The organism is Holdemania filiformis (assembly GCF_003459085.1).
GTDB lineage: Bacteria > Bacillota_I > Bacilli_A > Erysipelotrichales > Erysipelotrichaceae > Holdemania > Holdemania filiformis.
Genome location: NZ_QRUP01000011.1, coordinates 1 through 57,671 on the forward strand (window position 1 = coordinate 1; position 57,671 = coordinate 57,671).

General features: G+C 50.1%; 53 protein-coding genes and 1 riboswitch (1 of these 54 running past the window's edge). Of the genes, 14 read left to right on the forward strand and 39 right to left on the reverse strand.

All coding sequences use genetic code 11. The features are described from left to right. A partial coding sequence (locus tag DWY25_RS17870) for a hypothetical protein (protein WP_220412935.1) occupies positions 1 to 327 on the forward strand: 327 nt, incomplete at its 5' end. Positions 328 to 404: 77 nt separating this feature from the next. Here the strand turns inward: DWY25_RS17870 and DWY25_RS09710 are convergent. From DWY25_RS09710 to DWY25_RS09745, 8 genes are all read right to left on the reverse strand, one after another. Beyond that, entirely contained in the window at positions 405 to 1,577 is a 1,173-nt protein-coding gene (locus DWY25_RS09710) for a phosphoribosylaminoimidazolecarboxamide formyltransferase (RefSeq protein WP_117895067.1), read from the reverse strand. Between the two features lie 41 nt (positions 1,578 to 1,618). Beyond that, positions 1,619 to 1,699: riboswitch (ZMP/ZTP riboswitch) on the reverse strand. 107 nt (positions 1,700 to 1,806) lie between these two features. Next, entirely contained in the window at positions 1,807 to 2,382 is a 576-nt protein-coding gene (locus DWY25_RS09715; protein ID WP_006057789.1) for a TetR/AcrR family transcriptional regulator C-terminal domain-containing protein, read from the reverse strand. Positions 2,383 to 2,393: 11 nt separating this feature from the next. Next, on the reverse strand, positions 2,394 to 2,966 hold the full coding sequence (locus tag DWY25_RS09720; protein ID WP_039863769.1) for a manganese efflux pump MntP: 573 nt from the start codon (positions 2,964 to 2,966) through the stop codon (positions 2,394 to 2,396). Positions 2,967 to 3,208: 242 nt separating this feature from the next. After that, complete coding sequence (locus DWY25_RS09725) at positions 3,209 to 3,625, reverse strand: Hsp20/alpha crystallin family protein (protein ID WP_117895068.1); 417 nt, start codon at positions 3,623 to 3,625, stop codon at positions 3,209 to 3,211. A 69-nt stretch (positions 3,626 to 3,694) separates the two neighbouring features. Next, positions 3,695 to 4,114, reverse strand: a complete 420-nt coding sequence (locus tag DWY25_RS09730) for an Hsp20/alpha crystallin family protein (RefSeq protein ID WP_039863771.1) — start codon at positions 4,112 to 4,114, stop codon at positions 3,695 to 3,697. Positions 4,115 to 4,246: 132 nt separating this feature from the next. Beyond that, positions 4,247 to 4,672, reverse strand: a complete 426-nt coding sequence (locus tag DWY25_RS09735) for a YdeI/OmpD-associated family protein (protein WP_117895069.1) — start codon at positions 4,670 to 4,672, stop codon at positions 4,247 to 4,249. A gap of 281 nt (positions 4,673 to 4,953) precedes the next feature. Beyond that, on the reverse strand, positions 4,954 to 5,586 hold the full coding sequence (locus DWY25_RS09740; RefSeq protein ID WP_006057796.1) for a DUF2238 domain-containing protein: 633 nt from the start codon (positions 5,584 to 5,586) through the stop codon (positions 4,954 to 4,956). 132 nt (positions 5,587 to 5,718) lie between these two features. After that, on the reverse strand, positions 5,719 to 7,092 hold the full coding sequence (locus DWY25_RS09745; RefSeq protein ID WP_117895070.1) for an MATE family efflux transporter: 1,374 nt from the start codon (positions 7,090 to 7,092) through the stop codon (positions 5,719 to 5,721). A gap of 210 nt (positions 7,093 to 7,302) precedes the next feature. Here DWY25_RS09745 and DWY25_RS09750 point away from each other — a divergent pair, with 210 nt between their 5' ends. The 3 genes from DWY25_RS09750 to DWY25_RS09760 all read left to right on the forward strand — a co-directional run bounded on the left by DWY25_RS09750 (position 7,303) and on the right by DWY25_RS09760 (position 9,773). After that, positions 7,303 to 7,911, forward strand: coding sequence for a YigZ family protein (locus DWY25_RS09750; RefSeq protein ID WP_117895071.1), 609 nt, complete (start codon positions 7,303 to 7,305; stop codon positions 7,909 to 7,911). Between the two features lie 489 nt (positions 7,912 to 8,400). Continuing rightward, complete coding sequence (locus DWY25_RS09755; protein ID WP_117895072.1) at positions 8,401 to 8,970, forward strand: MATE family efflux transporter; 570 nt, start codon at positions 8,401 to 8,403, stop codon at positions 8,968 to 8,970. After that, positions 8,949 to 9,773 (forward strand): MATE family efflux transporter, encoded by an 825-nt coding sequence (locus tag DWY25_RS09760; protein ID WP_181981778.1) that lies wholly within the window; start codon positions 8,949 to 8,951, stop codon positions 9,771 to 9,773. The genes DWY25_RS09755 and DWY25_RS09760 overlap by 22 nt, the downstream gene beginning before the upstream one ends. 110 nt (positions 9,774 to 9,883) lie before the next feature. Here the strand turns inward: DWY25_RS09760 and DWY25_RS09765 are convergent, their stop codons facing one another. Beyond that, the gene (locus DWY25_RS09765; RefSeq protein WP_117895074.1) at positions 9,884 to 11,767 is read right to left on the reverse strand and encodes an FAD-dependent oxidoreductase; all 1,884 of its coding nucleotides are present in this window, start codon (positions 11,765 to 11,767) and stop codon (positions 9,884 to 9,886) included. Positions 11,768 to 11,863: 96 nt separating this feature from the next. Here DWY25_RS09765 and DWY25_RS09770 point away from each other — a divergent pair, with 96 nt between their 5' ends. After that, complete coding sequence (locus tag DWY25_RS09770; protein ID WP_117895075.1) at positions 11,864 to 12,682, forward strand: helix-turn-helix domain-containing protein; 819 nt, start codon at positions 11,864 to 11,866, stop codon at positions 12,680 to 12,682. A gap of 102 nt (positions 12,683 to 12,784) precedes the next feature. Here DWY25_RS09770 and DWY25_RS09775 read toward each other — a convergent pair whose 3' ends face one another. From DWY25_RS09775 to DWY25_RS09785, 3 genes are all read right to left on the reverse strand, one after another. Further along, complete coding sequence (locus DWY25_RS09775; RefSeq protein ID WP_117895076.1) at positions 12,785 to 14,026, reverse strand: alpha-L-fucosidase; 1,242 nt, start codon at positions 14,024 to 14,026, stop codon at positions 12,785 to 12,787. A gap of 203 nt (positions 14,027 to 14,229) precedes the next feature. Continuing rightward, positions 14,230 to 14,793 (reverse strand): chromate transporter, encoded by a 564-nt coding sequence (locus tag DWY25_RS09780; protein WP_117895077.1) that lies wholly within the window; start codon positions 14,791 to 14,793, stop codon positions 14,230 to 14,232. Further along, positions 14,790 to 15,395: a chromate transporter gene (locus tag DWY25_RS09785; protein ID WP_244264299.1), complete on the reverse strand. Its 606-nt coding sequence runs from the start codon at positions 15,393 to 15,395 to the stop codon at positions 14,790 to 14,792. Before DWY25_RS09785 ends, DWY25_RS09780 begins: the two co-directional genes overlap by 4 nt. 115 nt (positions 15,396 to 15,510) lie before the next feature. Here DWY25_RS09785 and DWY25_RS09790 point away from each other — a divergent pair, with 115 nt between their 5' ends. After that, positions 15,511 to 16,401, forward strand: coding sequence for a LysR family transcriptional regulator (locus tag DWY25_RS09790; protein ID WP_117895078.1), 891 nt, complete (start codon positions 15,511 to 15,513; stop codon positions 16,399 to 16,401). A 275-nt stretch (positions 16,402 to 16,676) separates the two neighbouring features. Here the strand turns inward: DWY25_RS09790 and DWY25_RS09795 are convergent, their stop codons facing one another. From DWY25_RS09795 to DWY25_RS09820, 7 genes are all read right to left on the reverse strand, one after another. Next, positions 16,677 to 17,807 (reverse strand): toxic anion resistance protein, encoded by a 1,131-nt coding sequence (locus DWY25_RS09795; RefSeq protein ID WP_006057809.1) that lies wholly within the window; start codon positions 17,805 to 17,807, stop codon positions 16,677 to 16,679. A 47-nt stretch (positions 17,808 to 17,854) separates the two neighbouring features. Further along, a complete protein-coding gene (locus DWY25_RS18035; protein ID WP_261795724.1) occupies positions 17,855 to 17,989 on the reverse strand; it encodes a hypothetical protein in 135 nt (44 codons plus the stop codon). Between the two features lie 116 nt (positions 17,990 to 18,105). After that, positions 18,106 to 20,226 (reverse strand): AAA family ATPase, encoded by a 2,121-nt coding sequence (locus DWY25_RS09800; RefSeq protein ID WP_117895079.1) that lies wholly within the window; start codon positions 20,224 to 20,226, stop codon positions 18,106 to 18,108. Between the two features lie 10 nt (positions 20,227 to 20,236). After that, positions 20,237 to 20,824 (reverse strand): hypothetical protein, encoded by a 588-nt coding sequence (locus DWY25_RS09805; protein WP_006058036.1) that lies wholly within the window; start codon positions 20,822 to 20,824, stop codon positions 20,237 to 20,239. Positions 20,825 to 20,832: 8 nt separating this feature from the next. After that, entirely contained in the window at positions 20,833 to 21,786 is a 954-nt protein-coding gene (locus tag DWY25_RS09810) for a hypothetical protein (RefSeq protein ID WP_117895080.1), read from the reverse strand. A gap of 251 nt (positions 21,787 to 22,037) precedes the next feature. Further along, complete coding sequence (locus DWY25_RS09815; protein WP_117895081.1) at positions 22,038 to 23,303, reverse strand: hypothetical protein; 1,266 nt, start codon at positions 23,301 to 23,303, stop codon at positions 22,038 to 22,040. A gap of 241 nt (positions 23,304 to 23,544) precedes the next feature. Further along, positions 23,545 to 24,351, reverse strand: coding sequence for a hypothetical protein (locus tag DWY25_RS09820; RefSeq protein WP_006058041.1), 807 nt, complete (start codon positions 24,349 to 24,351; stop codon positions 23,545 to 23,547). Positions 24,352 to 24,522: 171 nt separating this feature from the next. Between DWY25_RS09820 and DWY25_RS09825 the strand changes: the two genes are divergently transcribed. The 4 genes from DWY25_RS09825 (at position 24,523) to DWY25_RS09840 (ending at position 32,485) form a co-directional block, all read left to right on the forward strand. Next, complete coding sequence (locus DWY25_RS09825; protein ID WP_117895082.1) at positions 24,523 to 24,861, forward strand: PadR family transcriptional regulator; 339 nt, start codon at positions 24,523 to 24,525, stop codon at positions 24,859 to 24,861. Further along, positions 24,839 to 26,491: a DUF1700 domain-containing protein gene (locus DWY25_RS09830; protein ID WP_117895083.1), complete on the forward strand. Its 1,653-nt coding sequence runs from the start codon at positions 24,839 to 24,841 to the stop codon at positions 26,489 to 26,491. The genes DWY25_RS09825 and DWY25_RS09830 overlap by 23 nt, the downstream gene beginning before the upstream one ends. A 113-nt stretch (positions 26,492 to 26,604) precedes the next feature. Beyond that, a complete protein-coding gene (locus DWY25_RS09835; protein WP_117895084.1) occupies positions 26,605 to 29,274 on the forward strand; it encodes a PD-(D/E)XK nuclease family protein in 2,670 nt (889 codons plus the stop codon). Then, positions 29,255 to 32,485 (forward strand): UvrD-helicase domain-containing protein, encoded by a 3,231-nt coding sequence (locus DWY25_RS09840; RefSeq protein ID WP_117895085.1) that lies wholly within the window; start codon positions 29,255 to 29,257, stop codon positions 32,483 to 32,485. The genes DWY25_RS09835 and DWY25_RS09840 overlap by 20 nt, the downstream gene beginning before the upstream one ends. 573 nt (positions 32,486 to 33,058) lie before the next feature. Here DWY25_RS09840 and DWY25_RS09845 read toward each other — a convergent pair. The 14 genes from DWY25_RS09845 to rnmV form a co-directional block, all read right to left on the reverse strand. Then, entirely contained in the window at positions 33,059 to 34,102 is a 1,044-nt protein-coding gene (locus tag DWY25_RS09845; protein ID WP_117895086.1) for a transaldolase family protein, read from the reverse strand. Positions 34,103 to 34,107: 5 nt separating this feature from the next. Then, positions 34,108 to 34,770: an aspartate/glutamate racemase family protein gene (locus tag DWY25_RS09850; protein WP_117895087.1), complete on the reverse strand. Its 663-nt coding sequence runs from the start codon at positions 34,768 to 34,770 to the stop codon at positions 34,108 to 34,110. Continuing rightward, positions 34,767 to 35,642, reverse strand: a complete 876-nt coding sequence (locus tag DWY25_RS09855; protein WP_117895088.1) for a ketose-bisphosphate aldolase — start codon at positions 35,640 to 35,642, stop codon at positions 34,767 to 34,769. The genes DWY25_RS09850 and DWY25_RS09855 overlap by 4 nt, the downstream gene beginning before the upstream one ends. A gap of 22 nt (positions 35,643 to 35,664) precedes the next feature. Continuing rightward, complete coding sequence (locus DWY25_RS09860; protein WP_006058051.1) at positions 35,665 to 36,756, reverse strand: PTS fructose transporter subunit IIC; 1,092 nt, start codon at positions 36,754 to 36,756, stop codon at positions 35,665 to 35,667. Between the two features lie 131 nt (positions 36,757 to 36,887). Next, the gene (locus tag DWY25_RS09865) at positions 36,888 to 37,205 is read right to left on the reverse strand and encodes a PTS fructose transporter subunit IIB (protein ID WP_117895089.1); all 318 of its coding nucleotides are present in this window, start codon (positions 37,203 to 37,205) and stop codon (positions 36,888 to 36,890) included. After that, the gene (locus DWY25_RS09870) at positions 37,202 to 37,663 is read right to left on the reverse strand and encodes a PTS sugar transporter subunit IIA (protein ID WP_117895090.1); all 462 of its coding nucleotides are present in this window, start codon (positions 37,661 to 37,663) and stop codon (positions 37,202 to 37,204) included. The genes DWY25_RS09865 and DWY25_RS09870 overlap by 4 nt, the downstream gene beginning before the upstream one ends. Before the next feature lie 14 nt (positions 37,664 to 37,677). Next, complete coding sequence (locus DWY25_RS09875) at positions 37,678 to 39,198, reverse strand: BglG family transcription antiterminator (protein ID WP_181981779.1); 1,521 nt, start codon at positions 39,196 to 39,198, stop codon at positions 37,678 to 37,680. After that, positions 39,182 to 39,376 (reverse strand): hypothetical protein, encoded by a 195-nt coding sequence (locus DWY25_RS09880; protein ID WP_006058056.1) that lies wholly within the window; start codon positions 39,374 to 39,376, stop codon positions 39,182 to 39,184. The genes DWY25_RS09875 and DWY25_RS09880 overlap by 17 nt, the downstream gene beginning before the upstream one ends. 119 nt (positions 39,377 to 39,495) lie before the next feature. Next, the gene (locus tag DWY25_RS09885; RefSeq protein WP_117895092.1) at positions 39,496 to 40,119 is read right to left on the reverse strand and encodes a DUF4230 domain-containing protein; all 624 of its coding nucleotides are present in this window, start codon (positions 40,117 to 40,119) and stop codon (positions 39,496 to 39,498) included. Positions 40,120 to 40,317: 198 nt separating this feature from the next. Next, on the reverse strand, positions 40,318 to 41,274 hold the full coding sequence (locus tag DWY25_RS09890; RefSeq protein WP_006058059.1) for a ribose-phosphate diphosphokinase: 957 nt from the start codon (positions 41,272 to 41,274) through the stop codon (positions 40,318 to 40,320). An 11-nt stretch (positions 41,275 to 41,285) separates the two neighbouring features. Then, the gene (glmU, locus tag DWY25_RS09895; protein ID WP_006058060.1) at positions 41,286 to 42,653 is read right to left on the reverse strand and encodes a bifunctional UDP-N-acetylglucosamine diphosphorylase/glucosamine-1-phosphate N-acetyltransferase GlmU; all 1,368 of its coding nucleotides are present in this window, start codon (positions 42,651 to 42,653) and stop codon (positions 41,286 to 41,288) included. Between the two features lie 313 nt (positions 42,654 to 42,966). Continuing rightward, positions 42,967 to 43,842: a 4-(cytidine 5'-diphospho)-2-C-methyl-D-erythritol kinase gene (gene ispE, locus DWY25_RS09900; protein ID WP_117895093.1), complete on the reverse strand. Its 876-nt coding sequence runs from the start codon at positions 43,840 to 43,842 to the stop codon at positions 42,967 to 42,969. Next, a complete protein-coding gene (rsmA, locus tag DWY25_RS09905) occupies positions 43,814 to 44,689 on the reverse strand; it encodes a 16S rRNA (adenine(1518)-N(6)/adenine(1519)-N(6))-dimethyltransferase RsmA (protein WP_117895094.1) in 876 nt (291 codons plus the stop codon). Before rsmA ends, ispE begins: the two co-directional genes overlap by 29 nt. Then, positions 44,682 to 45,230, reverse strand: a complete 549-nt coding sequence (gene rnmV, locus DWY25_RS09910; protein ID WP_117895095.1) for a ribonuclease M5 — start codon at positions 45,228 to 45,230, stop codon at positions 44,682 to 44,684. Before rnmV ends, rsmA begins: the two co-directional genes overlap by 8 nt. A gap of 606 nt (positions 45,231 to 45,836) precedes the next feature. On the opposite strand from rnmV, the gene DWY25_RS09915 reads away from it, so the two are divergent. The 3 genes from DWY25_RS09915 (at position 45,837) to DWY25_RS09925 (ending at position 49,719) form a co-directional block, all read left to right on the forward strand. Beyond that, positions 45,837 to 46,883, forward strand: a complete 1,047-nt coding sequence (locus DWY25_RS09915) for an extracellular solute-binding protein (protein WP_117895096.1) — start codon at positions 45,837 to 45,839, stop codon at positions 46,881 to 46,883. A 107-nt stretch (positions 46,884 to 46,990) separates the two neighbouring features. After that, entirely contained in the window at positions 46,991 to 48,064 is a 1,074-nt protein-coding gene (locus DWY25_RS09920) for an ABC transporter ATP-binding protein (protein WP_117895097.1), read from the forward strand. Beyond that, entirely contained in the window at positions 48,064 to 49,719 is a 1,656-nt protein-coding gene (locus DWY25_RS09925) for an ABC transporter permease (RefSeq protein WP_117895098.1), read from the forward strand. Before DWY25_RS09920 ends, DWY25_RS09925 begins: the two co-directional genes overlap by 1 nt. A gap of 77 nt (positions 49,720 to 49,796) precedes the next feature. Here the strand turns inward: DWY25_RS09925 and DWY25_RS09930 are convergent, their stop codons facing one another. Further along, positions 49,797 to 51,674: an AAA family ATPase gene (locus DWY25_RS09930; protein WP_117895099.1), complete on the reverse strand. Its 1,878-nt coding sequence runs from the start codon at positions 51,672 to 51,674 to the stop codon at positions 49,797 to 49,799. 250 nt (positions 51,675 to 51,924) lie between these two features. Here DWY25_RS09930 and DWY25_RS09935 point away from each other — a divergent pair, with 250 nt between their 5' ends. Further along, complete coding sequence (locus DWY25_RS09935) at positions 51,925 to 52,848, forward strand: AraC family transcriptional regulator (protein WP_117895100.1); 924 nt, start codon at positions 51,925 to 51,927, stop codon at positions 52,846 to 52,848. Between the two features lie 157 nt (positions 52,849 to 53,005). Here DWY25_RS09935 and DWY25_RS09940 read toward each other — a convergent pair whose 3' ends face one another. The 5 genes from DWY25_RS09940 to DWY25_RS09960 all read right to left on the reverse strand — a co-directional run. After that, positions 53,006 to 54,247: a hypothetical protein gene (locus tag DWY25_RS09940; RefSeq protein WP_117895101.1), complete on the reverse strand. Its 1,242-nt coding sequence runs from the start codon at positions 54,245 to 54,247 to the stop codon at positions 53,006 to 53,008. Beyond that, positions 54,234 to 55,091 (reverse strand): ATP-binding cassette domain-containing protein, encoded by an 858-nt coding sequence (locus DWY25_RS09945; RefSeq protein WP_117895102.1) that lies wholly within the window; start codon positions 55,089 to 55,091, stop codon positions 54,234 to 54,236. Before DWY25_RS09945 ends, DWY25_RS09940 begins: the two co-directional genes overlap by 14 nt. After that, positions 55,088 to 55,486, reverse strand: a complete 399-nt coding sequence (locus tag DWY25_RS09950; RefSeq protein WP_117895103.1) for a GntR family transcriptional regulator — start codon at positions 55,484 to 55,486, stop codon at positions 55,088 to 55,090. Before DWY25_RS09950 ends, DWY25_RS09945 begins: the two co-directional genes overlap by 4 nt. A 586-nt stretch (positions 55,487 to 56,072) precedes the next feature. Further along, on the reverse strand, positions 56,073 to 57,212 hold the full coding sequence (locus DWY25_RS09955; protein ID WP_117895104.1) for a hypothetical protein: 1,140 nt from the start codon (positions 57,210 to 57,212) through the stop codon (positions 56,073 to 56,075). Next, positions 57,197 to 57,671, reverse strand: the final stretch of a protein-coding gene (locus DWY25_RS09960; RefSeq protein WP_181981780.1) for a YfhO family protein. Its footprint extends 2,558 nt past the window's final position; 475 of the gene's 3,033 nt are visible here — the last part of the coding sequence; its start codon lies beyond the right edge, outside the window — the gene reads right to left on this strand; it ends in the stop codon at positions 57,197 to 57,199. Before DWY25_RS09960 ends, DWY25_RS09955 begins: the two co-directional genes overlap by 16 nt.

Consider the following 57,671-nt stretch of genomic DNA (forward strand, 5'->3'; position numbering starts at 1 on the left):
TTAATATTACCAAAACACCCCTTTTCTGTCAACATCTTTTTTAATTTTTTTTACGTTTTTTTCACCTCGGTTTTCGGACATTCTTCATTCCCCTTTATCAAAGGCGTTTCTGCTGCTTTGTTCTTTTTTTCTCTTGCATTTTCCATCTTCCATGAGACGGTGCTTGCTTATTTTCTATTCATCAAATTTCTTCCGATCAGGTCTTTTTTTTGTTCAAGTCTCAATCCCAATGCCATGCCTTCCCCTCGATCAACAGAAAGAAAGGATATCCTTCAGCCCCCTGTTAACCGGAACTTTCAAGATATCCTCGACTCACTAGATCGCTGAATGCTTTTTACACAGTATGATTCTTAACTCCCGCTTCTGAAAAGCTTCACGTTAAGAAGGAAAGAAAAAACTTCTTTTTAATGATGGAACAGCCGCACACCGTTAAAGATCAGAACGATGCCGTAACGGTTGCAGGTGTCGATGACATGATCATCGCGGACTGAACCGCCGGCCTCCACGATGTAGGAGACGCCGCTCTTGCGGGCCCGTTCAATATTATCGCCGAATGGGAAGAAGGCGTCAGAAGCCAGGGAGACGCCGCTGACCTGTGCCAGCCAGGCTTTCTTTTCTTCCGCTGTCAGGACTTCCGGTTTTTCCGTAAAGACTTCCTGCCAGCTGCCCTCGCGCAGCAGATCCTCCCATTCATCGGAAATATAGACGTCGATCGCGTTATCGCGGTCTGCCCGGCGAATTTTCTCTTTAAATGGCAGGTTCAGCACTTTCGGATGCTGACGCAGATACCAGATATCCGCTTTGTTGCCTGCCATCCGCGTACAATGGATGCGGGACTGCTGCCCGGCGCCGATTCCGATCGCCTGACCGTCCTTCGCATAAACGACGGAATTGGACTGAGTATATTTTGCGGTGATCATCGCGATCAACAGATCCCGCTTCGCACCCTCCGGCAATTCCTTATTTTCAGACACGATATTCTGAAGCAGGCTTTCGTCAATCTTCACATCGTTGCGCTGCTGATGGAAGCGCACGCCGTAAACTTCCTTGCTTTCCATCGGTTTCGGCGTATAGTTCGGATCCATCTGCAGAACCAGATAGGTCCCCTTGCGTTTTGCGCGTAAAATTTCAAGTGCTTTTTCGCTGTAAGACGGAGCGATTACACCGTCAGAAACTTCCTTAGATAAGAACCGGGCCGTGGCTTCATCGCATTCTTCAGACAGCGCCGCAAAATCGCCGTAGGAAGACATGCGGTCAGCGCCGCGGGCGCGAATATACGCGCTGGCAATCGGCGTCAGTTCAATTCCTTCGCAGAAGTAGATCTTCTTCATCGTTTCATCCAAAGGCAGGCCGATCGCTGCACCCGCCGGGGATACGTGCTTAAATGAAGCCGCGGCGGCCATCCCGGTGGCCTCCTTTAATTCCTTGACAAGCTGCCAGGCATTCAGAGCGTCAAGCAGGTTAATATAACCCGCCCGGCCATTTAAAACTGTAAATGGCAGATCGCCCTCTTCAATTTCGACGCTGGCTGGTTTCTGGTTGGGATTGCATCCGTATTTCAGCTGATACTCTTTCATCTTTGTTCCTCCTTTTACGAAAAAAAGCCGCACTGCTGGTCCTTCATGGCCCAGACGGTCGGCTCTGCTTAGCATTAACTTCCCTGTGGTCAATTCCACTTCCGTCAGTCGGTTAACTGTCTAAAAATTATCACGCTTCCACGCTTGTGTCAAGCCTTCTTCCATGAAGTTTTCCTCCATTTCCGTATCGCTTCTCAGAATGTGGAATTTCTTATGAAAAGCCCGGGATTCAGGCTCCATTTCCACCGCCCTGGGGCATATCGAGAAAATCAAAGATGGAGCTGGTTACGACGGAACCGTATTGTTTCAAAAAGGTTTCACTGTCCATGCCGCGGCTGCGGCACAGCCAGTGATTGACCGTATAACAAAGGCTGTTGCCGAAATAGCCCGCCAGTTCTTCCTCGCTCATTGTTCCCAGCTTCTCCGGCCGGCCATACCGGCGGAACATCTCAGTGAACAGCTGCTGAACGTTTTCTTCAAACAAATCTTCAAAGCTGTTCTGACCGGTAATGCGGAAAGCGATCTGATAAAACTCCCGATTCTCTACGAAATTATCGAGCATCGCCTTAACCGCCTGAAGGAATTGCCTTTTCTCTATATAAGGAAGCGCAGTTTCTACGGTGTCCAGATAGATGATATAGCTTAAGGCGGCGTACTTATCCTCGAAATAGTTGTAAAACGTCGCGCGGATGACGCCGGTCTTATCGCAGATTTGCTTGATTGTAATCTTTTCAAAGCTTTTCTGCAGCATGAGTTCTTTCAGGCTTTCTGCCAGAAAGCGTTTCATCATCCCCCGTTTTTCCATACTTGTCCCCCCTAGCGCAGATGCGTCAGCACCTGGAACAGAACCTTAAGGCTGATCAAAAAGAGAATAACGCTGCCGGCTGTGAAAATCGTCCGGCGATAGGCCAGTCCCAGCCGATAGCCGATCTGTTGTCCCAATTCCACACAGGCCAGTGTGACCAGCGTTGAAATCAGGCAGACCTGGAAAGCGTCCGCTTGAAGCAGCGTCATACTGGTCCCCAACAGGAACACATCGACGCTGGTGATCAATCCCAAGATCAGCACTTTCTTGTAGTTAAAACTGTCGTCATGGCGTTCTTCAATCGCTTTCTGCCGAAACGCCTGGATCAGCAGGAAGCAGCCCAGCGCAAACAGGATCAGCGCGGCGATCACTTGATTGACATGCAGCACAAGCTGACTTTTGATCAGGGAACCCGCCAGCGACCCCAACACGATCATCAGCAGGCTGGAACCCGCAAAGATCAAACTGTTGATCAACGAACGGCGATGTTCCTGAGGATTCATCATCGCGCCCCGCGCCATCATCACCACGAAGCAGTCCAGCGACAAAGCCAGGCAGGTGACCAGTATTTCGATTGTATTCACCTGATTCTCCCTCCTCTATTGTTTACAGTCCAAGTATAGCTGAAGGTGATCTGGGAAGCGATAGACAATCGTCAAATTCTGTCAATTCTTCCTTATTCTGACAGTAGAGATCCGTATTTATAATTTGTGCGAAACCCTGGCGGACCGATCCTCGTTTTTATATAAGACTTCCGCCTCAGCGTTCCTCTGCGGATCATACAAAAAATCAGCGGAACTTGAGATCCGCTGATTCAAAGACCGGGTTATTCAATCATAATGGTTTTCTTGGTTTCCACAGCCGGCGCATCCTTCTTCGGCAGAACAATTTTTAATTCGCCGTTGTCATAATGCGCTTTGATATCCTCCGGCGTTACGGCTTTGCCGACATAGAAGCTTCTGGAGCAGGAACCTTGAACCCGTTCCTGACGGATAATGTTGCCCTGATCATCCTTTTCTTCTTTCCTGGTATCACGGACGGCGGAAACGGTCAGATAGCCGTCTTCCAAATCCATTTTAATGTCTTCCTTCTTGCAGCCCGGCAGCTCGATATCCAGCAAATAACTGCCGTCCTTCTCACGGATGTCGCAGCGCATCGCCGTAACTGCGTTGCGGTGCAGCAGCGGTTCATCAAACATGTCATCAAAGAAGTCGTCAAACATCATTCTCGGTAGTAATCTCATACATCACACCTCTTTCTGTTTTCAACTTATGCGATTCTGCCTGATCTGAACTCTGATCGCTCAGAGAAGTTATTCGATCGAAATGGTTTTCTTGGTCTGCAGCGCCTGCGGATCCTTCTTCGGAACGAAGACCTTCAGTTCGCCGTTTTCATAACGGGCTTTGATATCCTCGACATTCATTTCCTCACCGATAAAGTAGGTCCGGGTGCAGCTGCCGCTGAAGCGTTCCTGGCGAACGAGCTTGCCTTGTTCGCTGCGTTCTTCATTGGAAGCTGTGCGGGCGGCCGCAATCGTCAGATAACCGTCTTCCAGTTCCATTTTGATTTCTTCCTTTTTAAATCCAGGGAGTTCAATATCCAGAAGATAGCCATCTTCTTGTTCGCGAATATCGGTTTTCATGACAGCCGGGACGTTATTCTTTCTGAAAAATGGATCCTTAAGAACCTCGTCGGCCAAGTTGTCCATCCAGGTATTTGGTACAAATCTCATCTTGAATCGCCTCTTTCTATCTGTCTTATTCCTGGCTTCATTGGGTCTTTCCCAACTTGCAATTTTAGTATATCACATTTATTAGCACTGTCAAGATATAAGTGCTAATTTTTAATGTTTAATTTCACAAGTTCACAAAGTTCGCCGTTCATAAAGCATGGCGATGATCTTGTCAATTCTGCGGATGCGTTGTTCCTCCGCGCCTTGCTCAGCATAGCGAATGATTCGTTCCCGCTGCTCTGCGTCGAGCAGCTGAAAAAAATAATAGGCGCTGCGGTTGGCCAGAAGGGCTTCCTGCAAGGCCTGGGGGCATTGTGTTAAACTTTCGTTAGCCTCCGGTGCCAGCCAGATTTCAACGGAGGTGCCCTCAGCCATCGGCAAAGTACAGGCTTCGGCAGGCAGCTCCAGCGTCCAGCCGTGATCTTTTCTTTCCGCTTTCTGTTTGAATAACGTCGTTTTCAGCATAACGATTAACGCTCCCTCAGGCAGCTCCGCTTCCGCGCTGAATTCGAGATGCGGCTGCGGGGTATCCCGAATTATTCCTTCAATCTGCATCATGGTTTCCTCCTGGCCTCTAGTATGCCTCGGGGGATCCAATTTATTTTTGTTTTCCCGTCCTGCTGCCTGGAAAAAGAAATCAAAAGGAATAATTTTGATCGCTGACTCCCTTCTGGATTTTCCAGATGTTCAAAACGCCTCATTGTCCTTTTGCATTTCCCGGCTTGCTTCGAAAATTGACCTCTTTTTTGCGCCAAAACTTTGCGCGGCTAAAAGAAAATAAAAATACCGGCAACCTCTGTCAGAGCTGCCGACCGTTCTTTTGCCTTATAACAAATCATTTATTGGTCTTTAAGATTGGTTTCGTAAAAAACTTTCAGCGATTGGATCAGCGGATCCTTTTTTCCTTTGCGCTCCTGTCGCGTCAGCAAGGCCAGAAAGACAAGGCCGCCTAAGAAGCAGACGATCATATCCGTCATCGTATCGTAAACACCCTGGGTATAGTGATTGATCGCGTCGATATTCAGGAAAATCAGGCAGGCGAATTCAAAACATTCCCACAGGAAGGCGATCATCATGTTGATCCCCTGAATTGACAGGCATTTTAAAAGGTAATGCCGGAACGAGTCCTCGGTCCATTGTTGCTTCAGCCAGCAGTAGACTAAGGTGATCGCGGCGCAGATCAGAATCCCGGAGCTGAAATGCAGTACTTTATCAAAATAGGGAATCGCATAGCCGTTCAGGGTATTCCCGATAATCATCGCGATGGCGATAAACAGCTGTGTCCAGAACAACAGGCCCCAGGCGTCTTTTAATTTCAATCCTTTGACAACCAGCGGGCCGATCAGCTGCACGCCCAGCGCCATCGCCAGATAGCCCAGCTTGGCATAGAGCTGATGCTGCAGCTGAAAGACCGTACTGTAAATCATCAGCGCTGCGGAAGCGCCGTATAGAAATAAACATGCTTTTTTCATGATCAAACAGGACCTCCTCCTCCGGACTTACTTTGCCGGAAGTTTCCTTTTTTCAGCTTCTTTCCTAGTGAAATGCCGCTGATTTAGTTTTTCACGGATTCCGATTCTTCATCGGTTCCGGCCATCGTACTCTTAATATACCCCGGTTTCCTGCCGTTCCTGATCAAAACTTTTCTTGATGGTTTTTAGCGCGATCGGCACGAAGATCACAGCCACAAGCAGCTCAGCCGCCGGATAACAGAACCAGACGGCGCCCAGCCCGCCCAGCTGACCGAGCATCCAGGCCAGCGGGATAATGAACACCAGCTGCCGCAATAACGACATGACCAGGCTCATCATGCCTTTGCCCAGCGCCTGAAACATCGTCGTCATGATAATGCTGCAGGCCGCCGGCAAAAAGCACAGCGCGAGAACCCGCAGCGCGTAGCTGCCCAGCTGAAGCATCTGATCGGAGCCGTTGAACAGTTTCAGCAGCATCTCCGGCATGGTCCAGAACAGGACGGTACCGATCACCATGATCGCAAGTGCGACTCCGAAGGAGAGCGCCAGCGTGCGGGTAAAGCGTTTTTCATCCGCCGCACCGTAATTGTAGCCCAGGATCGGCATTGCGCCCTGGTTCAGGCCGAAAATTGGCATGAAGACAAACGACTGGAGCTTGAAATAGATGCCCAGCACCGCCACGGCGGTCGCAGAAAAGCTCATCAGAATCGCGTTCATCGCGGTCGTTGTCAGCGAGCCGATCGCGTTCATGACAAACGTCGGAATCCCCACGCGGTAGATATCTTTGGCCGCCTGCATTTGCGGGTGATGCCGCCACGGCGCGATGTCGACCTCATGCGTGCCGACTTTCAAGACGATCAAAACGAAGATCATCGCCAGAATCTGACCGATGACCGTCGCCACGGCCGCGCCGGCCACGCCCATTTTCGGAACGCCGAAATAGCCGAAGATAAAAATTGGATCGAGGATGATATTGGTAATGGCCCCGATCAGCTGAGAGATCATCGGCACAATCATGTTGCCGGTTGCCTGCAGCACACGGGAACAGGTCATTTCAATCATGACGCCGACCGAGAATACCATAACGATCATCAAATACTGCGAGCCCATCGTGAACACCGCGGCATCCTGTGTAAACAGGCCGACAAACGGTTTCGCCAGAAACAGGCCAACGAGCATGCACAGCGCCATGTTGATCAACGACAGCACGATCCCGGTGTTCGCCGCGATATTGGCTTCCTCCCGGCGTTTCTCGCCTAACCGGCGGGCGATCAGCGCATTGGTGCCGACGCCGACGCCCAGCGCCAGCGCGATGATCAGCATCTGCAGCGGGAAAGCGATTGAAACCGCAACCAGCGCATCCTCGCTCACCTGCGCCACGAAAATACTGTCGACCACGTTGTATAACGACTGCACCAGCATGGAAAAGATCGCCGGTACAGACATGCTGAAAAGCAGCTTGCCGACCGGCATGGTCCCCATTTTATCTGAATTGAATTTACTCATAAAACCCCTGCTTTCTTAAATCAATAGTCTTATTCTAGTTGAATTGGACTTATTCTACAAGTCCTATTTTAAAGGGATTCCGCGCGGGAATGGGTGATCGGTTTTTGCTTTTATAATATAGAACAGACTGTGCACGCTAAAATTCTGAAAGTCAGGAAGGATTGTTTGAGATTGGAAATCATGATAAGATGAAAAACAAGAGGTGATCGCATGCGGCTGAAAGAAGATTTTCATCACACGATCGTGATCGAACGGTCGGAATTTATCTGTTATGTACGCAAATGTCTGGATGAAGCGCAGGCCAAGGCGTTTATTCAGGAAATCCGCAGACTGCATCCGGAAGCGAATCATCATTGTTACGCTTATATCGCCGGGCAGCACAACGAGCTGCAGCGTTCCAACGACGCAGGAGAGCCCAGCGGCACCGCAGGCGTGCCGATGCTGGAATCCTTGAAGCTCAGCGGTCTGCAGGATTGCTGCGCCGTGACGGTGCGGTATTTCGGTGGAATCAAGCTGGGCGCGGGCGGATTGGTCCGGGCGTATTCCCGGTCGGTAAGCGAAACGCTGAAGCTGGCGCCGAAGGTGGAAACGATCCTGATGGATCGCTACACGCTGACCTTTTCCTACGACCTGATCGGCAAGCTGGATTATTTATTAAAGGATCAGGCGGATATTGTAACGAAGACATATGGCGAGCAGGTGGTTTATGAATTTTTAACGACTACTGAGTCCTTACCTGAAAAGATCCAGGAGCTGACCAGCGGACGTTATCTCTGCCGCTGGCTTGCGCGGGAGCTGGTGGAAAAGGATTGCAGCTGACGCTTCCGCAACTGGATACAGCGTTTGTGAAACATTATCGACCGTTTCTACGCAGGACGGCGGCACTTCGTTTTCCGTGTTCGCCGGTGCCGCAGACAGCGATTTTACCGCACTGCCTTCCGGTCTGAGCTGAAAAACGTCAACAGAAAATTTGTGGTCTTTACCCATCACGGGATGTTAATCCGGCTGACTAAAACTTATCTTTATCTATACGGGACATAGCTGCCTGGGTATCCATGGGACTCCCGCGAAGATATTGAAATCTATACGCATCCTGTCGTTGCTTCTGAAGATTCGGCTAATGAAGTAAAATTATTTATCCCGATTTGATGACAGCCAACGTTGTTGTAATGAAGAAACACACGTTTCCTCAGAATCGTCAGTTTGTTCAAAAACGGACGCTTTTCTAAGGCTTCCCGCCGCACAGGGGCAGTGTTATAATAAATTACAGATTTTCAGACGCTGCGTCTGAACGATGAGGAATAAAGAATGAATTTAAAGCTTCAGCCGTTTCTGCCCTCCGGCTTCGATCCCCGGGAGGGCAGACATTTATTGAAAGAAACGATCGACCTGGCCTGGCCGGCGACGGTGGAATCGATCTTCGTCGGGTTGGCGTCGCTGGTGGATACGATCATGGTCAGCACTCTGGGCACAACCGCGATTGCGGCGATCGGTTTGACCAACCAGCCGAAATTTATCGCGATCGCGTTTATCGCTTCCCTGAACGTCGGCATCACGGCGATCATTTCCCGCCGGATCGGCGCCAACCGGCTGGACGACGCCAATGCCTGTCTGCGGCAGTCGCTGTTGATGTCCGTGCTGATCTCGGCCCTGGTCTGCGGTTTATCATTCCTGTTTGCCCGGCCTTATATTCAATTTGCGGGCGCGCAGGCGGACACGATCGAGCTGGCGGTGCAGTATTTCCGGATTGTCATCATCGGCCAGTTCTTCGGCAATATCGGAATGACGATCAACGCTGCCCAGCGCTGCGCCGGCAACAGTAAGATCTCGATGCGCTGGCGGCTAACGGAATCAATGTGGTTTTCAATTATCTTTTGATCGGCGGGCATTTTGGTTATCCGCGATTAGAGGTTGAGGGCGCGGCGATTGCAACGGCGCTGGGCTGCTTCATCGCGTTTTTAATGAGCGTCCAGTCGTTGGTCAGTCCCAAAAGCAAGCTCCGGCTGACATTGAAAAAAAGCTGGCTGCCCAGCCGGGAGATCCTGGCGCCGGTCGGCGAGATTTCGTTCAGCGCGTTCGTGGAACAGCTGTGCATGCGGCTGGGTTTCTTCCTGTATGCCTTGATCGTCGCGGGCCTGGGCACCAAGATGTTCGCGACGCATCAGATCTGCATGAATATCTGCAACATCTGTTTCAGCTGCTACGACGGCTTTGCGGCCGCCGCCGCGGCCTTAGTCGGCCAGAATTTAGGCCGCAAACGCAGTGACCGGGCGGAATGCGTCACCGTGATCTGCAACCGGCTGGCGATGACGATGGCCATCCTCATGGTCGCCGGGCTTATCCTGTTCCGGGCGCCGTTGATTCAAATGTTTACCGCGGATCCGGAAATCATTCAGCTGGGATCGTGGATTATGATTTTGTTCGCGCTCAGCGTTCCGTCTTTGAGTGCGATGACGGTCTATGGCGGTGCGCTGCGCGGAGCGGGCGATACGCGCTTAATCGCGGTGTATGCCTTAATTTCGACGACGATCATCCGCCCCGCCCTGTCCTGGCTCTTATGTTATCCGGTGGGGTTAGGCGTGATCGGGCCATGGATCGGTTTGCTTGTCGACTTTGTGCTGCGGTTTTTGCTTTGCCGCCGGCGCTACCGGACAGGATTGTGGAAGCAACGGGTTTATTAGGCCAGATTTCATCAATCAATTTGATCGCTAATTGGAAATCTGATGAAAAAAGATCATTTCCATTTGTTGGAGATGATCTTTTTTACGTTTGTTAAAATTGGATGGTGAAATTATTTCAGGCTTTGAACATATTCCTGGACACCGTCGCCGGCCATTTTACCCCAGATATAGGTTCCGGTATTGCCGACACCGCCAATGGTTGTCCGGCCGAAGGCATTGGCCATCCCGATGATTTCACCTGCCGCATATAAGCCCGGGACCGGTTCGCGGTCAGCGTTCAACGCCTGTCCCTTCGTATTCACATCGATTCCGCCAGCGCAAATCATAATGTAAGGCGTCGTTCTGAACAGATAGATATCGCCTTCCAGCTTTGTAAATGTATCTCTGCCCAGCTCCACCATTTCGCCAGTAGATGACTTAACGCTTGTAATATTCGTCCGGCCGAAGTCTTCGTCTTTCCCCGCCTCTACGTAGCCGTTGTATTTTTCAACGGTCGCCGCAAACTTTTCTGCGTCGATCCCCGCTTTTTCAGCGGCCTCGGCAGCTGTAGCACCTTTGAATACCGATTCCTGATCAGCGACCAGTTTATCAAACTTCGCCCAATCTTCATCCGCGGACAACAATGACTGACCGCGTTCTTTCATCGCGTCGATCTGACTTTGAGAGACGGCGATGTATACATAATTATCTTTCTGCACTTTCCATTGATATGTAATCGCGTCATAGGTCGAGCCATCGCCCGGGCCGAATTCGTCGATAAACCGTTCGCCGTCGCCGTTGACAAAAATAAGATCACCGAATTCCTTAACCCGAATCGCGTACATCTGAGTTAAGCCGGTTTCTTTCGTTTTAATCCCCGCCGCATAGGTGGTGATGAAATCCATGTTCTTCAACTCCGCTCCGGCTTTTTCAGCCCAGAGATAACCGTCACCAGTCTGGAAAGTCGGCGCTGAGGAAGTATAGTTTTTCAAGCCGGCCCGCGCGACTAAATCTTCATTGAATCCATAACCGCCGGTAGCCAGAATTACCGCTTTTGACGCATAGTTCACATTCTTTCCGTTCAAATCAACAGTCACGCCGGAAACAACGTTTCCCTCCTGAATCAAGCCGGTTACGTTTGCATTCATAACAATCTGCAGCTGTCCGTTATCCTCAAATTCTTTCAATGCGTTAACAATCGCGTCCGTATAGGAAGCGCGGTTTCCGCCGGATAAGACGCGCATGACGTCATGCGGTTCGTACAGCGTTGGATTGGACAAAATCCGTTTGCCGAAATCAGCGCCGATCTCTTCCGCGAAATCCGTCACTTCCGGCATCATATCGCCAAAATAAATGGCCAAATCCCGATTAAACCAATAATCGGAAACGCCCGTGCGCTTAACATAACCGGCGTTTAAGCGATCGACATCCTTCATAAAGGCTTCTGTCGAGTCGTTAGTAATGCCCTGTTCAAGCTGCATCTTGGAACCCGTGGCGATCCATGTGCCGCCGCCGAAGGTACCACCTAATTTTCCCTGTTTTTCAAACAGAACGACCGATGATCCGCCCTTGCAAGCCCAGTAGGCAGCATTTAAGCCGGCGTTGCCGCCGCCGACAATGACGACATCCTTGCCTTCGGCCACCTCTACTTTTTCCATTTCACCCGCTGCCAGCGCCAGTGCGTTTTTAACGGCGCTGCGGATGCCTTCGGACGAGCCGGTCGCGCCGGATATCGCATCGGCATCCAACCCGTTGTCCACGATATTCTGCGGCATTTTCCCGATTCCATCCGGCAGACTTTCCGAATGTTCAAGAACGGTAACCGCCGCGATTTCGCCGCCCTTCACTTCGACGCTGACTTGGATATCCCCAGCATAACCGGAGCCGGTGCCTTCATAGGTGCCATCTTCGATGTTGGGATAGGTTGCGGACTGAGTCTCAGGCTTTGTTCCGCCGGCGCATCCGGAAACCGCCAGCAGGAGCGACAAACTTAGTAAAGCGATAAACTTTTTCATCTTCTTCCCTCCTATTTATTAATTTAATCACAATATAATATAATTTCTATGCAATAATCAGTTTAAAACATATAATATTCATAAGTAGGAGGCATTATGTTTACATCAAGCTATACTATTTATAAGATAACGCAAAGGGCAAATACTTATCTGAATCATTTTTACAACAACATCGAACCGCATTACAAAATTCTCTTTGTCACTTCCGGGGGCTGCAGCGTCGTTATTCATCATTGTCAATTCCAGGTTCAAGCCGGCGACTGCATCCTGATTCCGCCCTACGTTATCCACAGCGCCGTTTTTTCAAAAATTAATTCGATCGAGCTGGTTGAAGTTCAATTTAACTGCGTCAGCACTACCGATGAATTGCTTTTGAACAGCCGGATCCAGGATCATTATTGTTTCAAAATCAAAGAATTCGAGACATTCCTTTTTTTCATCCGCAACGCTTGCGCTCACCCTTCTCTTACGGCAAACAGCGAAGCTCTCTGCGACGTAACCTATTTGATCGACAAGGCTCTTTTTCAGCTGTTCAGCCCGGATCGCATTGATCTCTCCAAAATTAAGCTGAAAGACGAAAGTCCATATAAGCTCATTGAAGAAATGTATCAGTTGTTAAACGCTGATCTTCAGAATAACAACAATATTTCTTCGATCTGCAGCCACCTTCATGTCTCCAACAGCTATCTGTATCAATGTACCACGAAAGTTCTGCAGCAGAGTCCAAAGGACTTACTAATTCAGTATAGAATCAACAAAGCTTATAAGCTTTTGGAGAATAAAAGCCTGACCCTTGAAAAGATCGCCAGTTTGCTTTATTACAAAAATGCGTTTTATTTTTCAAAGCAATTTAAGGAGAAGACCGGCAGTTCGCCGTCGAAATTCCGCACGACCTATTATAATCATTTCAAGTGATCAAGAATCAAAGTTCTTGGTATACAGAAAAACGAACCCGGGCGCCGGAAGCGGAATCATCCGCAATCCTGCATCCAGGGTTCGTTTATGCTTCAGAACAGTTTATTCAAACTCTACTTTGGCGACGCGCACAATCCAGTGGCTGCCATACGGGAAGCCGACCGCGCGGTAGCTGCAGACGTCCTCCGTCTGGCTGAACAACAATTCCTCGCCGTTGTCGATCCAGCGGATCGATTTCACCTTGCGGTGCAGATTGGACAGTGAATGATCCTCATCGGTGCTTTCATACGCCGCGACGACGTCCTTCGGTCCCAGCAGCGGAAGATCGTGGACATACACATACGCCGCTCCGTCTTTTTCCAGCACGAAGTCTTTTTCATGGCTGCAGCGGATATCGCACACCTTGCCGTCATACAGCGAATCCTTCGCCATCGCCGTCCATTGACCGATGACCTCCAATAAGGCTTCCGTCATCTTCGTAACGCCGCCCTGACCGGTCAGACCGATGTTCAGCAGGTAGTTGGCCCCGACCTTACGGGCATGGCACAGCCGTTCGATCATCTGACGCGGACTCTTGTAGTCCAGATCATGCGCCGCGATGCCCCAATGCCGGTTCATCGTCTGGCACATTTCCGCCGTGATGTACTTCGCTTTGCCTTCGCGGTCCATCGGCGTCGCCTGGCCCTGTTCAAACGTAACGGAATCCAGTTCCGGATGACCGGCTTCGCCCTGGCGGGACAGACCGGTGTTGTTGATAATCATCGCGTCCGGCTGCAGCCGGCGGATCATGCCGTAAAATTCATCCAGCTTCCAGTCCGCATCGCGCTTGGACCAGTTGCCGTCAAACCACAGTCCGCCGATTTTACCATAATGCGTACACAGAATCTCCACCGACTTGGACAGGTATTCCAGATAGGCGTCGAAATCGTTATCAAAATCCGGATGAACCCAGTCCAGGGTCGTGTGATACAGGATCGGCAGGATATCTTCCTCGCGGCAGGCCTCGACAAATTCTTTGACCAGATCGCGGTCGCATGGCGTATGCATGACGTCGTAATCCGTCAGACCGCGGGTATCATACAATGAAAATCCGTCGTGATGCCGCGTCGTCAGCGTGACGTATTTCATGCCCGCCTGTTTGGCCAGCGCGACGATTTTCTTCGCGTCGAAATCCTCCGCCGTGAAGTTGTTGAACAGCTCGTTGTACTTTTCCTGGGAAATATGATGCAGGTTCATCGTCCATTCCCCTTGCGCTAACTGGGAATACAGCCCCCAGTGGATAAACATACCGAAGCCGCGCTTTTCGAAGTCGGCGATGTATTTTGCCGGTACAGGAATACTCATAATAACAGCCCTCTTTCTTTCTCTCTGCTTTTATTGTATCAAAATTTCAAGGTCAAAACGACTGGAATTTCGCGATCAATCAAAAGTCAGGCTGCACTTTTCGTCTTCCGGTCTACCTGATCGCCTGAAAATCCGCCGCTGACCGGCTTTGGGACAAACGAAAAGGACGGTGAATATTCCGTCCCTTCGTTTTACAACTTAGGTTAAATGAAGCTCAGCAGCGCGCTGATCACACCGACGCCGACCATGACTTTGATCGGACTTGGTTCCCATTTGCGCAGAATGAAGAACGCCACCGCAAAGAAGATCAGATTCTGCGGATCCAAAAATTCCAGACCGAAGCCCGCCGCGCCTTCCTTGAAGAACGCCAGCTTGCAGATCGACAGCCCCGCCGAAGCGATCAGGGCGATGACGACCGGCCGCAGACCGGACAGGATGCCCTTCATCAACGACAGGTTTTTATATTTTGTATAAACGTAAGCCAAGGATAAGACGATGATGCAGGAAGGGGCCACACAGCCGATCGTTGCGATGATCGCACCCGGCAGACCCGCGATATGCGTGCCGACGAACGTCGCGGAGTTGATCGCGATCGGTCCCGGCGTCATTTCCGCAATCGTGATGATATCCGCAAACTGCGTCATTGACAGCCACTGGTGAATTTCAACGACCTGACTCTGGATCAGCGGCATCGCCGCGTAACCGCCGCCGATGCTGAACAGGCCGATCTGGAAAAAGCTCAGAAACAGCTGGACTAAGATATTCATTTCTGTTCCTCCCCTTCTTTCGCTTTCTTCTCCCGCGCCATGTAGTCTACCGTGCCAATTGCGCCGCAGACGACGATGATGATCAGGATATTGACCTTAAAGTAAACGCTGGCGATGAACGCCGCGACCAACAGGAAATACTTGACGACATTCTTTTCCTTTACCAATCCCTTTAACATATTCCAGACGACGTCCAGAATAACGGCCGCGACCGCCGCCTGCATGCCGCGCATCACAGCGCTGACAATCGGCGAACTGCGGAACGCTGCGTAGAAATAGGAAATAATCGTTAAGATAATTAACGGCGGCAGCACGGTCGCCACGATGTTGACCAACGCGCCCGGCACCCCTAACAGCCGGTAGCCGATAATGATCGATCCGTTGACCGCGATCGCGCCCGGGGAACTCTGGGCAATCGCCACCATGTCCAGCATTTCTTCCTCGTCGATCCAGTGCAGCTCGTCGACAAACTTCTTTTTCATCAACGGGACAATAACGAACCCGCCGCCGAACGTAAACATGCTTAACGTAAATGTCGAAGCGAACATTTTCGTGTACATCTGTAATTTTGAAGGCTTTTTCTTCTCTTCCATTTGTGTCATCTCTTCTTCCTCCTGCTTTATTATAAGACTTGTGTTCTCATAAAGACAATAATATAATTTTATAAATAACATATCATTTTTGATATGAACTCTTTTTCAGAAAGGAGCGTTGCTTATGACCCTGCGTCATCTGCGGATTTTTGTGGAAGTCTGCCGCACCGGAAGCATCACCAAAGCTGCGGAAAGCTTGCATTTAAGTCAGCCGGCGGTCTCGCTGGCGATCCGGCAGCTGGAGGATTATTATGGGATTTTACTGTTTGATCGGATCTCGAAGAAGTTGTACCTGACGGAATCGGGCAATAAAATGCTGAGCTATGCGAGCCACATCATCGAATCGTTCGACGATATGGAAACGCAGCTGAAAAACTGGGACAGTGCGGGGACGCTGCGGATCGGTTCCAGCATCTCAACCGGGACGCAGATGCTGCCGCAGTTAGTCCGGCGCTTCAACCTGCGGTTTCCCCAGATCCGCACTCAGGTTCTGATTGACAATTCGCGGATTATCGAAGACAAAGTGCTGACGAACCAGCTCGACCTGGCGTTGGTGGAAAGCTTGTCCTATTCGCCGGATATCATCTGCGTACCGTTTTACACCGACCGGCTGATCGTCATCACTGCCCCAAAGCATCCGCTGACCCAGAATCCGGAGTGCACGGTCAAAGCGCTCGCTGATTATCCGGTCTTGCTACGGGAGCCGGGCAGCGGCACCCGGGAGGTCGTCGACGCCCTGCTGGTCACCGCCGAAGTTCAGATCACGCCGTTGTGGGAAAGCACGAGCACCCGTTCGATCATCAATGCCGTCAAGGAGAACATTGGAATCTCGATTTTGCCGTATGAGCTGGTCAAAAACGAAATTCAAAGCGGCGCGATCGCCGGACTGCCGCTGGCCTCCCCGCTGCCCAACCGCACCTGCAGCATCATTCATCACCGCAACAAATACCTGACGCCCTCCGCTCAAGCGTTTATCGAGGTCTGTCAGGAATACTCCAATCTTTCCACCGAATAATTCCAGACGGAAGAGGAACGGCGGAGTTCAACGGAATAAAGCAAAAAGAATCGCTTCCTTTGTTTGCTTCCGCAAAGACCCTGACCGGGAAACATTCTCAACCGAATCGAAAATAGAACGATAAAAAAGAATTCCGGCTCATTCTGTTTCGCCTAGACAAAGAAAGGAATTCTTTTTGTTTAACTCCTGATCTCTGCGTAATATTCACTCAGAAAAGGCACCGGAAACGTCATGTGAACGTCCGATGCCCTCTTCCTTGCGTCTGAAAATCCGGCTTAGCGGTTGATTTCCAGCAGCTTCTGATTGAGTTCTTTTTCGATCTTACGCAGTTCAGCTTCAGCTTCAATCCGTTTCTGACGGCCTTCCTTCTGAATCTGAGCGACTTCGTCCAGCGTCGAAATCAGCGCTTCGTTGGTATGCTGCAGCGTTTCGATATCGACGATGCCGCGTTCGGATTCCTTGGCGGTTTCGATCGTCGCCATTTTCAGCGTATCGGCGTTCTTCTTCAACAGCTGGTTGGTCATCTCGTTGACCTCACGCTGAGCTTCCATCGCCTGCTTGGAATGATTCAGGCCCAGTGCCAGTACCATCTGACTTTTCCACAGCGGAATCGTGTTGACCAGCGTCGACTGGATCTTTTCCGTCATCAGTGTATCGTTATTCTGAACCAGACGGATCTGCGGCGCCATCTGCAGGGCGACCGTGCGCGTCAGCTCCAGATCGTGAATCTTCTTTTCAAACCGATCACAGGCGTTGGCCAGATCGTTCGCCTTCTGCGCGTCTTCCGGCAAGCCGCTCTTCTGAGCGGCGGCGATCATCTGTGGCAGATCCTTGCTGCGAACTTCCTGCAGCTTTTTCTTGCCCGCTAAAATATACATCGTCAGTTCCTTGAAATGAACCATGTTCTTTTCATAAAGCTGATCCAAAAGGGCGATATCACGCATCAGCGTGATCTGATGATCTTCCAGTGCCTTGGATATTTTATTGACGTTCAGCTCCGCCTTGTCGTACCGGGCCTTCATCTTTTCCATCTTGTTCGTCGTCTTTTTGAACATCCCGAACAAGCCTTTTTCTTCTTCTTCATCTGCGGAGAAGCCTTTCAGCTCGCCGACCAGATCCGCCATCATTTCGCCGACCTCGCCTAAATCCTTCGTTCTGACATTCTGCAGAGCGGAATCGGAGAAGTCCGCAATTTTCTTCTGGGCTTCCGCGCCGTATTGCAGCACTGTCGTGGACGAGGTGACGTCAATCTGCTTGGAAAAGTCGTCGACCATTTTCTGTTCTTCCGGGCTTAACTGCACTTCCTGCTGCTGATCCGCGGTCTTTAACTGCGGAGCTGGCTCCGCAATCGGTTCTTCTTCGGTCATCTGGGGATTCAGCGTCAGCGTAATTTTCTCTTCAGCCATGATTATTCCTCTTTTCTATCAATTCTGATACGTTTACCTCTTTAATCTTAGACGGTCGCTTTCCGCTTGTCAAGAAACTCCCGAAGGTCGGAAGCGATCAATTTTGTTCGTTTGTGAAACTTCTTTGTTTTCTTCGCGATCGTGGCTGAAAATTCCGGCATTTCCGGGATCGCGATCCTCACTGCTTTCCCCTTTTCGATCAATCTCTCAACAAAAAAGCTGCCGCAAAGGACAGCTTGATTTTTAAGCTTAAAGCCGGCATATCATTGTATATTACCGACGTATTGGAAGCGAATGATCAGGAAAGCTCGAGATCAAAATCTTCCCGAAGCAACAGATCCATTCGTGCCTGCGGGTCATTGAGAATCCGGCGGGACTGGTTCAGAATTGCTTTTTCCACAGTGTTGCGCGCTAAACGGCCGTTGCCGCTGCGAGCTGCGGAATTCATCTGAACGGCGTTGAAATAAATCGTCAGATCATTCAGACAGCGCTCGTCGATCACATAGTCTTTGCCCTGAGCCAGCGAAACGGCGATCTGCGTCAGTTCGCTGCCGGTATAGTCGGCAAAATTCAGAATATTCGGGAAGCGGGATTTCAAGCCGGAATTGGCGTTGAGGAATTCTTCCATCTCACGGCTGTAACCCGCGAGAATGACGATCAGATCATCGCGGTGATCTTCCATGCCCTTAACCAGCGTATCGACGGCTTCCAATCCAAAGCTGTCGTCCTTGCCGCGGACTAACGAATAGGCTTCGTCGATAAACAGCACGCCGCCCAGCGCGGATTCGATGATCTGCTGAGTCAGGGGCGCGGTGTGACCGACATAGCGGCCGACCAGATCGCTGCGGCTGACCTCGATCAGCTGTCCCTGCGATAACAAGCCGAGCGCCTTAAACAGCCGGGCCACCAGCCGGGCCATCGTCGTCTTGCCCGTGCCCGGATTGCCGGTAAAAATCATGTGGCGGGACAGCGGAGCGGCTTTTAACCCTTGTTTCTGCCGCAGCTGCGTCACTTTGTAATGTTCTTCCATCGACTGCAGCGTGTCCTTGACTTCCTGCAGACCGACGATTGCGTCCATTTCCTTTCGGATCGCGTCGAGATCGTCTTTTTCCAGCCGGATCAGATCCGACATCGCCAACCGCTGGCCGTTCACCTCAAAAACCCATTCCCGTCCGGCTTCCGCACGAACCTCCAGAACCGGCTCCGGCTGCTTCAGACACAGCTCGTTGATCGCCGCGTTCAGCTGACGCACATCCTTTTCCAAAGCCAAAGCTCCAGTGGAGGTTTCCAGAACCGCCAACCGTTTCTGAGCCGCATCGTCGTCCAGTGTCAGCGTCACGTTCAGCTGTTTCTTTGTGTTCTGCACGCTGTCGTTTAACAGCCGCTGGTAAATCGTCAGCAGCACCTCCGGACTTAACGGCTGCGCTGCCGGCTGATCAAGAATTTGTTCCACCATCGAATTCGGGAAATTCTGCATCAGCGTCTTGCGTGAAGTCGTCAAAAAGACGATATATTTGTTCGTCAGCTTCAAAGTGGATACGGTTTGCGTCACTAACGAGCTGCCGGCTTCCACCAGTTGTTTTCCTTTATTTAAAACGTAGCGCTTGTTCAGCGTCACTTCTTCATTCTGGCACAGCTTCATCAGCTGATTGAGAAACGGCGGGTACAATGCCTCCGCCTGTTCGATGACGATGACTTCCGCCGGTGCGCAGGATGCCGCGTAAATATCCTGAATGAAAACCTTTTCCTGCTCGCTGCCGGCATAATGCGAGCCGTTGATCGTCACGACGTCCGCGCTGGCCAGCCAGTGTTTTTCAGCCAGAATGTGGATCATCGTGGACAACGCCAGATGCCGGCCGCTGCCCGCCGGACCGCTGATCACAAACACATTGCGCAGCCGATCCTCTGACTGGCCGCTGGCCAACGGGCGGAAAAAGGCACGCGACAAATCGGCCAGAAAGGATTTCTGGCCTAAAACGACGGTTCCGGTCTGGGCCGCGGCTTCCTGCATTCCGTTCAGCACAGCCTGCAAATCCTGAGCCTGACGCTTTTGTTGATTCTCAACATCGACCGAAATCCCGAAATCTTTTTGAACCTCAGCCTGCAGCTTCGCGAAATCCTGATCGGTAAACCCCAGATCGCGGGATTGATCGCGCAGGGCCTCCGATTGTTTTTGTAAATCCTCACTTTGCCGGCGCAGAATCGCATTGAGCTGATCGACGGCGTTTTCCGTCGTATTCAGCGTATCCTCCGCTTTTTTTTGATTTTCCTGTGCCTGATCCAGCCCGCTCTGCATCTCATCTTGACTTTTCCGGACTTGTTCAAGGTAGTCTTCCGCCGACACGGTGTTTAGCCGGTGACCGCGGAACATCGAATTGATCAGCTGATCCAGATCTTTTTTTTCATTATCCTTCGCCATGGGCTGCCCTCTAGTAGACTTTCAACGCGGCCGCAAGCCGGTCGCTGATCTCTTCCATCATCAGATCACGGGATTGTTTCAACGCGCGGGCAACGAGCTTCAGGCCGTCGTAATAGCCCTCGTCGTATTTATTGCTGCGCTGACGCGTATTCTGTTGGTAATATTTGCGGATTTCCTCGTCGACGATCTTTTCATACATCATCATATCGTTCTGATTGATGGCCATGCGGCGCAGATAACGCTGGACTGCATCCTGGTGCCCGTCGCGGTAATAGCCGCGCTGACGGGGAGGATACACGATGTTTTCCAGCATCTCCCGCACGTACTCATAACGGGTGCGGTAGCGGCCGTGACGGCGATGCACGGCGGCGGTCACCGGACGTTTGCGGGTCCGGCTGTTGCCGCTGAGGCCTTCCTGAATCTCGCCGCTGATCAGATCGCTCATCGTATCATAGCCCTGTTTGCGGGCTTCTTCGTTGATCGTTTCGCGCACCATCTGTCCAAAATCGGCAAGGTTGGTATTCATGAAATCTTTATCATTGAAATGTTTATCGAATAAATCGTCTAAATAATCGGTATTTTTGCGTTTCTGACTCATGGATTCACCTACTTTCTGACGCTCGACAGCGTGCCTTCCTGAACCAGTCCGTCTTTTTTCAGCAGTGCTTCCAGCGTGGTCATATCGGCTGATAAACTCATCAGATCATCTTCCGCCATCGTTGCGCTGATCGTTTTCATCGCTTCGTTAATCAGGATAATCGTCTTGTTCAGGCGATCCTCAGCCTCCTGGAAATCTTCATGGTTGGCCGCAGACTGACCGATATTCTTGTAATTCTCCAGAATGTCCAAGAGGATCGGCAGATAGTATTGGTAAAGCTTGTCGAGCTTGTCTTTATTTTCCGGGAATTTTTCCTCGGCGATCGCCAGGTGTTTCAACAGCGCACAGGTCTGATACAGACCGTTGGTGATCGATTCGTTGGCGATCTCGGTATTCAGAGCGTTGATTTTTTCAATGTAAGCTTCAGCCCGGTCGAGTTCCGGCTGTTCCGGCTCCGGCTGCGGGGCGGCTGGTTCTTCTTTCGGGGCCGCTTCCGGTTCCGGGGTGGCTGCGGTCCGCGGTTTTTCTTCCGGCTGCGGCTGCTTGGCAAATTCCACCAGTAAGCGCAGGACTTCGTTATACAACCGCGGGTAACGCTCACCGAACTCGTCGAGCGTGCCGATGCAGTCGTCGTCTTTCAACAGGATTAAATTGCGCAGTCCGGTATATTCCGCTTTTTCCGGCCGCAGACTGATTTCTTCCAGCAGCGGCAGCTTTTCATGCGTGCGGAAATAACGGCCCAGCGCTTCGTTCACCAGATCGCTCTGCCGGCCTGACAGACGCGTGCGGCTTTGTCCGGAAGAAGAACGCCGGCGCACGGTTTCCCGTCCTTCGTTATTCTTCGTCACCGACTTATAAATTATAAAAAAGATAATCAACGGAAAAAGCAGGCCGCTGAACATCCCGCCGAATCCAAAGATGATCATAAAAAACAACACCGGAAATATCCAGGAATTTCTCATTTTGTTCCCCCTTGCCCAAGTTCTGGAGCTTTAGTCTGATTTTATAAACTCGCGTTTATTATACCATGATTTAAAACGCATGCGCGGGAAATCTTTCATGCTTACGCCGCTTCAGTCCATGCTTAAGACAAAGATTGGAAAAGCGGCCTGAAACAGGCCGCCCGCAAATCTCAATCGCATGTAAAATAAGGCTTAAATCCATAAACATCCTCCTAATGGAGGTTGTCATCGATTCCTTCCTGAAGTTATTTCTATAACGTCGCCAGCCAGTCGCCGATCTCCCGGATCAGCTGTTCTCCGGCGCCCTTTTCAAACGGGCTGCTCATCGCTTCGTAGAATTGCTGATCAAAGGCGTTTTCATCCGCCATATACAGAGAATACCCGTTCGTGTAGCCGATAAATTCCGCGTTCCAACGAGTCTTCACCGGATTGCTCAGCTTGCTGAAAAGCTCGACCGGCACGGTGATCAAATTAACAGAGGGCAGCCGGATGCAGGAAACAGACAGCGGGATTTCACGCAGACCGGAAGCGTTGCGGCAGGACAGTAAATTATTCTCCGCGCCTTCTTTCAGTGATTCCAACAAGCGCAGCGCCTGCGCGTCAGCTCCTTCCCGGCGCGCCTGTTCTACCTGAGCACTCAAGGTTCTGACCTTTTCTTCCGCAACCTCAACCGGATCGAGGACCTTAGCCTTTACTCTGAAGGTGTTCTGATGAACGCTGAGCGTCAGACTCTCGCCCGGGGACAACGGTTCCGGCTGATTCAGCAGCGTTTTCAATTGATCAGCCGCCATCCGCGCCAGGCGTTCCATTTCCGCGAAGCTGGATTCCCGGCGGGTGAACCGCGTGCTCATATCGCCGCAGCTGCCGTTGACGAAAGCAACCAGTTCCGCATCCTCAAAACAAATTTCCAAAGCGCCAGGGAAATCCGCACTCAACATCAGATTTTCGCCGTTGAGTACCGTCGGATGGCATGCCATCCGCGTCCACAGACAGCGTTTTTGATCCTGCGTGATTAATTCCAGAAGAAAAGCATCCTGATCGCTCGGCAGTTTCGGGTCATGCCGGTCCGTCCCTAATCCGCTGACAGTCCCGCGCAGAATCCGCCATTCAAACGGCTGCTTCCGCGTCCGCAGCCGTTGAACCCCATCCGCGATGCGCCGGGCAGTTTCCGTCACATAACAGGCGTTATAATCGCCAAAGACGGGATCTAATCCCTTCAAAATGCCCTGATCGCAGCGCACAGTGCCGCAGGGGCCGGAATGGGTGTGCGTCGTGGAAAGAATCAGATTCGGGGTATGAATCCCGGTTAACTCCGCGATCTGTTGATAAAGCATAGCGTCCGCCGCGCACCAGTCGATTTGGATCCACAACGTTTCCTGTTCCCCGCTGAACAAAAGCAAACGGGCATAAAGTGGATCATGGGCGGTCTGCGCCCAGCGAACCTTGCCGAAGCCGGAAAGCCGGACGGGAAGCGCCGGGGTGACGTCGATTTTTTCAAAGCTGACCTGCATTGTCATACATGAGTTTCCTCCCTTTTCCTTAGTCTATCATGGAGGTCTGCTTGTGTCGAATAAATTATTCACACATTATATGGTATTATAGAATTTATTATTTTTCCTTGATTAATCTTTCCCTGTATTGTTGTTTTTAGGTCTTTCCAATCCAACGCTCATTCCTATTGCGATCATCGCAAAAATTCTGCTCAACAAAAAAACAGCCATGGATTAATTTTCCATGACCGTCAATTTGATTTTCAGATTAAATGCTTCTCCACAGCTCGCTGTACGAGATGAACGGAATTTCATCGGCGTTGATCTTCGCCTGATTCCGCTGCTTTTTGATGTTGCCTTCATGTACGTTCTGAAGCATATCTTTATTGACCATATACTGAACATAAACGACCTTTTTCAGTAAGAACCAGCGGACGACCAGTGAATAGATCATCGCTTCCTTATCTTCCGCTTCCCGCAGTTCTGTTTCTGCGTTTTCCTTTACCGCTTCGGCTTCGTCCAGCGCGTCCTTCTTCAGCTGTTCATAGTTGGAGAAACGATTGCGGTCCGCTTCCCGCTGCAAAGCGCCGGCCTTGACGCTGAACAGCTTGCGGAACGTTGCCAGCACGCCGTCGACACTCTCGGCAGTGACGGCCACCAGTTCATTCTTGCAGTCGGCTAAGAAGCTGTAAGGTTCAGTCAGCGTGTAATAGAGACCCTTGGCATACAGATAGCTGCGGTCGCTGTGCTGAACTAAAATCAGAGCGCGTTCTGCATCATCCTGCTTGCCGTAAATGATCACCGGGCAGATCACCGGATGTCCCTGCAGCTTAAACGCGTCCTTATACCGGATGATCTGATTGGAAATGACCTGCCGGTTAATATCGGCGCGCAGATTAACGCAGATTTTCAGATCATGATTCTCTTCAAACAGTGCGTGCAGGATATCCTTCATCGGCTGATCTTCGGAAGAATCAATCACTTCCAGATAATCTTCCAGGTAGCCGTTGAAGTCGCACAGCTCCCCCTCTTTTCTGACATCTTTAATTTCTTCTAAGATTTGATAAATTGCCATTTTGCTTGGTCCCCCTGTTTCAGTTTCTTCTATATCTGTTTTATCACAATCGGCCGATAAAAAAAAGTAAAATTTGTCCCTAAGCTGTAAAAACTGGCAAAAACATGATGTTTAGCTACTTGACATTGCAAGGTAGTAGGTTTAGCATAGTAATCAGAAGGAAGGATCGCCATGAACGCACAATTTAAAAAAGGCGTGCTTGACCTGGTTGTCATGGTCGTCGTCAGCCAGCACGATATCTACGGCTACGAGCTGGTCAAGCGGGTCTGCCAGGTCGTTGAGGTCAATGAAGGCACGATATATCCGCTGCTCAAACGCATGACCAATGAGAAATACTTTGAAACCTACCTGGTCGAATCGACGGAAGGACCGCCGCGCAAATATTACCGCATCACCGCGCTGGGACTGGCGACGATGAATGAGCTGAAAACCGAATGGCTGGCATTCTCCAAGCAATTAAATCTTTTCCTGGAAGGGGGAAATCACGATGACGAAAAAAGAATTTCTTGAAAAATTAGAACATAAGCTGCATCTGCTCAAACGCGATGAAATCCAGGATATCCTGGACGAATATTCAGGCTATATCGACAATAAGCTGCAGGAAGGCAAAACCGAGGATGAAGCGGTCGCCGACTTCGGCAATCTCGATGATCTGGCGCGGGAAATCCTGAGCGCTTATAAAATCGACGCCAAGTATACCCGGGATTCAAGCCGAGATATTATTGATAACGTTGTCAATGTCATGACTCAGGGCATCGATTCAGCCGTCAGTTATTTTACGCAGCATTTCAATGATCTCAGCATGGAAGCTGTGATCCGGCTGATCGCCTTGATTTTGATCGCCCTGGTCGTCGTCGGCTTGATGAAAATTCCGTTTTCCCTGTTGGAAACAATCCTCGTCAGTCTGTTGCGCGCCATCCTGCCGGGATTTTTAGCGGCCACGCTGAACTTCTTCGTTCGCCTGGCAATCAACCTGATTTATCTCTGCCTGGTCGTCCTGGTGCTGGCGAGTTTTATTTCCCAGGGATTAGAAAACAAAGAGATTACACTCCGGGATTTGTTTAAAAAGCCGCTCGTGTTCGACTTCGGCAGGCGTCATGACGATGCCTGCTCACCCCAACGCCACAGCGCACAGACCGTAAATTCTGACGCTGAGGCAAAAGAAAAGGTCGAACGACAAAAAGAGGCGGAGGCTTTCGATCAGGCAGAAGCAGCGGAAGCGACGGTGGATCAGACCTTCACGGAAATAACTGAATCGTTGGAAGAGGAGGATCTGGAAGAACGGATCCTGGAAGATCCGATCGATCCGCTGATTCAGCCGCGCACGCATTACCCTTATTATAATAATGAGGAAAAAACAAAGAAAAAACATGGCTGGGGGGTTGGCAAGGCGGCGGCCTGGCTGATGATCGGGATTGTGCAGCTGATCACGCTGATGATTCTGATTCCATTTGGGCTTGGTGAATTTGTCTTCTGTTTCGGCTTCGGCTTGCTTGTCTTCCTGTTGTTTCAGGGAGCAAAGCTGTGGGGACTGACGTTGGTCTGCCTGGGACTGATCGGTATTTTCCAGGCAATCGTTTCGGGGTTGTGGCGGATCGTAAGACCGGCGACGAAGAAACGGCCGTACCTGATCGCCTTGATCGCCAGCGTGATCATCACCGGCATCGGTGTTCCGCTGATGATGATCGAATTTTCCAGCTATGAGGAAGTCCCGGTCCGTCAGGATTTTCCGGAGCTGTTCCAGCCGCAGACAATTCATTTAATGCAGACGGACGAGTTGGACCGCGTCTATTTGTCCTTCTACTTTGACGAAGTGGTGTTCCGCGAGAATCCGAAACTGGGTTACGGCAGCCTGGAGCTGATCCTGCCGCCGGGGAACTATGAGCAGCGCTACAATGATCTGCCGGATCCGCCGGACTATGAATATTCCAAAACGGTAAATATCGTCTCCACGCAGGAAGGCGCAGGCGAATTCCGCACCGGCCTCGAAATTTTCCTGCGCGGCCTGCGGGAAGGAAAATGGTATCAGGATGATCAAGACTACGGCATGGGTCATGTGTTAATTGTCGAAGCCTCCCAGCCGACGCTGAGCCAATTAACGATGGATGAGAATCAGACCGTTTTGCATATTAATCCCTGACAGACGAACCTCAAATTCGTCTGTTTTTGCGTTTTCAGGCAAGTTCTGGCTTTTGCGGCGAACGGGCTTCTATGATAAAATGAAGCATATTGAAAACAGCGGAGGCGATCGTCATGAAAATACCAAATTTGCTGGCGCCGGGATACCTGCACAGTGTGTTGATCAAAGCGAAGATCAAAGAACAGAACAGCCGCTTTCTGACCCATTACGCGGCCGGTACGGTATCCGGACTCATCCGCGCGGAAGCGTTGGAAAATGAAAATGAAACGCGCGACAGCCTGATTGCTTCGCTGCGGATTCAGGGAGCGGAGGATCGCTGCCGGGTTTATCGCCGCATGGTGCGTTATCCGGATTTTCACCGCCAACTGATCGCCTTTCACCGGCTGATGCAGGATTATGGCTTAACGCTAGAAGAACTGCCGGAAACGACCGAAGGCCAGCGCGAGCTGAAAACATTGCTGAGCTTGATCCGTGATCTGCCGTTTTCGCACAATTCGGAAATTCGGTTCCTCAACGAACTTGCAGCGCAGGATTTCAGCGGTATCGAATGTACGCCGGGCTGGGTGGAGGATTTGCATCAGCAGTGCCTGCTCGATCAAATGAAAGCACGCGGACTGCGAATCCGCCCGCTGCCGTCGGCGCAGCCGCGGACGACGCGGTTTTATAAAGCACTGAATTCACGCCAGGAAGCAGAGGGGGCGGCCCAGCTTATCTTGCGCGAAGAATGGAAGCCGGAGGAAGTGATGATCATCCTGTGCGATAGTCAGCGCGACGGAAGTCTTGTGCGCTCCGTCCTCGCCCGCTACCAGCTGCCTGCCGCTCAGGTTTCTTATCAGAAACCCTCGAAGATCCTGCGATGTTTTGACGCCTTCGTGGCGCTGACCCGCGCGCCGTCGGTCGAAGCGGTGCTGAAAACGCTGCAGCTGAAAGCCTATCCGGTGTTGATTACAGAGGCGTATGTTCAGTATCTGACGCAGTTCGTTTTTGATCTGAACAGCCTGTGCGAGCCGGTCTTTACGCATGTGCAGCAGGCATTGGAAACCAACACGTTACTGAATACGATTGAAAAAGAAAATCTGCTGCGGCTGGAAGCACAGGCCCAGAGCGTGCATGAACAGCTGCTGCCATGGCTGCTTCCATTACTGGAAGACGTGCCGCTGAGTGAAAAGCTCAACCGCTGTTATGAGCTGTTGCGCCAGCATTCATGCTTAAGCGATGAACTGGAGCGGCGGGCGTTATTGAATTTGAAAACGACGCTGGAAGACTGCTGGGATTTGCTGGAACAGCCGGAAGCCCTCGACATGCTGATGGCGCTGCTCGCGCAGAAAAAACTGGAAATCAGTGAAGAAGTCGATGGCCGGATCGCGATCACCGATCTGAAACACCCGTTGCCGGCACGACCGCTAACCCTTCTTTTCGGTGCGGATCAGAATAGTTTCCCGGGAAATATCGCCTACGCCGGAATCTTTGACGAGGATTATCTGAAGACCACGTCGATGCCGTCGCAGGCAGATCGCTACGATCACTATACAAAGCAGCTGGAATGGATCTATACCAGCGCTTCGCATTGCCTGATCTATTCGTATGCCGCAGGCAACTACGAAGGCAAAAGCTGGGACGTCGCATTTGAAATTGAACAGCGCGCCGCTTCCCGCGCCGTGCTGTGGCCGTTAGTTCAGAATGAAGTCTATTCCGATCAGTGGCATCAGCTGACGCCGGAAACCGCCCGCCGGCTGTTTACGCCGGATCATGTGCTGCGCGGCAGCATTTCTTCCTTTGAAACCTATTTTCAATGTCCATACGCTTACTTTCTTAAAAGTGGTCTGCGCTTGTCCAAGGGCAGTCTGACAACGGTGAACGCCGCAATCGTCGGTACGATTCAGCATGCGCTGCTGGAACAAAGTATTCAGACCTGGGGTAAAGATTACGCCAAGCTGAATGAAACAGAGATGGCCGCGATCCTCAACCCGTATTTCCAGCAGCTTCACAATTTGTTTCCTGACCAACAGGCCGAAATTGATCAGATCCAGCGGCGCATGCAGCTGAACTTGACACAACTGCTGGATGCATTGGCCGCGATGGAGGAAAATACTTCGTTTGCACCGGCCTACCAGGAATACCGTTTTGAAGAAGATCTTTTGGAAACCGGCGGCATTACCGTGCGGCTGAAGGGGATTATCGACCGGATTGACACCTGTCTTGGCGATCTGCGGATTCTCGATTACAAAAGCTCTGCCAAAACACTCAGCGAATCTAAAGTCAAAGCCGGGCTGCAGCTGCAGCTGTTAACCTATTTGATCATCGCTGTCCGTAAGCTCAAGCTGAATCCCGCCGGGGCTTATTACTGCTCGTTAAAAAATGAAACGATCAGCGTCAGCGAAGCGTCGCTCAACGGCCGGCGGATGGAAATTGAAGACGTCGGGCGCGATGCATGGATGAGTGAATTACAGAGCAGTCATCAACTCAAGGGCTGGACGATGAAGGATTGCGACGGGCTGGATTACGACGGCACGCATGTTCAGGGGCTGACCTGCAAGGAAGGTCAGGTGAAAGTCCGCAGCCCGAAAGACTTCGAAAGCGTTCAGGCGCTGATTTTGGAGCTTTACGCGTTATTAACGGAACAGCTCAGCGCGGGCCGGATTGAATTGGATCCGGTGGAAGGCGCATGTCTGTTCTGTGATTTCAAACCTGTCTGCCGGCTGCGCAAAGCACCGAAAAAACCGGTTGCGCTCGTGGGCAAGGAGGAAGGAAAGGAGGTGCAAGATGGCGATTCAGTGGAGTGAGGAACAGCTCAAGGCGATTCATACGACCGACCATAACATACTCGTTTCCGCCTCTGCCGGCGCGGGCAAGACAACAGTCTTAGTCGCGCGGTTAATGAAGCGGATGCTGGAGGATCACATCAGCATCGACCGCATCGTCGCGATGACCTTTACCGAAGCCGCGGCGAGTGAAATGAAAAAACGTCTGCTGCAAAGTTTAAACGATAAGCTGCAGGAACCGGATTTGGACGAGGCTGAAGCGCAGTATTGCCGGCAGCAGCTGATTCTGCTGCAAAGCGCGCATATCAGCACGATTCACTCGTTCTGTCTGTCAATCATCAAGGCTGACTATGCCCTGATTGGATTGAACCCGTCCCGCATCCAGCATATTTTTGACGACGCGGCGCTCGCCCAGATGAAGGATCAGGCGTTTACTCAAGCCTGCCGCCGTCAGATGGCGCACGATCCCGATTCATTTACGACGCTCCTGCAAACCTTCTCCAGCCGCAGCGAAGATGTATCTGAACTGAAAAAAGCAGTGCTGTCCATCGCGGCTAAAGCCTCCGGAGCGCAGGATCCCCAAGCCTGGATCCAAGCCGCCGCCGAAGCCTATGCACCGATTGCGCGTCTGGATCAGCTGCCGTCTCCAATAAAAGAAGCTTTCTTTGAAAGCTGCGCTGTAGAAGCCGGACGGCTGGAAGACTGCGCCGTCCAGATGCAGCGGATTTTATATGACGCGTATCCCGACAAAGAAAAACAAGCGAACGAGGTTCTTTTATTCCTCGGCAAGCTGACGCCGGCAATTCAAGCCGCAAAAAATTACGATTACCGGGAATATCGCCGAGCTCTATTCGGCGCGATTCAAACCAAGATCAGCACGCTGAAAGACGCCCTGGATTTCAACGCGCTGCGCAAACAGCTCAACGCGCTGGCAAAGGATCTCGTCAGCCGAACCTATTCCGAGGAAACCCTGCTTTCCGACCTGGCATTAACGTATGCAATCATTAAACCGTTAACCGCGCTGACACTCGATTATCTTGCGCTGTATGCCGAGCTGAAGGAAGCGCAGGAAGGTATCGACTTTGATGATATGGAGCATTTCGCGTATCAGATTCTAACCGCGGAAAACAAGCTGGCCGCAAAACGATACCAGGAACGATTCGATGAAATCATGGTCGACGAATTTCAGGATTCCAATGATCTGCAGAATGCGATTATCAACTTGATTTCCCGCGGCGCAAACATTTTCCGCGTCGGTGACGTTAAACAGTCGATTTACCGATTCCGCGGCGGAAAGCCACAGATTATGCGCGATCTGATGAATGATGTCCGGCCTGAAAATTGTTTTATCCACCTTTCCAGCAATTATCGTTCCAAGCAGATGATCGTCGATTTCAACAACGATCTGTTTCTGCGGCTGATGAACATTCCCGGCTGTTCCGATCAGTACACCGACCATGACTGCGTAAAAACCGGCGCTCCGGCTCAGAAGCAGGATAACTATCCGGTTGAATTCCACGCGTTGATGACCAAAGCGTTAAAGGAACAGGATGAAGGCGCGGAAAATCTCGCCGCCAATCAGATCAAAGCGCAGTACATCGCCCAACAGATCTTAACGATGCACGAAACCTCCGATTTCCGGCAATGGAAAGATTACGTCGTGCTCGTGCGTTCCCACGCGGTCAAATCCCATTTAAAGCAGGCCTTCGATCAGGCAGGCATTCCTTACTACATTGACGCGAAAGCCGGATTCTATCAATCGGAAGCCATGCAGATCCTGCTCTCCTGGTTCCGGATTCTGATCAATCCCGCCGATAATTTATCGTTAACCGCCGTTTTGTCTTCTGACTTTTATCAAGCGGATGACGAGGAATTAGCGCGGCTGACCCTGAAACGAGAACGCCGGCCGATCTTCGAGATTCTGAAGGAAGAACATCATCCGCTGGTCGCCGACCGGCAGCGGCTGAACGACATCGCGCAAAAGCAGGAGTTATGCGCCTTACTGGACGCGTTGTTTCAGATTCATCATTTCTATGAAGAACATTGCACCGCCCAGCAGCGGACAAACTGCGATCTGCTTCGCCAGAAAGCGGAACAATACAGTGCCGAGCATTCAGATTCGCTGACCGGCTTTCTCGCGATGATCGATCAGGTGAGCGAGGAAAAAACCTCCGAAGCGATTCCGGTCGGCAATGAGGACGACGTTGTCAAAGTCATGACCATTCACCAGTCCAAGGGCCTGCAGTTTCCTGTCGTCTTTTACTGGGCAAGCAGCCGGATCGACATTATGGATAAAAAAGAAACGTGCATCGCGGACGCAGATCTGGGCGTCGGTCTGCCGGCGCTGGAGCTGCCGTGGCGTTTTAAGCGCCCGACCGCAATCCGACAGGCGATCGAATACAAAATCACGCTGGAAGAATTGGAAGAAAATATCCGGATTCTCTACGTAGCCCTGACCCGGGCGCAGAATCAGATGATCCTGGTCGATACGGTCAAAGGCGAACTGCCGCATAAGCCGGTAACGATGAACACGCTGCTGGAACGCAAAGGGACAACGGATCTGATTTTATCCGCCATGTGCGAAAATGACTCCCACTTCTGGAAGGTTCGGACAATCGAAGACCGCTGGGAGGTCCAGCAGCTTCAGCGCCGCCGCAAAGAGGTCGTTTCCCTGCCGCGTTATACGGAAGAAAAGCCGCTGCCGGTCACCCTGACGCCTTCGGAAACAGAACAAACTGCGTATATTCCAGCGCTGTTTCCTAAGAGTAAGGCTGTTCGGCCAGCCCAGCGGGGCATCCAGCTGCATGAAGCGGTGGAACGCCTGCCGGAGGGGGAATGGACAGAAAGTCTGATCCGCTCACTGCTTCCGGAAATTAAGCGGGCCGATCTTCTGCTTTTGCTTCAGCTGAACAAGCAGCCGCTATTTGAGCGCTGTCAGAAGATGTCCGTAGAAAAGGAACTGTCCTTCGCGGTTCTTTCCGGCAACGAGTTTATCCAGGGACAGATGGACTATGTAGCGCAGGATGAAAATGAAGTCATTTTGATCGATTTCAAAAGCGACCGCCATGCCCAGGCTAATCAGTTAAAAACGTTGTATGCCCGGCAGATTTCAATTTATCTGCGATGTCTGCACGAAATGATTCCGGATAAAACGATTCGGGCCTATCTGTATTCGTTTGATCTTGATCAGTTCATCGAAATGACGCCTAAAGCTGAATTGGCAGCTGCGTAAAAACAGAACTAAAGAAAAAGCGATCTGATCATCCAGCTTCGCTTTTTTTCATCTTTGTAAACTCAAACTCACAGGAATGAACTATATTTTCCCCAATTCATTAGAATGTCGCCCAGCGCTCAAGGATCGTTTCCTCCAGGGTCATTTAAGCTGTCAGAGAATACCCGCCTTCACCCTGCGGATCATCAAAAATATTCTTTTATCATATTCACATGGATCATAAAAATAAATTATAACATGGAATAGTAACTGTTTTTTAATTTTGAATGATCACTGCGAAATTCATTGTTTATCGTCGATTTTTAACCAAAGCATTCACAAAAAAAGCCAAATAGTATATCACTTTTTCTAATTTGTGCGCGTTTTTGAATGATAACTCTGAATTTCACTGTTTATCGCCTATTTTCAAGAATATCATTCAAAATTAAGCGTAAAAATAAGAGCTAATATTATAACACATTTTAAATCCTTCACACGTTTTTGAACGATTGCACAGAATTTTGTCATTGATCATTAATTTTCGAGGAAATCATTCAAAAAGACCCCGGCTGTTTTCAGCCGGGGATAATCAAATTAACCGATTAAACTATCAATCAAGGACTGCGCCTGTTTCCACGCCGATTCAAATGACGAACGGAACAGGACAACCGGTCCGAAAGTTTCGTATTCCGAAGGTTCAATCGCATGCAGACAATAACTCTTACGGAAATCCGGGAGCTTTTCAAGCAGCTCATCCAGAACGGCAGGCGGCGTCGGCTGGGCAAACCGCTCGATCACCGGCGGATTCTGATCGATCAATTGATCGGCCGTCCCCTTCCAGTTAATCGTAATGCAAGCCTGAGCGCCCACCATCTCCGTGAAATGATGCAGTCCCCGTGCACCGCCGCCGATGAAACCGACATCCGGATATTGAGCCCGGGTCATTGCATAGGTTTTTTTCGCGGCTGCGATGCCGGCCTGAAACAATACATCTGAAGTGATGGCGACCCCCGTTTCCTGTACTGTTGTATGCAGATATTCGTCCAGAATCCCCGTGATATGCGAGTAATAGATCGGAGCCTTCCTGACGCAATGTTTTGTCGCTTCCGTATAAACCCGGCCAACATCCATGGCCTGACGGACCGACATTACCTCCGTCGCATTGATTGGCACGCCCTGAGCCGCCAGAATACCGATCGCTTTCAAGCCTTCTTCCGTAACAGGAATCTTAATCATGATATTCTCGCCTGCCTCACGATTGAACAACCCGGTTTTTACAATCGAATCGCAATCCTCATGGAACGGATCTCCCTGGATACTGACATATCCCCATTGCCCCTGCGATTGTTGATAAAGCGGTAAAAAGAGTTTGGCAATGCGGCCGACCAGCTCCCGCTGTACGGCGATCAGAATCTGATCCCGGGCAACGCCCTGATCCCGCAGCCGCATTATTAACCGCTGAATTTTCGGCAGCTCGCTTTCCCGCTGCATCATCTTCCAGACATACGCCGGATTCTGCGTACAGCCGCACGCGCCTTCCGCCAAGGCCCATTTCGCCTCTTCCTGCGTTACGTTGTTGATCCAGAACCGCGTCGGCGTCAGCTCATTCACTCTGTGAAAATAAGTTTTTTCTCCCATGAACTTCACCCTTTCTCCTGCAGCATCGCCCAGGCTCGTTCGATACCTAAGCGTGGGCTGGTCAGCACCGGCGCTGGCATTTCATTTAGATAAGGAAGCAAGGTGATCATGCTGCCCTGCGCCAGCACAACGACGTCGTTTTCTGCCGCTGCCCGCCGAATCATCGCCAGAACGATCTGGTTGTGCTTATCCACATCCTTTTCTTTCATTAGAATATCCAGAGCCTCCGCCGCCAGATACTCCTGGACAACAACCGCTTTGCCCAGCCGCTGAGCCGTAGTCCGGATCAGATCACAGCTGGGTTTCACCGTAGAGGAGACCGTCGCAATTACGCCGATCCGCGTGCCCAGACTCACCGCCTTTTCCGCCATCGGTTCATCGACTCTCAGCGTGGGAATCGCCGTACACCGGCTGGCAATCGCAAAGGCTTCCCCGACTGAGGAGCACTGGTTGAAGATCAAATCAACACCTAACGATTCCGCCGACTGAACATAACGGCACATTCGGCTGATCACGGCCGGGGTGATCCCGTTGTTCCGCTTGACCTCCGCTAACAAACTGTCGTCGATGATGTTGATGATTTCCACCTCCGGCATGATCTCTTGACACAAGGCTGTCAGATCCTGCAGCGACACGGCGCTGGTATGGATGATCGCCATCTTTTTCATAGAAATTTCTCCCAATAAGCAGACGCTTTGCCGACGCTGCCGAACAGCTCCATCTTGTGCCGGATGACCGCACGTGCCGCTTCAAAACCCTTCGGCATTAAGGTTGAGAACTTAAATTCGCCGGTTTCATTCATGATTTCGTTTAATTTTCGTGAATAAGCAGCCTTGTAATCACTGGCGATGTTGACCTTGCGGATGCCGATCTGACACGCCTGACGAATTTCCTCATCCGGATTATCTGAACCGCCGTGCAGTACTAACGGCACCGGACTGACCTGTTTCAATTCTTTCAACAAATCCAGCTGCAGTTTCGGCACGAAGCCCTCCGGATATAAACCATGCGAAGTTCCGATCGCGACCGCCAGACTGTCGACGCCGGTTTTCGCTGTGAAATCGACAACTTCCTCCGGCCGGGTGTAAGTGATATGATCGACACCGCCTTCATCGGAATAGTTCATAATCCCGATCGTTCCGACTTCCCCTTCGACAGAAACGCCGATTAGATGGGCGAGATCGACAACCGCTTTCGTCTGGCGGATATTCTCCTCATAAGGCAGCTCTGAGCCGTCGAACATGACGGAAGTGAAACCCGCCTGGATCGCCCGCAGAATATCCTGCAGCGTGCGGCCATGATCCAGATGCAGCACAAATGGAATTGGACTTTCCAAAAGCCGTGTGCGGACATAGCTGTAAAATTCAGGGCCGCAAAAGTCAAGCTCATTGACGGCGATCGCAATGATCGTCGGCGCTTTCTGCGCCTCCGCTTCTTCCACGACGCAGCGGAAATTCGCGACCTCAGTGACGTTGAAGGCGCCGGCCGCGAAGTGATGTTCTTCCGCGACGGCTAGAAATTCCTGCATGTTCATTAACATGATAAATCCCTCCTGTTTCTGATCAGAACGTAATGTTGACTTCGGCAACTTCGCCGTCGTCAGCCTGCGTATAATCGATGCCGTAGGCTTCCTGGCTCGGTGTTAAACGACGCTTGAGAACAAACAACGCGACACCCATGATAACGCTGCCGATCACTAAAGCAGCGACGAACCCCAGCGGATTGGTAAAAGTCGGGATAACGAACCAGCCGCCATGTGCGACCGGACTCTCGACGCCCCACATCATGCACAGACCACCCGCAATTGAACCGCCCAGAACGCTGGACAGCACCACCCGCCACAGATCATTCATCGCCAACGGGATAACGCATTCGGTAATCATACATACTCCCATCGGGAAGCAGGCTTTCAGGTTTTCCTTTTCATCATTCGTATAAATCGGCTTGCGGAAAAGCTTGCTCAGACCCCAGGCGATCAGCACGCCCATCGGCGGAATCATGCACGCGACCATGTGGCACGCCTTCGGCCCATAAATTCCATCCGCCAGCATTGCCGTTGTATATAAGGAAACCGTCTTGTTGACCGGACCGCCGAAGTCGAACGCCGAACCCGCCGACATGACGAAGCCGTAGACAAACTTGGAACCGGTTGACAGATTCGCCAAAAACTGCGTCATCGCATCCATGAAATACGCGATCGGCGTCCCCAGCACGGTAAACATCAGCACGCCGCAGATTAGCGAAGCGAAGAACGGAATGATCAGAATCGGCATCAATCCCTTCATCGAATCTGGCAGATGAATGTATTTTTTCATGGCATTGACGACATATCCGACTAAGAACGCGCCGACCAATCCTCCTAAGAAACCTGCCTTGATTTCCGCGCTCACCAAACCGACGACCAGGCCCGGCGCAATGCCCGGCTTATCCGCAATGGAGTAGGATATCGCGGCGCAGATGACCGGAATGATCATCGTGGACATCCCCAGATTGCCGACCTTGTAGATGATGTAAGCGAAACTGCCGACGGCGTCCTTGACATTCGGACCGCCGAGAATGACGCCCAGTGCCTGGCAAAGCCCAGCGCCGACGACGACGGGAACCATGAACGAGATTCCAGTCATGATGTGTTTCTTGATGATTTTCCAATTCATTAAATTCTCCCTCTTTTCTAGTTTTTAAATCTTTCTTTCTGTTGCGGATAACGAGAATTGCTTCCGGTTATTTTCAAATACGCTTTCTTCGTCAAACCTTTCACAGTGAGCTTTTCCGACAGACGCTCTCTTCAGCGGTGACTCTTCAACGTCGCTTCAATCTTCTTCAGGAAGCCTTCCGTGTTGCGCATGACATCTTCCGTCCGGCAGCGTACGACCGGTTTGCCTTTGAAGCGTTCTTCCCCCGTGATCTTGACGTCGACCGCTAACAGCACAACGTCGGCATCCGCAATTTCCTGAGCTGTCAGTTCATCCTCAGCGCCGATCGACCCCTGGGTTTCAATCCGGCAGGGATAGCCGCAGGCTTTGGCCGCTTCGATGATTTTCTTCTTCGTGATGTAGGTGTGTGCGATCCCTGTTGGACAGGCAGTAATTCCGACGATCTTCATTCCGATTCCTCCTTTCTTAAAATATTGACGATTTCCTCAACCGTCCGGGCGTGATGGAGTGTGTCAATCACGTCCTTATCCAATAACAGCTGGGCGACATGGGACAGAAGCATAATATGCTGCGACATATCTACGTCGCGAATCGCAAACATAATAATGCAGCGGACCGGTTTGTCGTCAAACGTTTCCCAGCTGACGTCGGTGCGGGTGCGTCCAATCGCAATGACGCTGCGGTTCACGACCGCGGAACGGCCGTGGGGAATCGCAATCCCATCGCCGATTCCCGTAACGCCTTCCGCTTCGCGGTGAACCAGCTCGTCGATAAACGGCTGTTCTTCCCGGATCACTCCGTTTTCATAAAGCATGCGCGTCATCTGCGTGAATACTTCTTCCTTGGTTCCGGCATTTAAGTCCAGATTGACGTTTTCTTCCAATAATACTTCTCTGATATCCAACATAAGAGTCCCTTTCTTTATTCCTCCAGCGCACGCCGGACTTCCTCAATGTCCTTGGGATCCAGCAGCACGGAAACCGTCACGCTCGGACAGGAAATTTCAAAATCGAGGCCAACGGTCGTTAAGATCAAATCCAGATCTGATACATCCCGGTTCTTGAGCTGCCGTAAGGAGATGACATCGGCAATCTCCAATTCAGGGAAAACGGTCGCTACCCGTTTTTTCAGCAGATGCGACGTTCCGATCCCGGTCGAACAAACCAACAGCACCCGCCGCCGCGGAGTCTTCGGCTCCAGTGCCAACTGGAAATACAGGCAGAGATAACACAGCTCATCCTCGGAAATAAAATGCTTCGGATAATATTTTTTCTTGAGTTCCAGCACTGCGGTTTTCACCTGGGCGTACATTTGCGGAAATTCCGCGATCGTCTTCTCCTTTAACAGGCAGACGATCCGGACGTTATACTGAATCCGCGTGATCATCGAATTGATATGCAGAAGCAGGCTGTAAAATAAGTTGGCGTCCTCGGTGAAGCGGACTTGCGTTTCCGCCTCCATCTGCTGGATCAGTTCCTCGCAGAACGCGAGCACTTCCGGCTGCGTGCTTTGCAGCGTCTGGCCGATCACTTCCCGCTTTGGCAACTCACCTACGCCGCACCCCATAAAGTGTGTGTAAATATACAACAGTTCGTTCGGTGGAAATGTAATCTGCACAGCTTGAGAAAAGGTCTGGACGCACGCCGCGATCTTCTTGTAAATCAGCGGATTGATCAGCTTGGGATCCATAACACCGCCGGGATTGATGTAACGCCGGCTGCGCATCCGCTCCATCGCGATCAGGATGTGCGTAACGATGTTGATGTAGTAAATATCGCCGAGAACGACGCCGATCGCCTCCTCAATCTCACCGACGCATTGTTCAACCTGACGCAAAGACTGTATGCCGTAGATGCCGGCCAGCACCATCCGGTTTTCCTCGTTCAGCCGTGTCGGAAGTTCATTGCGCGGCAACGGATCGAAATGGTGAATTTTGTTCAGCACCCCGGCGACTTCATTGCGGATCGTCAATTCCCGTCCGGTGATATACGTGCCTTCGCGGGTTCGATTTAAGGTCAGACCCGCTTCACGAATCCGCTGTTCCACCGCGGCCAGATCGTTGACAATCGAGCTGCTTCCCACGTAATACTTTTCGGAAAGGCTGCGGATAGTCGTTGGCTGGGGTGCGTTCAGCAGTAAGTCCAGATAAATCCGATGCCGCCGGTCTTCCACGGAATCCCCCGCGCTCAGCCGCTCTCCGCCGTAAATCCAGCGGTTTAACCGGCTGCGGTCCGCATTGCCGCAGTCCAATGCAATGCCCTGGATGCTGCGGGTAAGGGTGTAGCCCAGTGACAAGCCCAGGATTTCAATCCGTTTAAAATCGCGCTGAATCGTTTTGACCGAACAGCCAAACTGCCGGGCCAACTCCGGTCCCCGCAGCGGCTCCGTGTTCGCCGCTAACAATCTCAAAATCTGAAGTTGCCGTTCATTGAGATCTTCCATAGGCATTTCCTTTCTTCGGTTTCATCATAATCAAAGTTTCAAGAAGAAACCATACCAAAACATGTCGCGGTTTCCCGGACAATTTTAGTGCTTCTTCGACTTCTGCTTTCATCATGACGCCCTTGAAACCAGGAAGAAAGCGGTAATTTTTTCCATTTCTTTGCGTGCTAAATTGCATCGTTCATCCCCTGATTCATCGCCCAAAGTATAAAAAAAAGGATTTCCCCCTATTAAGAGAAAATCCCGCATTGCCTTAATAATTCGGCGTCTGCCTTCGCCGATGATCCTGAATCTGAATTACGCTTCCTTCGCTTCCTGAACCTGGATCGTATATTCCGGGTTGGCGGTTTCCAGCAGCTGACTGATCACTTCGCCTGCTTTCTTACGTGCTTCCTCAAGCAGTCCGCCGTCGACGACCTTCCCCTCCATGACTGTTTTCTGTTGCTTGGAGAACGCGGCATAGTCGGAAATACTGATCGGATTAAAGAGATTATTGGATTCATCGTAGACCTCGATGCTCGCTTCATCGACCTCGTGGCTTAAAATCTCCGCCGGCGGCAGCGTGATCGTGATCGTCTTGTCCTGAACGTCGATCTGAACGTCGTCCAGCCGGACGCCGGCCGTGATCTTCCCGTCATACGCCAAAATGAAGCTGGCTTTGGTCAGCGGAATTGTCCAGCCGTTGAGATCGGCGTTTTTCTCAAATTTGCCCATATTGGTGTAATGATATTCCACGGTCGTCAGCTGACTGACGGAACGCAGCTGTTGAAACAAGGTGTCGCTGGTCACCGACGTCTTGCCGGAATGACTCCGCTGCGCCAGCAGGACGCCGCCTAAGAAACAAACCGCCCCCAGAATCAAAGCGACGATGGTGATACTGATCATCTTGCGGATGATCGATTGATTTTGTTTTTTACTCATGATCCTGCCTCCAGCCCGGAATCGACAAAATTTGTCGAACTCTGTCGGTTTCTGTCACTTCCATTATACCACGTCCGCTTTCCTCCCGCTGACGCTTTTGTGTTTGCCGCAAGAAAAAACGGGCATTTCCTACGCCCGCAGCCCCGCTTTGCACAAGGGCGCGTCGTTTTCGGAAATTCCCGTTTTTAATCAATCAGTTTAGTCGTTGAACAGATCGTAAACAGCGCTGACCGGATTCTTCAGCTGGATCGCTTCGATCGTCTTCGCCAGCATGTAGCCGACAGACAACAGCGTGATCTTATCCGTGCCGTTCTTCTTTTCTTCGCTTAACGGAATCGTGTTGGTGATGACCATTTCCTTAATGTAGGAATTCTGAATCCGTTCGATCGCCGGTCCGCTTAACAGGCCGTGCGTGCAGGCGAAGTAAATTTCCTTCGCGCCTTTTTCCTTCAGGATGTTGACGCCGGCAATCAGCGTGCCGCAGGTATCCGCCATATCGTCGACGATGATCGCGGTCTTGCCTTCAACCTCGCCGATCACGTTCATCGCTTCCGCGACATTCGGTTTCGGACGACGCTTGTCAATAATCGCCATTGGCGCGTTCAGGCAGTCGGCCAGACGGCGCGCCCGGGTAGTTCCGCCATGGTCCGGCGAAACGACGACGACATTTTCCAGATTCTTGGAACGGAAATACTGGCCGATCATCGAAACGGCGCTCAGGTCGTCAATTGGAATATTGAAAAAGCCCTGAATCTGAGTCGCATGCAGATCGATCGTCACGACACGATTTGCCCCAGCGGTCTGAAGCAGATCCGCAACCAGCTTCGCGGTAATCGGCTGGCGCGCACGCGCTTTGCGGTCCTGACGCGCATAACCGTAATACGGCATGATGACTGTGATTTCACCCGAGCTGGCGCGCTTGCAGGCGTCGATCGCGATCAGCACTTCCATCAGACGGTCGGAAACCGGCGAACATGTCGACTGGACGATATAAACGGAACGGCCGCGAACTGTTTCCTCCGGCTCCACCATAATTTCTCCATCGGCAAAATGCTTAACAGAAATCTTTCCCATTGGTAAGCCCAGGTATTCTACGATTTCCTGAGCCAGTTCAACACTGCTGGACAGTGCGAAGACAATTGCATTCTCGATCATGTTTTCTCCTTTTATTTTTTCTCTTTGTTTTTGTAGATAAGACCATAACCCGGCTTGTTTTCCTGGCGTACGCGACCGATGGCCATATCCCCGTCCGGCACATCCTGAGTCGCGGTCGATCCCGCGGCGACGACGGCGTTTTCCCCGACCGTGACCGGCGCGATCAAATTGACGTTGCTGCCGATAAAGGCTCCGTCCTTGACAACTGTGTGGAACTTGTTTTTCCCGTCGTAGTTGACGGTGATGACGCCGCAGCCAATGTTGACTTTCGATCCGATCTCGCTGTCGCCCAGATAGGTCAGATGCGCGCAGCGGCTGTCGAAGCCGAACTTGGTGTTCTTAAACTCGACGAAGTTGCCGATCCGGTTCTTACTGTCAATCTCACAGTTCATCCGCAGATGGGCATAAGGACCGATTTTGACCTCGTCATGTACGATGCTGTCGGTGATGCGCGAGCTGTCGACCGTGCAGTTCTTTCCGATCACGGCGTTAACCAGAAACGACTGCGGAAGGATTGTCGTCCCGTCGTTGATCACCGTGTTGCCCTCCAGATAGACGTTCGGATACAATGTGACGTCTTTGCCCAAGACGACGTCCGGTCCGATATACGTGCTGTCCGGATTGATCAGCGTGACGCCTTCCTCCATCCAATGTTCGTTGATCCGCTTCTGCATCCAGCGGGTTGCCTGCGCCAGTTCTTTTTTGTCGTTGACGCCGCTGGCTTCAAAGCTGTCCTCGACAATCTTGGCCTTCACGCCTAACCCATGGCGATTGAAGATCTCGACTAAATCCGTAATGTAATACTCCTGCTGCGCGTTGTCATTGCGGATTTCCTCAAGATGCTTGAATAAAGCCTGATTGTCAAAACAATAGATGCCGGTGTTGATTTCCGTGATTTTCCGCTGTTCTTCCGTGCAGTCCTTGAATTCCACGATCTTCTCAATCATGCCTTCAGCGTTGCGGATAATCCGGCCGTACTGTTTCGGATCGTCCAGCACTGCCGTTAACACGACCATACCGCACTGATCCAGGGCGTCCAGCATTCCCTGATAGGTTGCGCTTTGAATGCAGGGACAGTCCCCATTGACGACTAAGGTTTTTCCTTCTGCCTGACTCAGAACCGGCGCGGCCTGCATCACCGCATGACCGGTACCCAGCTGCGGGGATTGAAGCACAAACTCACACTGTCCGCGCATCGCGGCTTCCACCTGTTCGTGGCCAAAACCAACAACGGTTACAATCTTGTCAACCTGAATTTTTTTCAGGTTGTCAAGGATATGCCCCAGCATTGGTTTCTGGCAGACCGGGTGCATCACCTTCGGCAGCTCAGAGTGCATGCGTGTACCCTTGCCCGCCGCCATAATAATTGCAGATTTCATTATCCATCGTCCTCCATAGTCTATTTTACTCAAACTCGCCCTTTAAAAAAAGCCTAAAGTGATGTTTTTTCCTGGGATTTCCTTTTTTTTACAGTTATTTACAGCGGGTTTCGGAATTTCGTGCCTCGCTTTTCAAATGTAGGGGCTTTCATTCAATTTCAAAGCGCTTCTTCCCTGAAAACAGAACCTGAAAATCGTTCAGGCAATCACGACTGGAATTTAACTAAAAGGCAAAAAGAATCTGCGGAAAGGCTGGATCAAAGAAAAATGCAGGCTTCCGCAGAGTCCTGCATTCAAAGTTCAGTGTCCCTATTTATTGGTGCGAACGATTCATCCAGCCGGGTTCCTCCTGCGGCCGCAGCTCCGTCTTACGGATAAACGCCGCTTTTTTTCGCATCACCGCCGCGCCTTTTTCCAATAGCTCCGGATCGCGTGTCAGCGCGAACACCGTGGATCCGCTGCCCGACATCAACGCCCCGTCGAAGCCCAGCCCCAGCAGATCCCGCTTGATCGTCGCAATCTGCGGCACCAGCTTAAACGCGCTCTGTTCCAGCGTGTTGCCCAGCGACTGAAGCACGCCCTCATAATCGTTGGCGATCAAAGCCTGGCGCATCTTGCGGCAGTCAGGATGTTCAGCGCAGCTGAAATCCAGCGTTTCAAACGCCACCTTTGTGGATACTCCCTTGTACGGCTTCACTAACAACAGATAAAACGGCGTATGCACGCGGAAATGTTCCAGATTCTCGCCGATGCCGGTCACAAACGCCGGCCGGCTGCGCAGGCAGAACGGTACGTCCGCTCCGACCTTCTTGGCAATTTCGACCATCTTCTCATTATCCATTCCCAGCCGCAGCATCTTGTTCAGCGCCCGGATCGCCGCCGCCCCGTCGGTGCTGCCCCCGGCCATTCCGGCCTGCGTCGGAATGTGCTTCTGCAAGGTAATCTCAAAGTTCTCCTTGAAACCATACTCCTCGCGAAGCAGCTCAATTGCCTTCACAATCGTATTCCGCCGGTCTAACGGAAGATACGGCACATTGCTGTGCAGGCGCAGCTCGTCGCTGAATTCAAAGTTCAGCGTATCGTAGAGATTCACCGGCGCCATGATCATTTCCAGTTCATGATACCCATCCTCACGCCGGTATACGACATCCAGACACAGGTTAATTTTCGCGTAAGCTCTTTGTTTCATACGTCACCTCATACAGATCAAGAAACTGATCCAGCGTCATCGTTTCCGCCCGCAGCGAAGGTTCCAGTCCGGCTTCGCTCAACAGCCGGGTAGCTTCATCCTTGTCCTGCAGATATTCGCGGAAGTTGTTGTAGAGCGTCTTGCGGCGCTGTTTGAAGCATCCTTTGACCAGCGCGAAGAACTGCGCTTCATCCCGGGCGGTGCGCACAGGCTGCCTGCGGGTAAACTGCACGACGGCCGAGTCCACGGCCGGGCGGGGATTGAAAATCGTCTTGGGGATTTTCATTACCGTCTGAACCTGGTATTGATACTGCACGATCACGCTCAGCGCATTGTAGTCCTTTGTCGAAACCGCGGCGGTAAAGCGGTCGGCGACTTCCTTCTGCATCATGACGGTAATCACCGGAATATCCGCCTTGCTTTCAAAGATTTTAAATAAGATCGGAGTCGTAATATAATACGGCAGATTCGCGCAGACCAGAACCTGATTCCACTGTGTTTTCAGCTTCTCCACCGTCGCGTTCAGGTCCGCTTCCAGAAAGTCCTGATGAACGACCTCGACATGCGGATAATCGGAAAGCGTATCGGCCAGCACCTCGATCAGGCGGTCGTCGATCTCAAATGCCAGCACCTGACCGGCCACTCTCGCCAGCTGTTCCGTCAGAGCGCCGATGCCCGGGCCGATCTCGATCACAGCGCTGTGCTCATCCGCATGGGACAGCCGCGCGATCTTTTCCACGATTCCCGGCTCGATAATAAAGTTCTGACCAAAATTCTTTTTTGCGTACAGATCATATTTCGCTAAGATTTCATTCGTTCTCGCCATGGTGGCGATCGGCTTATTCATCGGCGTCCCTCCCTTCTTCCAGCATCGCTTTTGTGACTTTCAGCAGATTCAGACGCTTCCACAGCGTCTTGGCATTGGCTTCGCCGACATGCCATCGGTTTCCGACTTCCTTGCGCCGCTGAGCGCTGTCCGGCAGGCCGGTTAAGCCCAGTTCCACAAACTCTGACCAGCTCAGCGTATTTTCCCCGGCCGATTCATAAGTCAGGCAATGCTCCAAGGCTGCCAGAATTTCCTGTTTTCCGGCATGTTCCACACCGACCTTCCGCTTGCCGCGCACAATTTCCCATGCTTTGCCTGAGGGCAGAAACGCATTCTTGCAGCCCGGCACCGCGCTGTTGATTCGCTGGCGGATCTGATCGCCCGGAGTATCCGGATCGGTAAAGATAATCACGCCGCGGGTCTTTGCCCACTGGCGGACCTGATCCAGCGTGGCTTCCGTCAGACCGGTGCCGCTGGTTTCCAGCGTGTCCACATCCAGCCAGCGTTTTAAATTCGCCGTATCTTTTTTTCCTTCAACAACGATGATTTCCTTGATCTTCATGTTTGTTCCTCATTCCGATCTTTATTTTATCATAGTCTGCAATAACCACCAAACAGGAAACGAAAATAAACCAGGAATGACCCTATTTTCCCATGTTCTTCCCCGACTTAAAAAAGGATTATCTCCAAACCCCATTAGCAATTCAGAAATAACGCCGGCAACTTTCTCCGAGTTTTACCGAGAAGTTTTATCCGCACACAATCTCCCTTATTCTTTAGGAACCATTCCGGAAACGCCGGCTAAATAATTCCTATTCCATTGAAAATGTAAGAATTTTTTATCTTATTTCGGGAATTAAGACAGGAAATTGTATTGTAAAAAGTAAGCGTTTACATTATACTGAAATCAGAGTGAATGACTTATAGAAATGGGAGGATGCCCTATGTCAAGAAGAAGATCGGCGCCGCTGGCTTTGCCTTAAAAGGGACTTTTTTGTTTGGACTGGTGGCAGGATTCAGGGAAAACACACGCCTATCCTTCAAAAAACAAACTGTCTTCCGTCGGCAAGACGGACTTCAATCCTGTTTGACAGAGTGTTCATGAAATCCTTCGCTTGGGAAACTCCGGCGGACAGGATCAGATTATCTTTTAAATTCAGGAGGAAATATGAAAAAATTATTCACTGTTTTACTCGCCGCGTTTGTTTTAATCGGTCTGACCAGCTGCGGCAACAAGAACGGCGGCAAGGATGAAAACATCGTCGTCGTGTATACAGGATCAAATCAGGCTATTCTGGACTTACTGGAACCTGCGTTTGAAGAAGCAACAGGCATCGACGTTCAGTTCGTTTCCTTTGCTTCTGCGGAAGGCTTCGCGAAAGCCCAGGCGGAACGGGATGATCCGCAGGCAGACGTCATGAACTGCGGCGGATGGGCGGAAATTCATTCCGATGAAGATCTGTTTATCCCTTACAAAAACGCTCATTTTGATGAATATGATCCAGCGGTTACCGATCCTTCTTATTTATCTCAATGCAATAATGGCAACACTTCCGTTTTAATTTATAATACCGAATTATGTCCGATTGAAATCACCGGCTATGAAGACCTGTTAAATCCGGCATTAAAAGGACACATCGCGATGGGCAACGCAATCAAATCCAATTCCTCTTACTATCATCTGGAAAATATGTTGTTAGCGATGGGCTCCGATCCGGAAAATCAGGGCGTCGATACTGAACAGGGCTGGGAATTCGTAGAAAAATTCCTGGAAAATCTGGACGGCAAGATTATCGATTCTTCTTCCGCCGTATATAAAGGGGTTGCCAGCGGTGAATATTGGGTCGGTTTAACCTATGACGTCGGCGCGCTGACGATTATTAACGACGGCGCGACCAATGTCAAAGCGGTCTGCATGAAAGAAGGCGTCGTCACAAAGACCGGCGGTCCGGGCATCTTAAAGAACTGCAAGCATCTGGACAACGCAAAAGCCTTCGTCGATTATGTCACTTCGAAAGAATGGCAGGAAATCGCCGTTACCGTTCCAGGTCAGATGACGTTAAGAACGGATATCGAAATTCCTGAATACAACGATATCGGCCTCGCTGATGCAAAGATTCTGGACTGCAACTCAGACTGGACGGCGAAGCATAAAGAAGAAATCGTAGCCAAATATCAGGCGCTGCTGGAAAAAATGAATTTCGGCAATAACTAAACTGCAAATGAAAAAACTGGAATAAGGTCATACCGGATGCGTCCTCCGGGATGAAATGCGTCCGATGAATTATTCCAGTTTTTTGCTTGGATAAGGAGAAATAAGTTATGAGTATTACGATCAATATTGAGCATGCCAAGAAGGCATACGGAAAGAATGTAGTAATCGAAAATTTATCGGCTCAAGTCAAACCCGGGGAATTCTTCACATTGCTCGGGCCTTCCGGCTGCGGAAAAACAACGCTGCTGCGCATGATCGCCGGATTTAATACGATTGAGGGCGGCGAGATTAAATTCGATGATCGTGTGATCAACAACCTGCCGCCGCATAAACGCAACATCGGTATGGTGTTCCAGAACTACGCCGTCTTCCCGCACATGAGCACCCGCGAGAATATTGCGTTCGGTTTAAAGGAACGGAAGGTTCGGGAGCCGGAGCTGTCCAACCGTGTCAACGAAGTGCTGGATAAGGTGCAGATCCGGGAGCTGGCCGAGCGGATGCCTTCCAATATGTCCGGCGGGCAGCAGCAGCGCATCGCTTTAGCACGCGCGATGGTCATCAATCCCGACGTCCTGTTGTTCGACGAACCGCTGTCCAATCTGGACGCCAAGCTCCGCGTGGAGATGCGCAGCATCATCCGGCATATTCAGCAGCAGGCCGGCATCACAACGATTTATGTCACGCACGATCAGGAAGAAGCGCTGGCGATTTCCGACCGGATCGCCGTCATGTATAAAGGGGAAATCCAACAGATCGACGAACCGGTTAAAATTTACCGCAAACCGAAGAATCTGTTTGTCGCCACATTTATGGGACAGACGAACATTCTCGACGTCGACATCGACAATCAGGATGTCGCTATCTGCGGGACTAACGTTCATTATCATTTCGACCGCATCGCCAATCAGAACCATGTCCATAAAGGCAAGCTTGTCGTCCGGCCGAACGACTTCACCTTCGCGGATCAAGGAATTGAGGGCACGGTCGTCGACCGGATTTTCTTCGGCACAATCACAACCTATACTCTGAACACGAAAATCGGCGAGCTGGTCGTCACGCGCGATGTCAACGAACACATGAAGGAAATCGGGGAAGTTGTACATCTGGATATTCCGGTTAACGTCGTCAACGTATTTGAAGCGGAAGGCCATAATCTTTCGATCATGGGGGACGTTGGCTGATGAGAATGAAATTTACCCGCGATCATTTCGCCTGGAACGTTCTGACATTAACCTCCTTCAGCATCTTCGCCTTCTTCTTCCTCTTTCCGTTGTTCAGGCTGATCTTCGGATCCATCTGGACAGGCAGCGGTTTTAACCTGGAGCCGTTCAAGCGGTTCTTCGCCACCAAGTATTACATGCAGGCGGTCATCAACAGCTTTAAAGTTTCGACCGTGACGACGATCATCGCGATCTGCACGGGAACGGCCTTTGCCATGATCATGCGTTATTATAAGATCAAAGGGAAGAAGCTCGTTGATATCTTATTATTAGTCTCCACGATCACACCGCCGTTCTTAGGTGGTTACAGCTGGATTTTACTGTTCGGCCGGGTCGGCTGGGCGACGAAATTCTTCAACAACTTATTCGGCGTGACACTGCCGGGCATCTATGGTTTCTGGGGCATCGTCTTCACGTTTGTCTGTCATTCAACGATGACGATGTATATGTATATTTCCGGAGCATTAAAAAATGTCGATTCGACGTTGAATGAAGCGGCCGAGAATCTGGGATGTTTCGGTTTACGGCGAATCATTAAAATCATCATCCCGCTGATTCTTCCAACCGTTTTGTCCACGGCGTTGTTAACCTTTATGCACTGCTTTGCGGACTATGGCACGGCGGCGTTGATCGGCGAAGGCTACAACGTTATGGGGACGTTGATCTACACGGCGTTCTTAGGCGAAGTTTCCCGTGATGCCACAATGGCGGCGGCAATGGCTTCGATCACCTTGATTTTCACGACGCTGTTGTTCGTAATTCAGCGCTGGATCGCTTCCCGGCGTGTCGTAGAAATGAATTCCCTGCATCCGATTGAGCAGAAAAAACCGAAGGGTCTGGTTGCGGTTGCCGCGCACTTCTATATTTATCTGATGACGTTGTTAGCGGTGCTGCCGATTTTCATCGTTGCGTACAACTCGTTCCAGAAGGTATCCGGCTTCCTGTTCCTGCCGGGTTATTCCCTGGATTCCTACCGGATCGCCTTCCAGCGCCTCGGTTCATCGATCCAGAGAACCTATGCTTACGGTTTAGTGGCGATCGTCATTATCGTCATTATCGCCGTCATTATCTCGTATGCCAACGTCCGCCACAGCTCGGCGCTGACGAAGACGGCGGATACATTAACCGTCTTCCCGCTGGTTGTTCCGGGTACAGTCTTAGGTATCGCAATGGTTCTGGCTTTCAACGGCGCGCCGTTCTATCTGAACGGAACCGCCGCCCTGGTCATTGCCGTCTGGGTTATCCGAAGATTACCTTATACCATCCGATCGACGACCGGCGTTCTGCATAATATCTCCGTTTCTGTTGAAGAAGCGGCGCAGTCGCTGGGCGCCAATCCTTTCCGTACCTTTGTCCGGGTCACGTTCCCGATGTTGTTCTCCGGGGTTCTGCCTGGCGCGCTGTTAAGCTTTATCTCAAGTATTACGGAGCTCTCGGCGTCCTTGATGATTTATAACTTCCGGACCGTCACGATGTCGATCAAGATCTACACTGAGATCTGCAAGGGCAACTTCGGCGTTGCTTCCGCGATGTCCACGATTTTGTTGATGTCCGCGGTGGTCGTGCTCGGCATCCTGTTTAAGGTATCCAAGGGGAATTACGAATTCACGCTCTAATTTCCAAATTCTGTTCTCTTCACGTAAAAATGCGCAAGTCCTGCGCATTTTTTCATTCTCAAAAATAGTGAACGGTTTTACTTCTTTCCCGAGGTCTGTTTCATTTTCACGACCGCATGCTTCCCACTGAAGGCGACGCCATATTTAAATATGGAAATCACGCCCCGTGTGATCATTTCCGTATCATATCGTCGTTCTTCAATCTGTTCCAGCGCGGCTTCGGCTAAAGTATGAAGTTCTTGTTCGGAAGCTTTGTTTGCCGCTTTGAATTCGATCAAAATACCAGGATCCTGCTTCATTTTCGGCATCAGCTGGATATCGTAACGGCCTTCTCCTGATTCACGGTTCGAGGTAATATCGTAACGATGATCCATCATCGCACACAAGCCCAGAACAAGACCATGGTAAAAACTTTCACCGACAGTGTCATAATAACTGGCCGATTGCATCAACAGCTTTGACATCTGCGTCTGCAGCTGCTGCGCATCTTTCGTATAGAGTGCTTCCTGAATGGAAATTGCGGTAGATTGAGGAATCAGCGTCGTCATTTTCTGCAGGATTTCCTTGTTATAAACAATTGTGATTTCCCGGTTTGGCAAGGCGACTTCACACATAAAGTCACCGCTGAATGAAAAATCAGTTTTTACCACCTTCAAATAACCGGCGACTAACAGAAAACTAAAAACAGACGAAGGATTATCTTTAATCTGAGGATAAATAACGTTCGTATCAATATAGGTTAATAACGATTGTCCCTGCAGTAAACTCTTAAGCTGATCCATAAGCTCATCCTCCGCCAGACTTAACACCTCGCCAATAATGTCGTTGCTTCCGGTCGCCTGCCAGAACGCCCGCGGCTGACAATCATTGCTGAAATAGTTAATGACTGACCAGGGATTAAAAATATCAGTATTCCCAAACCGATATCCGTCATACCAGGCGCAAATTTCATCAACCCGGTCCGACATACCTTCGCTCTCTGCCATGGCCCGGACTTCATCCGGCGTAAAACCGAAATATTCGCTGTATTTCGTATCCAGTATGGAATTAATTTTCAGATTGTTTAAACCGCTGAAGATGCTTTCTTTAGCTCCCCGCAGAATACCAGTCAAAAAACCATAAGAGAGATGTTTATTATCTTTCAGACCTCCGGAAAATAAATTGCGCATAAATAAAATAACTTCATCGTAGAAACCACGCATGTAGCCCTGTTGGATTGGCGTATCATATTCGTCGATGATGATGATGGGCGGAATTCCATAATGTTCATCCAGCATTTGAGACAGATTTCCAAACGCTGTCATCATATCCGTTTTGTCCGCACGGTCTTCGACAACTTTTCGATAGTATGCTTTTTCATATTCACTGCATTGACTGCTGGTTAACAACTCAGAATGACGTTCAAATTCTTTAATAATGATTTTACTGATATGCTGATAGGTTTCTTCCCATGTATTCCGTTTAATATCTTTAAACGTCACAAAGATGACTGGATATTTCCCCTGAGCTTCACGATACGCCTGACCGCAAGCCCAGATTTTCTTATCTTTGAAATAAATCGACGTGTCTTCTTCCGTTTTTTCAAAGAAGGTACGAAGCATGTCCATATTCAGGGTTTTGCCAAAACGCCGCGGACGTGTAAATAAGGAGACCATCGGCCGTTCGTCCAGAAAATCCTTTATCATTAAGGTTTTATCCACATAATAATATTGTGTGGAAGCAAGCCGGTAATCGGAGATCCCTACCGGCATCGGCAGATTTTTCATCTTCTTCCCCTTTTGATAAGTCCCGTTTTTTACTCTTAAGTCTGCCGGCTTTTCAGCATCGCAGGGAATTCTCCAGATTTTCCCAGATTTAACTGTGCCCGGAATTCTTCCCTTATTGCATAAGGTGGAAACTCTTCGTTCAGTAATTCCCCACTTCTGCGACGCCTCTTTAACGCTCATGGTTTTCATGTGACAAATCCCCCCTTGCCTTCTATTAGCCTCATTATACATGATTTTATCTTTCAGTACCAATTGATCAAGAACAATATCATATTATCTTTGATATTGTTCTTTTAATTTGTTCTTTTTGAATCTATTATTCCCCAAGATCCGATTTCCATCCGAATCAACAACTAAACTAATTTCAAAAAGCCACGTGCTGAAAAGTCAAATCGAGAATTCTTTGTTATCATTAGATCAATCGAAGGAGGAATTCACAATGTATACATGGGAAGCAATTCAGGAAGCTCTTGACCGGATCGAACAAGAACTTCCTCGCGGAATCAAAACGGAATGGCTGGCAGAACAAGTTTCCTTATCCCCTTTCTATTTTCAAAAACTATTTAAACGTCTTGTTCATAAATCAGTTCAGGAGTACATCAAACTGCGCCGGTTATCCAGAGTCATCGAGGAACTGAATCAAGAGGATCGCACTATTACAGAAATTGCTTATGACTACCATTTTTCAAGCCCTGCGAATTTCACCCGGGTATTTAAAGAAACTTACAGCATCACGCCCGAAGAATATCGTAAAAAGCGGCCTCGGTTAAACACGATGATCAAGCCCGACATTGCCCTGACTTACAAAGACCTCGATGAAAATATTCCTATCTTAATCGATGACCTACTTCTGGAAATCAGAAGAGAAACGTTGGAAACGGAAGAAACTTATCTTGGATTCTCAACGCTTGTTGATACTGCGAAGCAGATTCCGATGGGAGAAAGTACGGGCATCGATATTCCCGGTCAATGCTGGACCCGTTTTCATCAAGAAAAATCAAAACTGAAAACCGTGATTAATCCTGATTTTGAAATGGGCATGTCGTATGGCGCCGATCCGGTAAAAGGTACTTTTCATTATTTCACCGGAGCATTGTACCCAATGCCGCAAGAGATCTCAGAACCTTATGTAATCCAATCATTGCCGCCTGGAAATTATATTGTATGCCGCATCGAAGCTGAGAATTTTGAAACCTTGGTTTGCGAGGGCTTGGATAAAGCGGCGAGCTATCTTTTGAATACCTGGCTTCCTTCCCGGTCTCTGGAAATTGAACCGTTCTCCGCTGAGAAATACAATTTGGCTGAAACGGAGGACATTTCGATGGAGCTTTGGGTTAAGTTGAAAGAACCAACCATGAACTGATCAAATTGAAAATCAGAAACAAGGCCGCAGACCGCATGACCTTGTTTTTTTAGTTCCTGATCTTCATGCTTCCAGCTTTTCCAAGATCAGAAAAAAAGAAGTTCTCCGCCGACTGTCTAAATCCCGGACAACTTCTTCATTGAGTATTTCATTCAGGCTAAAGCGCTCCCCGTTTAGCCTGAATTTCAAGCCATCTTCCGATCAGAATCAAACTGGCAAGCGACAAGCCGATCCAAAACGCTCCTGACTGTAAAAACGGCAAGGCCTGTGCCGACGCCCCGGCCGCGCCCAGATTGACGGCGAAGAAGCCGAAGAAAAACCAGGATGATCCTTTATCCGCGTCATATCCGGACCCAAACGTCAAACTATATGCGACAAACACCAGCGTGGCGCAGAGTGAAATCCCGACGGCCTTCCAGGTCAGCGGCAGAGCCAGGCTGCCGAAGGGAATGAACAGCTGCATTCCCAGGATGATCAGATCCATAATCCACAGACTGCCCAGCACAAAGCCCTGTGCGATCAGCTGACCTGCCAGCCGTTTTTTCCGCGCGGCCGGAAACAGGTTCAATGCGTAACCTCCGCTTTGAAACTTTTTCGTCAGCTGCCAGCTGGCCGCAAAATCGCCGACAAAGAACACCAGATAAACATAACTTCCGTGCAGAAAGACCAGGAAGACCAAGGCCACCAGGAGTTGAAGACCCTGATCCCGGGTGCGCCGGCGTTGATTTTTGCCATGCAGCCTGATTTCCGCCAAATCCAGAATTCCGCGCAGCTGCTCAGAAATTCTCGGGAATTCCAGCTTATCTAAAGAATCCTGCTTCTCTTTTCCAATCAGTTCGATACGGGTTAATCCGATCGACATCACCAGCACGAACGCCGCGGCCAAGATTAACGAGGAAGACAACGCTTTATCACTAAATTCCAGCGCGCCGATGACAACGACTAAAATAAGCGCATTGTAAATCATCGCGGTTTTCCAGGTGCTGAGCGCTTGTTTTTCTTTTTCCCAGCGCAGGATAATCCAGCCATACATCGCCCAGAAAACAACAGCGGTCCACGCCAAGACCCCGGTCAAGCCCGGACGGCGCACATTCATCACCAGACCGCAGCCACCGACTAAGCCGATCCAGGTCATCGTTACTGTAAAAAGCAGAATAATCTTGCGATCCCGGTTGGAAAGCGGCAGCGTCTCCAGCATCCTTCCGCTGGTTCCCTCCTCGCCATCGCGCCAGTCCAGCATTTTATTCGTAAAAACAAGCGCGCCGGACAACAACGGAAACAAGGCAACCGCTACACTCCCCGAAGTCAGAACCAGGGAAAGGACGACCACTCCCAAAAGACCGCCGTTGCACTGAAACCAATACCCCCAGGCCAGCCGCAGCCGATCAGAGTTCTTCATACGTCAGATCCTGCGCCAACATGATTTCTTCCAGCGTCGCGGGGGTAAAGACTACCGGAAGATGCCGCAGCTGCGCCGCATGGGTGCACATACCTTCCCAGCCGGTCTCCGTCGGTTTCGGTTTCAGCACAAAATCTTTCATTTCCTTCGGTATTTTTCCTTCACAGCGGAAATGCTGCCAGTTCTCCATCAAAATTTCCTTGGAAGCGGAGAACTTCACATGGCCGTTTTCCAGACAGGTCACATAATCCGCGATTTTATCCAGATCCGCCGTATTGTGCGTGGAAAATAATAACGAATGATCCTCCTGCTGCATGAACTCATATAACAGATCCAGCACTTCCCGCCGGGACACCGGATCAAGATTCGCCGTCGGCTCATCCAGAATCATCAGCTTGGGATGATGCGATAAAGCGAAGATGATCGAAAGCTTAACTTTCATCCCCGCTGAGAATTCGCCGAACGGTTTGCCCAACGGCAAGCGGAACCGGTTGAGCAGCGTATGATACAGAACTTCGTCAAACTGATCATAAAACGGTCCAATCCGGCGCATCAGCTTCATCGCATGGTAGGAATCCGGAAATACAAACCGGTCGCTGACCACGCCCAGCTGATTTTTAATCTGCCTTTCATTCTGATCCATCCGCATCCCCAGTAATTTGCAATGCTGAGCACGCGCGGGCGTACTGTCCAGCAACGCTTCAATCAGCGTCGTTTTGCCAGCTCCATTGCGGCCGATCAAACCCATAACATAACCACACGGCAAATCAAAATGATCGATGAAAAGATCAAAGTTCGGATAATGCACCCGCAGATTCTCTGCGGAAATTGCGTTTTCAATCATGACTTCTCCCTCTTTTCCTGAATTACAGTTTTTTGTGCCTGATCAAACAAGGTCTGGATCTGCGGCAGCGTGAGTCCCAGCTTCAATCCCTTATCCAGCGTCGCCTGGAATTCTTCAATCAGCTGCGCTCCCGCCTGTTCCTGCACTGTTTGAACATCCAATGAACAAACAAAGCAGCCTATGCCCTGACGGGTTTCGATCATGCCCGCTTGTTCCAGATCATCATACGCCCGTTTCACGGTGATGATCGCCACCTGCAGCTGTTTCGCCAGCTGGCGGATTGAAGGCAGCTGTTCCTGCGGCCGCAGCTGTCCCTGACAGATTGCCGATCGAATCGCGTTTTCGATCTGCAGATAATTCGGATCATTTGAATTGGAACCCAGAAGTATGCGCATAGGTCTCCCTCCACTGTTATTATAGAATAGACACAGTTGATTTACAATAGATACAACAGAATATTATCTATGCTCATTCAATAATCACTTACACGAGAAAGAAACAAGCAGCATTAAATCATTATGTATAAGAATTTGCAGCATCATCATGACTTTATGCTAATTTATAATCCATGAAATTCCATGCCAATTTCTGAAATATATTATAGTTAAATTCTTATTCCTAGGGTAGGAAGAGAGAAGGACATACGAATATTTAAATCCAATTTATCTTTTTGTTCATATCCTTTTTCAAATCAAAACACCAACATAAAACATCATATATAAAAGCCTTTAATTACGTTTCTAATTCTCTTATTTCGAAAGCTTTTTTAGTTTGAAAAGAGTAAAAGACACTAACAACGAAAACCTATAATCGCTTGGATATGCGCAAGAAAAAATTCTAAGATGTAATTCACCTCGATGTTCTCCGGATATCTTTACGGCCTTCCGTTTCCCATTAAAAATTTTAAGATGTAATTCACCTCAATGTTCTCCCTTTGATAAGTGAATAGTTTGTGGAAATTATCATCCTCATTTTAATCGTTTAGCGCCCCAGGTTCAAATAGATCTCCAGTTCTTGATAATCGTTGAATTCCACGATATCGGAGGTGATATATGATAATGTCTCCGACCACTCAGGCAATGAATATTGTTGCTTTTCAGAGAATGCTCCGAGATAGCTGAGCGCCACTTCCCGATAATCCGGACAATACCTGAGCTCTGATATAAACGTATTTAACTTCTTCGCTGTAAATTCAAGCAAATCTGCCGTCACTGCATATTTTTCAGGATTTAATCCAAAATGAATTTCATCCGTTTTCTCATCTAACTCCCGGTATTCCTTCGTCATTTGAAGGCCCTGCTTGATGCCAAAACCTAAGGTTAGCATTTGGCTGATCAGGATAACAACACAGCCGAAAATAAGTTTTTCCACAGACTTCATCGAACTTGGATTCATCATTCCTTTTTCTTCTATAAAGGCCGTCATAAAACCGAAGCAGCTGCCCAGGACAAAAAACAGACTCAACAACAGAAAGATTAACGTCCAATTTTTCAGACGGACTTTCCATAACTTACACTTTGTCTTATCCGCCCATTCGGATGATGGATAAAGATCCTGATGAATCCGTAAAATTCGATAAGAAGCTGGATGGAAAATCTCATTCAGTATGAATTGAAAATTCAACCTGAAATCATCACGGATCCTTGATTTAAATAAGCCTAAAGCATAATCTTGGTCTGCGATTTCATCTTTTGACCAAAAAATGATCTCTTCTCTCTCTTTAAACGGCTTTCGTTTCAGCCATGGGGTTTTCATCATTCCCTGGATAACAATGCCTTCTTCTTCCCCCTCGTTCAGCAGCGTCATTAAATTTTCCAAAGCGTCCAGCGCGGTCGTTTTTTCCAGATCCGCTACCGCGATATAATCACTGGTATCCTTGTCCAGAGCTTTGATCAATTCCAACTTACGGCAGGAATTATTGAAAAATATATAGGAAATTGAAAGATCATTTTCCGCTTCTTGCCGGATAAAATCACGAACCGCCGAATCCGCCCTTTCCTCGATCATCAATATAGAAATCTCAACCTTGATCTTCCCTGAAAGCTGCTTCAGTATTTTAAGACCATCCTGATTTTTCTTCACTTCTTTTGAACAATACATCAGAACTAATAGTTTTTCCATTTTCGTTTTTCCTCCTGCTTCATTTTTTGCCAAAGTGACCAGGATAAACCTGATTTCTCTGAAATCTGACTTGGAAATCGACTTCGAATCTTCTTCATTACCGCATAAGCAACCAGACTGATTCCGCTGATACCGGAAAGCAGCGCGCCGGCTTTCAATCCGGGCGTACAGTAGCTAAAAACAATTGTATGATCCCCTGCTTCTACCGGAATGGTCATGAACATGTAATTTCCCTTGATAATCTCTGTTTCTTTGCCATCCACCTTTGCTTTCCAGCCGCGGCTGTAAGGAACACTCAAGCATAAATATTTATCTTCCGACAAATGCAATGTTCCGGTAATTTCATTGTTGTCCATTGCTTCGATTGTCAAGGGTTCTTCCCTCAATTCCTCAACCGCAGCCGCATAACCCTCCAGTGATACCGCGTAGATCTCGATTGTCTTCAAAGAATAAACACCC

Coding starts and splice junctions, on each gene's coding strand:
- rsmA (WP_117895094.1), bottom strand. CDS start 44,689: ATGAATAAGCCGATCGCCACCATGGCGAGAACGAATGAAATCTTAGCG.
- DWY25_RS09740 (WP_006057796.1), bottom strand. CDS start 5,586: ATGAAAAAAGCATGTTTATTTCTATACGGCGCTTCCGCAGCGCTGATG.
- DWY25_RS09845 (WP_117895086.1), bottom strand. CDS start 34,102: ATGGGAGAAAAAACTTATTTTCACAGAGTGAATGAGCTGACGCCGACG.
- DWY25_RS09860 (WP_006058051.1), bottom strand. CDS start 36,756: ATGAATTGGAAAATCATCAAGAAACACATCATGACTGGAATCTCGTTC.
- DWY25_RS09735 (WP_117895069.1), bottom strand. CDS start 4,672: ATGATGCAGATTGAAGGAATAATTCGGGATACCCCGCAGCCGCATCTC.
- DWY25_RS09890 (WP_006058059.1), bottom strand. CDS start 41,274: ATGATCGAGAATGCAATTGTCTTCGCACTGTCCAGCAGTGTTGAACTG.
- DWY25_RS09935 (WP_117895100.1), top strand. CDS start 51,925: ATGTATACATGGGAAGCAATTCAGGAAGCTCTTGACCGGATCGAACAA.
- DWY25_RS09765 (WP_117895074.1), bottom strand. CDS start 11,767: ATGAAAAAGTTTATCGCTTTACTAAGTTTGTCGCTCCTGCTGGCGGTT.
- DWY25_RS09955 (WP_117895104.1), bottom strand. CDS start 57,212: ATGGAAAAACTATTAGTTCTGATGTATTGTTCAAAAGAAGTGAAGAAA.
- DWY25_RS09810 (WP_117895080.1), bottom strand. CDS start 21,786: ATGAGAAATTCCTGGATATTTCCGGTGTTGTTTTTTATGATCATCTTT.
- DWY25_RS09940 (WP_117895101.1), bottom strand. CDS start 54,247: ATGAAGAACTCTGATCGGCTGCGGCTGGCCTGGGGGTATTGGTTTCAG.
- DWY25_RS09945 (WP_117895102.1), bottom strand. CDS start 55,091: ATGATTGAAAACGCAATTTCCGCAGAGAATCTGCGGGTGCATTATCCG.
- DWY25_RS09870 (WP_117895090.1), bottom strand. CDS start 37,663: ATGTTGGATATCAGAGAAGTATTATTGGAAGAAAACGTCAATCTGGAC.
- DWY25_RS09755 (WP_117895072.1), top strand. CDS start 8,401: ATGAATTTAAAGCTTCAGCCGTTTCTGCCCTCCGGCTTCGATCCCCGG.
- DWY25_RS09795 (WP_006057809.1), bottom strand. CDS start 17,807: ATGGCTGAAGAGAAAATTACGCTGACGCTGAATCCCCAGATGACCGAA.
- DWY25_RS09730 (WP_039863771.1), bottom strand. CDS start 4,114: ATGAGATTTGTACCAAATACCTGGATGGACAACTTGGCCGACGAGGTT.
- DWY25_RS09830 (WP_117895083.1), top strand. CDS start 24,839: ATGACGAAAAAAGAATTTCTTGAAAAATTAGAACATAAGCTGCATCTG.
- DWY25_RS09750 (WP_117895071.1), top strand. CDS start 7,303: ATGCGGCTGAAAGAAGATTTTCATCACACGATCGTGATCGAACGGTCG.
- DWY25_RS09790 (WP_117895078.1), top strand. CDS start 15,511: ATGACCCTGCGTCATCTGCGGATTTTTGTGGAAGTCTGCCGCACCGGA.
- DWY25_RS09745 (WP_117895070.1), bottom strand. CDS start 7,092: ATGAGTAAATTCAATTCAGATAAAATGGGGACCATGCCGGTCGGCAAG.
- DWY25_RS09930 (WP_117895099.1), bottom strand. CDS start 51,674: ATGAAAACCATGAGCGTTAAAGAGGCGTCGCAGAAGTGGGGAATTACT.
- DWY25_RS09800 (WP_117895079.1), bottom strand. CDS start 20,226: ATGGCGAAGGATAATGAAAAAAAAGATCTGGATCAGCTGATCAATTCG.
- DWY25_RS09855 (WP_117895088.1), bottom strand. CDS start 35,642: ATGTTAATGAACATGCAGGAATTTCTAGCCGTCGCGGAAGAACATCAC.
- DWY25_RS09835 (WP_117895084.1), top strand. CDS start 26,605: ATGAAAATACCAAATTTGCTGGCGCCGGGATACCTGCACAGTGTGTTG.
- DWY25_RS09885 (WP_117895092.1), bottom strand. CDS start 40,119: ATGAGTAAAAAACAAAATCAATCGATCATCCGCAAGATGATCAGTATC.
- DWY25_RS09770 (WP_117895075.1), top strand. CDS start 11,864: ATGTTTACATCAAGCTATACTATTTATAAGATAACGCAAAGGGCAAAT.
- DWY25_RS09780 (WP_117895077.1), bottom strand. CDS start 14,793: ATGAATATCTTAGTCCAGCTGTTTCTGAGCTTTTTCCAGATCGGCCTG.
- DWY25_RS09815 (WP_117895081.1), bottom strand. CDS start 23,303: ATGACAATGCAGGTCAGCTTTGAAAAAATCGACGTCACCCCGGCGCTT.
- ispE (WP_117895093.1), bottom strand. CDS start 43,842: ATGAAACAAAGAGCTTACGCGAAAATTAACCTGTGTCTGGATGTCGTA.
- DWY25_RS09820 (WP_006058041.1), bottom strand. CDS start 24,351: ATGGCAATTTATCAAATCTTAGAAGAAATTAAAGATGTCAGAAAAGAG.
- DWY25_RS09915 (WP_117895096.1), top strand. CDS start 45,837: ATGAAAAAATTATTCACTGTTTTACTCGCCGCGTTTGTTTTAATCGGT.
- DWY25_RS09805 (WP_006058036.1), bottom strand. CDS start 20,824: ATGAGTCAGAAACGCAAAAATACCGATTATTTAGACGATTTATTCGAT.
- DWY25_RS09865 (WP_117895089.1), bottom strand. CDS start 37,205: ATGAAGATCGTCGGAATTACTGCCTGTCCAACAGGGATCGCACACACC.
- DWY25_RS09785 (WP_244264299.1), bottom strand. CDS start 15,395: ATGACACAAATGGAAGAGAAGAAAAAGCCTTCAAAATTACAGATGTAC.
- DWY25_RS09825 (WP_117895082.1), top strand. CDS start 24,523: ATGAACGCACAATTTAAAAAAGGCGTGCTTGACCTGGTTGTCATGGTC.
- DWY25_RS09710 (WP_117895067.1), bottom strand. CDS start 1,577: ATGAAAGAGTATCAGCTGAAATACGGATGCAATCCCAACCAGAAACCA.
- DWY25_RS09775 (WP_117895076.1), bottom strand. CDS start 14,026: ATGAGTATTCCTGTACCGGCAAAATACATCGCCGACTTCGAAAAGCGC.
- DWY25_RS09920 (WP_117895097.1), top strand. CDS start 46,991: ATGAGTATTACGATCAATATTGAGCATGCCAAGAAGGCATACGGAAAG.
- DWY25_RS09950 (WP_117895103.1), bottom strand. CDS start 55,486: ATGCGCATACTTCTGGGTTCCAATTCAAATGATCCGAATTATCTGCAG.
- DWY25_RS09925 (WP_117895098.1), top strand. CDS start 48,064: ATGAGAATGAAATTTACCCGCGATCATTTCGCCTGGAACGTTCTGACA.
- DWY25_RS09850 (WP_117895087.1), bottom strand. CDS start 34,770: ATGAAAAAGATGGCGATCATCCATACCAGCGCCGTGTCGCTGCAGGAT.
- DWY25_RS09725 (WP_117895068.1), bottom strand. CDS start 3,625: ATGAGATTACTACCGAGAATGATGTTTGACGACTTCTTTGATGACATG.
- DWY25_RS09875 (WP_181981779.1), bottom strand. CDS start 39,198: ATGGAAGATCTCAATGAACGGCAACTTCAGATTTTGAGATTGTTAGCG.
- DWY25_RS09840 (WP_117895085.1), top strand. CDS start 29,255: ATGGCGATTCAGTGGAGTGAGGAACAGCTCAAGGCGATTCATACGACC.
- DWY25_RS09715 (WP_006057789.1), bottom strand. CDS start 2,382: ATGGAAAAACGGGGGATGATGAAACGCTTTCTGGCAGAAAGCCTGAAA.
- glmU (WP_006058060.1), bottom strand. CDS start 42,653: ATGAAATCTGCAATTATTATGGCGGCGGGCAAGGGTACACGCATGCAC.
- rnmV (WP_117895095.1), bottom strand. CDS start 45,230: ATGAAGATCAAGGAAATCATCGTTGTTGAAGGAAAAAAAGATACGGCG.
- DWY25_RS09880 (WP_006058056.1), bottom strand. CDS start 39,376: ATGCAATTTAGCACGCAAAGAAATGGAAAAAATTACCGCTTTCTTCCT.